At 70.3% G+C, this 56,960-nt stretch carries 54 protein-coding genes and 3 pseudogenes (2 of these 57 only partly in view); 25 read left to right on the top strand and 32 right to left on the bottom strand.

Features of this window, described 5'->3' with window-relative positions; translation table 11 throughout:
- Positions 1-386 carry the end of an ABC transporter permease gene (locus ACIQBL_RS23225; protein ID WP_401944636.1) on the top strand. 1,237 nt of this gene lie to the left of the window's left edge, so 386 of the gene's 1,623 nt are visible here — the last part of the coding sequence; its start codon lies beyond the left edge, outside the window; it ends in the stop codon at positions 384-386.
- A 48-nt stretch (positions 387-434) separates the two neighbouring features.
- Complete coding sequence (locus ACIQBL_RS23220; RefSeq protein WP_401944634.1) at positions 435-653, top strand: hypothetical protein; 219 nt, start codon at positions 435-437, stop codon at positions 651-653.
- Here the strand turns inward: ACIQBL_RS23220 and ACIQBL_RS23215 are convergent.
- The 8 genes from ACIQBL_RS23215 to ACIQBL_RS23180 all read right to left on the bottom strand — a co-directional run bounded on the left by ACIQBL_RS23215 (position 643) and on the right by ACIQBL_RS23180 (position 9,675).
- Complete coding sequence (locus ACIQBL_RS23215) at positions 643-1,860, bottom strand: cytochrome P450 (RefSeq protein ID WP_401944632.1); 1,218 nt, start codon at positions 1,858-1,860, stop codon at positions 643-645. The genes ACIQBL_RS23220 and ACIQBL_RS23215 overlap by 11 nt on opposite strands.
- Before the next feature lie 138 nt (positions 1,861-1,998).
- Positions 1,999-2,667, bottom strand: a complete 669-nt coding sequence (locus tag ACIQBL_RS23210; RefSeq protein ID WP_401944630.1) for a response regulator — start codon at positions 2,665-2,667, stop codon at positions 1,999-2,001.
- Positions 2,664-4,010 (bottom strand): sensor histidine kinase, encoded by a 1,347-nt coding sequence (locus ACIQBL_RS23205; RefSeq protein ID WP_401944628.1) that lies wholly within the window; start codon positions 4,008-4,010, stop codon positions 2,664-2,666. The genes ACIQBL_RS23210 and ACIQBL_RS23205 overlap by 4 nt, the downstream gene beginning before the upstream one ends.
- Before the next feature lie 136 nt (positions 4,011-4,146).
- Positions 4,147-4,824, bottom strand: a complete 678-nt coding sequence (locus tag ACIQBL_RS23200; RefSeq protein WP_401944626.1) for a response regulator — start codon at positions 4,822-4,824, stop codon at positions 4,147-4,149.
- Entirely contained in the window at positions 4,821-6,173 is a 1,353-nt protein-coding gene (locus ACIQBL_RS23195) for a sensor histidine kinase (RefSeq protein WP_401945065.1), read from the bottom strand. The genes ACIQBL_RS23200 and ACIQBL_RS23195 overlap by 4 nt, the downstream gene beginning before the upstream one ends.
- A gap of 187 nt (positions 6,174-6,360) precedes the next feature.
- Complete coding sequence (locus ACIQBL_RS23190) at positions 6,361-7,575, bottom strand: acyltransferase (RefSeq protein WP_401944624.1); 1,215 nt, start codon at positions 7,573-7,575, stop codon at positions 6,361-6,363.
- Positions 7,568-8,596 carry an alpha/beta hydrolase gene (locus ACIQBL_RS23185; protein WP_401944622.1) on the bottom strand — a complete coding sequence of 343 codons (1,029 nt, stop codon included), beginning with the start codon at positions 8,594-8,596 and terminating at the stop codon, positions 7,568-7,570. Before ACIQBL_RS23185 ends, ACIQBL_RS23190 begins: the two co-directional genes overlap by 8 nt.
- 194 nt (positions 8,597-8,790) lie before the next feature.
- Complete coding sequence (locus tag ACIQBL_RS23180; protein WP_401944620.1) at positions 8,791-9,675, bottom strand: alpha/beta hydrolase; 885 nt, start codon at positions 9,673-9,675, stop codon at positions 8,791-8,793.
- A 308-nt stretch (positions 9,676-9,983) separates the two neighbouring features.
- Between ACIQBL_RS23180 and ACIQBL_RS23175 the strand changes: the two genes are divergently transcribed.
- Positions 9,984-10,628, top strand: a complete 645-nt coding sequence (locus tag ACIQBL_RS23175) for a TetR/AcrR family transcriptional regulator (protein WP_401944618.1) — start codon at positions 9,984-9,986, stop codon at positions 10,626-10,628.
- Between the two features lie 15 nt (positions 10,629-10,643).
- Here ACIQBL_RS23175 and kynU read toward each other — a convergent pair whose 3' ends face one another.
- The 11 genes from kynU to ACIQBL_RS23120 form a co-directional block, all read right to left on the bottom strand.
- Positions 10,644-11,834 (bottom strand): kynureninase, encoded by a 1,191-nt coding sequence (gene kynU, locus ACIQBL_RS23170; protein ID WP_401944616.1) that lies wholly within the window; start codon positions 11,832-11,834, stop codon positions 10,644-10,646.
- Positions 11,827-12,666, bottom strand: a complete 840-nt coding sequence (locus ACIQBL_RS23165) for a tryptophan 2,3-dioxygenase family protein (RefSeq protein ID WP_401944614.1) — start codon at positions 12,664-12,666, stop codon at positions 11,827-11,829. The genes kynU and ACIQBL_RS23165 overlap by 8 nt, the downstream gene beginning before the upstream one ends.
- Positions 12,667-12,820: 154 nt before the next feature.
- Entirely contained in the window at positions 12,821-13,234 is a 414-nt protein-coding gene (locus ACIQBL_RS23160; protein ID WP_401944612.1) for a DUF3151 domain-containing protein, read from the bottom strand.
- A gap of 64 nt (positions 13,235-13,298) precedes the next feature.
- Positions 13,299-14,780 (bottom strand): MFS transporter, encoded by a 1,482-nt coding sequence (locus ACIQBL_RS23155; RefSeq protein ID WP_401944610.1) that lies wholly within the window; start codon positions 14,778-14,780, stop codon positions 13,299-13,301.
- 70 nt (positions 14,781-14,850) lie between these two features.
- The gene (gene fbaA, locus ACIQBL_RS23150; protein WP_401944608.1) at positions 14,851-15,882 is read right to left on the bottom strand and encodes a class II fructose-bisphosphate aldolase; all 1,032 of its coding nucleotides are present in this window, start codon (positions 15,880-15,882) and stop codon (positions 14,851-14,853) included.
- A gap of 132 nt (positions 15,883-16,014) precedes the next feature.
- On the bottom strand, positions 16,015-16,563 hold the full coding sequence (pyrE, locus tag ACIQBL_RS23145) for an orotate phosphoribosyltransferase (RefSeq protein WP_401944606.1): 549 nt from the start codon (positions 16,561-16,563) through the stop codon (positions 16,015-16,017).
- Between the two features lie 31 nt (positions 16,564-16,594).
- Positions 16,595-17,383, bottom strand: coding sequence for an aldose 1-epimerase (locus ACIQBL_RS23140; protein WP_401944604.1), 789 nt, complete (start codon positions 17,381-17,383; stop codon positions 16,595-16,597).
- 44 nt (positions 17,384-17,427) lie between these two features.
- Positions 17,428-18,255, bottom strand: coding sequence for an SRPBCC family protein (locus ACIQBL_RS23135; RefSeq protein WP_401944602.1), 828 nt, complete (start codon positions 18,253-18,255; stop codon positions 17,428-17,430).
- 110 nt (positions 18,256-18,365) lie between these two features.
- Positions 18,366-19,961 carry a polyamine aminopropyltransferase gene (locus ACIQBL_RS23130; protein WP_401944600.1) on the bottom strand — a complete coding sequence of 532 codons (1,596 nt, stop codon included), beginning with the start codon at positions 19,959-19,961 and terminating at the stop codon, positions 18,366-18,368.
- A gap of 140 nt (positions 19,962-20,101) precedes the next feature.
- Entirely contained in the window at positions 20,102-20,650 is a 549-nt protein-coding gene (locus tag ACIQBL_RS23125) for a DUF2617 family protein (protein ID WP_401944598.1), read from the bottom strand.
- 321 nt (positions 20,651-20,971) lie between these two features.
- Positions 20,972-21,304, bottom strand: a complete 333-nt coding sequence (locus tag ACIQBL_RS23120; RefSeq protein WP_401944596.1) for a hypothetical protein — start codon at positions 21,302-21,304, stop codon at positions 20,972-20,974.
- Between the two features lie 129 nt (positions 21,305-21,433).
- On the opposite strand from ACIQBL_RS23120, the gene ACIQBL_RS23115 reads away from it, so the two are divergent.
- The 8 genes and pseudogenes from ACIQBL_RS23115 to ACIQBL_RS23080 form a co-directional block, all read left to right on the top strand.
- Positions 21,434-22,642 (top strand): pyridoxal phosphate-dependent aminotransferase, encoded by a 1,209-nt coding sequence (locus tag ACIQBL_RS23115; RefSeq protein ID WP_401944594.1) that lies wholly within the window; start codon positions 21,434-21,436, stop codon positions 22,640-22,642.
- Positions 22,643-22,721: 79 nt separating this feature from the next.
- Positions 22,722-22,979, top strand: a complete 258-nt coding sequence (locus ACIQBL_RS23110; protein ID WP_037676836.1) for a type II toxin-antitoxin system Phd/YefM family antitoxin — start codon at positions 22,722-22,724, stop codon at positions 22,977-22,979.
- Positions 22,980-22,989: 10 nt separating this feature from the next.
- Positions 22,990-23,250 carry a Txe/YoeB family addiction module toxin gene (locus tag ACIQBL_RS23105; RefSeq protein ID WP_328680960.1) on the top strand — a complete coding sequence of 87 codons (261 nt, stop codon included), beginning with the start codon at positions 22,990-22,992 and terminating at the stop codon, positions 23,248-23,250.
- A gap of 76 nt (positions 23,251-23,326) precedes the next feature.
- Positions 23,327-23,764 (top strand): annotated as a pseudogene (locus ACIQBL_RS23100) (aminotransferase class I/II-fold pyridoxal phosphate-dependent enzyme); the annotation flags it as partial.
- Between the two features lie 573 nt (positions 23,765-24,337).
- Positions 24,338-24,700: a hypothetical protein gene (locus ACIQBL_RS23095; RefSeq protein ID WP_401944591.1), complete on the top strand. Its 363-nt coding sequence runs from the start codon at positions 24,338-24,340 to the stop codon at positions 24,698-24,700.
- On the top strand, positions 24,684-29,021 hold the full coding sequence (locus ACIQBL_RS23090) for a DUF6531 domain-containing protein (RefSeq protein WP_401944589.1): 4,338 nt from the start codon (positions 24,684-24,686) through the stop codon (positions 29,019-29,021). The genes ACIQBL_RS23095 and ACIQBL_RS23090 overlap by 17 nt, the downstream gene beginning before the upstream one ends.
- Complete coding sequence (locus ACIQBL_RS23085; protein ID WP_401944587.1) at positions 29,021-29,488, top strand: hypothetical protein; 468 nt, start codon at positions 29,021-29,023, stop codon at positions 29,486-29,488. The genes ACIQBL_RS23090 and ACIQBL_RS23085 overlap by 1 nt, the downstream gene beginning before the upstream one ends.
- 496 nt (positions 29,489-29,984) lie before the next feature.
- Positions 29,985-30,107, top strand: a pseudogene (locus ACIQBL_RS23080) (aminotransferase); the annotation flags it as partial.
- A gap of 103 nt (positions 30,108-30,210) precedes the next feature.
- On the opposite strand, the gene ACIQBL_RS23075 reads toward ACIQBL_RS23080, so the two are convergent.
- Together ACIQBL_RS23075 and clpB are read right to left on the bottom strand one after the other, a co-directional pair.
- Positions 30,211-30,744, bottom strand: coding sequence for a YbjN domain-containing protein (locus tag ACIQBL_RS23075; protein ID WP_401944585.1), 534 nt, complete (start codon positions 30,742-30,744; stop codon positions 30,211-30,213).
- A 125-nt stretch (positions 30,745-30,869) separates the two neighbouring features.
- Positions 30,870-33,467: an ATP-dependent chaperone ClpB gene (clpB, locus tag ACIQBL_RS23070; protein ID WP_401944583.1), complete on the bottom strand. Its 2,598-nt coding sequence runs from the start codon at positions 33,465-33,467 to the stop codon at positions 30,870-30,872.
- Between the two features lie 113 nt (positions 33,468-33,580).
- On the opposite strand from clpB, the gene ACIQBL_RS23065 reads away from it, so the two are divergent.
- On the top strand, positions 33,581-33,994 hold the full coding sequence (locus ACIQBL_RS23065; protein WP_401944581.1) for a pyridoxamine 5'-phosphate oxidase family protein: 414 nt from the start codon (positions 33,581-33,583) through the stop codon (positions 33,992-33,994).
- A gap of 150 nt (positions 33,995-34,144) precedes the next feature.
- On the opposite strand, the gene ACIQBL_RS23060 is transcribed toward ACIQBL_RS23065, so the two are convergent.
- Positions 34,145-34,480, bottom strand: a complete 336-nt coding sequence (locus ACIQBL_RS23060) for a hypothetical protein (protein WP_401944579.1) — start codon at positions 34,478-34,480, stop codon at positions 34,145-34,147.
- Positions 34,477-34,698 carry a hypothetical protein gene (locus ACIQBL_RS23055; RefSeq protein WP_401944577.1) on the bottom strand — a complete coding sequence of 74 codons (222 nt, stop codon included), beginning with the start codon at positions 34,696-34,698 and terminating at the stop codon, positions 34,477-34,479. Before ACIQBL_RS23055 ends, ACIQBL_RS23060 begins: the two co-directional genes overlap by 4 nt.
- A 181-nt stretch (positions 34,699-34,879) precedes the next feature.
- Between ACIQBL_RS23055 and ACIQBL_RS23050 the strand changes: the two genes are divergently transcribed.
- Entirely contained in the window at positions 34,880-35,830 is a 951-nt protein-coding gene (locus tag ACIQBL_RS23050; RefSeq protein WP_401945064.1) for a helix-turn-helix transcriptional regulator, read from the top strand.
- A 362-nt stretch (positions 35,831-36,192) separates the two neighbouring features.
- On the opposite strand, the gene ACIQBL_RS23045 is transcribed toward ACIQBL_RS23050, so the two are convergent.
- On the bottom strand, positions 36,193-37,254 hold the full coding sequence (locus ACIQBL_RS23045; RefSeq protein ID WP_401944575.1) for a LuxR C-terminal-related transcriptional regulator: 1,062 nt from the start codon (positions 37,252-37,254) through the stop codon (positions 36,193-36,195).
- Between the two features lie 263 nt (positions 37,255-37,517).
- Between ACIQBL_RS23045 and ACIQBL_RS23040 the strand changes: the two genes are divergently transcribed.
- From ACIQBL_RS23040 to ACIQBL_RS23030, 3 genes are read left to right on the top strand one after another with little or no spacing between them, the layout of a single operon-like run.
- A complete protein-coding gene (locus tag ACIQBL_RS23040; protein WP_401944573.1) occupies positions 37,518-39,065 on the top strand; it encodes a circularly permuted type 2 ATP-grasp protein in 1,548 nt (515 codons plus the stop codon).
- Positions 39,062-39,994 (top strand): alpha-E domain-containing protein, encoded by a 933-nt coding sequence (locus tag ACIQBL_RS23035; RefSeq protein ID WP_401944571.1) that lies wholly within the window; start codon positions 39,062-39,064, stop codon positions 39,992-39,994. The genes ACIQBL_RS23040 and ACIQBL_RS23035 overlap by 4 nt, the downstream gene beginning before the upstream one ends.
- A gap of 1 nt (position 39,995) precedes the next feature.
- Positions 39,996-40,838, top strand: a complete 843-nt coding sequence (locus ACIQBL_RS23030; protein ID WP_401944569.1) for a transglutaminase domain-containing protein — start codon at positions 39,996-39,998, stop codon at positions 40,836-40,838.
- Positions 40,839-40,863: 25 nt separating this feature from the next.
- Here the strand turns inward: ACIQBL_RS23030 and ACIQBL_RS23025 are convergent, their stop codons facing one another.
- Together ACIQBL_RS23025 and ACIQBL_RS23020 are read right to left on the bottom strand one after the other, a co-directional pair.
- Positions 40,864-41,478, bottom strand: coding sequence for a Uma2 family endonuclease (locus tag ACIQBL_RS23025; RefSeq protein ID WP_401944567.1), 615 nt, complete (start codon positions 41,476-41,478; stop codon positions 40,864-40,866).
- Between the two features lie 135 nt (positions 41,479-41,613).
- Positions 41,614-42,072, bottom strand: coding sequence for an ATP-binding protein (locus ACIQBL_RS23020; protein WP_401944565.1), 459 nt, complete (start codon positions 42,070-42,072; stop codon positions 41,614-41,616).
- Between the two features lie 230 nt (positions 42,073-42,302).
- Here ACIQBL_RS23020 and ACIQBL_RS23015 point away from each other — a divergent pair, with 230 nt between their 5' ends.
- The 7 genes and pseudogenes from ACIQBL_RS23015 (at position 42,303) to ACIQBL_RS22985 (ending at position 46,536) form a co-directional block, all read left to right on the top strand.
- On the top strand, positions 42,303-43,184 hold the full coding sequence (locus ACIQBL_RS23015) for a helix-turn-helix domain-containing protein (RefSeq protein WP_401944563.1): 882 nt from the start codon (positions 42,303-42,305) through the stop codon (positions 43,182-43,184).
- 10 nt (positions 43,185-43,194) lie between these two features.
- A complete protein-coding gene (locus ACIQBL_RS23010) occupies positions 43,195-43,374 on the top strand; it encodes a DUF397 domain-containing protein (RefSeq protein ID WP_401944561.1) in 180 nt (59 codons plus the stop codon).
- A gap of 142 nt (positions 43,375-43,516) precedes the next feature.
- A pseudogene (locus tag ACIQBL_RS23005) lies at positions 43,517-43,782 on the top strand (hypothetical protein).
- Positions 43,751-44,284, top strand: coding sequence for a DUF6879 family protein (locus ACIQBL_RS23000; RefSeq protein WP_401944559.1), 534 nt, complete (start codon positions 43,751-43,753; stop codon positions 44,282-44,284). Before ACIQBL_RS23005 ends, ACIQBL_RS23000 begins: the two are co-directional and overlap by 32 nt.
- Before the next feature lie 16 nt (positions 44,285-44,300).
- Entirely contained in the window at positions 44,301-45,149 is an 849-nt protein-coding gene (locus ACIQBL_RS22995) for a DUF5753 domain-containing protein (RefSeq protein WP_401944557.1), read from the top strand.
- A 598-nt stretch (positions 45,150-45,747) separates the two neighbouring features.
- Positions 45,748-45,972 carry a DUF397 domain-containing protein gene (locus ACIQBL_RS22990; protein ID WP_401944555.1) on the top strand — a complete coding sequence of 75 codons (225 nt, stop codon included), beginning with the start codon at positions 45,748-45,750 and terminating at the stop codon, positions 45,970-45,972.
- A 96-nt stretch (positions 45,973-46,068) separates the two neighbouring features.
- On the top strand, positions 46,069-46,536 hold the full coding sequence (locus tag ACIQBL_RS22985; RefSeq protein WP_401944553.1) for a hypothetical protein: 468 nt from the start codon (positions 46,069-46,071) through the stop codon (positions 46,534-46,536).
- A 58-nt stretch (positions 46,537-46,594) separates the two neighbouring features.
- Here the strand turns inward: ACIQBL_RS22985 and ACIQBL_RS22980 are convergent, their stop codons facing one another.
- Entirely contained in the window at positions 46,595-47,701 is a 1,107-nt protein-coding gene (locus tag ACIQBL_RS22980; RefSeq protein ID WP_401944551.1) for a sugar ABC transporter substrate-binding protein, read from the bottom strand.
- A 388-nt stretch (positions 47,702-48,089) separates the two neighbouring features.
- Between ACIQBL_RS22980 and ACIQBL_RS22975 the strand changes: the two genes are divergently transcribed.
- Positions 48,090-50,504: a PA14 domain-containing protein gene (locus ACIQBL_RS22975; RefSeq protein WP_401944549.1), complete on the top strand. Its 2,415-nt coding sequence runs from the start codon at positions 48,090-48,092 to the stop codon at positions 50,502-50,504.
- A gap of 84 nt (positions 50,505-50,588) precedes the next feature.
- On the opposite strand, the gene ACIQBL_RS22970 is transcribed toward ACIQBL_RS22975, so the two are convergent.
- From ACIQBL_RS22970 to ACIQBL_RS22950, 5 genes are all read right to left on the bottom strand, one after another.
- A complete protein-coding gene (locus ACIQBL_RS22970; RefSeq protein WP_401944547.1) occupies positions 50,589-51,041 on the bottom strand; it encodes a heat shock protein transcriptional repressor HspR in 453 nt (150 codons plus the stop codon).
- Positions 51,042-51,048: 7 nt separating this feature from the next.
- On the bottom strand, positions 51,049-52,236 hold the full coding sequence (gene dnaJ / locus ACIQBL_RS22965; protein WP_401944545.1) for a molecular chaperone DnaJ: 1,188 nt from the start codon (positions 52,234-52,236) through the stop codon (positions 51,049-51,051).
- Between the two features lie 36 nt (positions 52,237-52,272).
- Positions 52,273-52,935: a nucleotide exchange factor GrpE gene (gene grpE / locus ACIQBL_RS22960; protein ID WP_401944543.1), complete on the bottom strand. Its 663-nt coding sequence runs from the start codon at positions 52,933-52,935 to the stop codon at positions 52,273-52,275.
- Entirely contained in the window at positions 52,932-54,776 is a 1,845-nt protein-coding gene (dnaK, locus tag ACIQBL_RS22955) for a molecular chaperone DnaK (protein ID WP_401944541.1), read from the bottom strand. The genes grpE and dnaK overlap by 4 nt, the downstream gene beginning before the upstream one ends.
- Positions 54,777-54,872: 96 nt before the next feature.
- Entirely contained in the window at positions 54,873-55,895 is a 1,023-nt protein-coding gene (locus ACIQBL_RS22950; RefSeq protein WP_401944539.1) for an MraY family glycosyltransferase, read from the bottom strand.
- Between the two features lie 213 nt (positions 55,896-56,108).
- On the opposite strand from ACIQBL_RS22950, the gene ACIQBL_RS22945 reads away from it, so the two are divergent.
- On the top strand, positions 56,109-56,960 hold the 5' portion of the coding sequence (locus ACIQBL_RS22945) for a (Fe-S)-binding protein (RefSeq protein WP_401944537.1). The gene runs 1,440 nt beyond the window's last position; the window shows 852 of its 2,292 coding nt (coding positions 1-852); its start codon is at positions 56,109-56,111; its stop codon lies off the right edge, out of view.

Genomic DNA, 56,960 nt, shown 5'->3' with positions numbered 1-56,960 from the left:
TCGCCGGCGCGGTCCTGATCATGCTGCTCAGCGGCCTCGGCCTGACCCTCGGCTACGGCGCCGAACCCGGCCCGATCCTCGCCGCCAGCCTGGTCCAGGTCCCGGCGGTCTGGACCCTGGGCGCCCTGGCGGTCCTGCTGCACGGCATCTCGCCGCGCCTGTCCCCGGCGTCCTGGGGCGTGGCCGGACTCGCCCTCCTCCTCGGCTGGATCGGCCCCGCCCTGAACCTCCCCCGGGCGGTCCTGGACATCTCCCCCTTCGGCCACCTGCCGAAGCTGCCGGGCGGCGACATGGCATGGGGGCCGGTGGTCGTCCTCACCGGGATCGCCGCCGTGCTGGTCACGGTCGGACTCGCGGGTCTGAGCCGCCGCGACCTCACGACCTGACCATCGGCACGGGGAACCCACGGCGGCCGGCGCGCGTCCGTCCCGGGCATGGGACAACGTGCGCAGGCCGCCGGAGGATGTCTGACCGTCGCACTCGGCGCGGGCCTGGGACTGGCGGTGTGGTCCCACGGCGTCCGGGACCGCTTCCGCCGCTTCGAGGCGAGCCCCGACTGGAGCGTCCTCTACGCCGAGTTGCCGCTCGCGGTCCTCGGCGGGGTCGCCGCCGCGCTCGGCGTCTGGGCCCTGGTGCGGCGCGTCAGACCGTGACGCTCAGCCCCTCAAGACCCCGGATCACGAAGTTCGGCTTCCGCTCCGGCTCCGCCGCGAGGCCGAGCGTGGGGGCCTTCTCCAGCAACGCCGCCATGGAGGCCGCCAGTTCGATACGGGCCAGGGGTGCGCCGATGCAGTAGTGGATGCCCGCGCTGAAGCTGATGTGCGGGTTGTCGGCGCGGGTGAGGTCCAGGCGCTCCGGGTCGGCGAAGACGTCCGGGTCGTGGTTCGCGGAGCCGAACAGCATCGCGATCTCCGCACCGCGCGGGATCACCGTGCCGTCGATCTCGATCTCGTCCAGCACCCACCGCTCGAAGAGCTGGAGCGGGGTGTCGTAGCGCATCAACTCCTCGACGGCGGACGGGATCAGGGAGTGGTCCGCGCGGAGAACGGCCAGTTGGTCCGGGTTGCGGAACAGCGCCCACCAACCGTTCACCGTGGCGTTCACCGTCGCCTCGTGGCCCGCGTTCAGCAGCAGTACGGCGGTGGAGATCATCTCCTGCTCGGTGAGCCGGTCCTCCTCGTCGTGGGCCGCGATGAGGCCGGAGATGAGGTCGTCGCCGGGTTCCTTGCGGCGGGCGGCGATCAACTCGCGTAGATACTCCGCGAATTCGACCGACGCGCGAACCGCCCTCGCCGCCGTGTCCTCGGACGGGCTCAGCTCGTACATCCCGCAGATGTCCGCCGACCAGGGCCGCAGCGGGGCGCGGTCGGACTCCGGGATGCCGAGCATCTCGGCGATCACCGCGACGGGCAGCGGTTCGGCCACATCGGTGAGGAGGTCACCGCCGCCGGCGGCCACGAGTCCGTCCACCAGCTCACCGGCCAACCGGCTGACGTACGGCTTCAGCTGCTCGACCGTACGCGGGGTGAACGCCTTCGAGACCAGGCGCCGGATGCGGGTGTGGTCCGGGGGCTCCAGGTCGAGCATGCCGTGGTCGTTGAGGGTGTGGAAGGGCTCGTGCTCGGGCGGGGGTGCCGTCCGGCCGAAGTCCTCGTGGGTGAAGCGGTGCTGATAGGTGCGGCCGAGCCGGCGGTCGCGCAGCAGCGCCGAGACGTCCGCGTGGCGGGGGACGAGCCACTGGTCGGTGGGCTCGTAGTAGGTGACCCGGCCCCGGTCGCGCAGTGCGGCGTAGGCGGGGTACGGGTCGGACACGAACGCCGGGTCCCAGGGGTCGAAGGCGAGGTCGTCAGCAGCTGCCATGGACGGACGCTAACCCGGCTCACCCCCCTCTGACCAGGGGTGTCCTACGGGGTGGGGATGCTCCACCCCTGCCAGGTGTTCGACCCGCGGTCGCGGACGCCGGTGCCCGCGTGCCCGCTCTCCCCACCCCCTGCCCCCCTACCCCGGTCTCACCAACCTCGCCTCGTAGGCGAACACCGCCGCCTGCGTACGGTCCCTGAGGCCCAGCTTCACCAGGATGCGGCTGACATGGGTCTTGATCGTCGACTCCGCGACCACCAGCCGCTCCGCGATCTCCCCGTTCGACAGGCCCTGTGCGATGAGGACCAGCACCTCCGTCTCCCGCTCGGTCAGCTCGCCGAACGCCGCCTGCTGCGCGCTGGGCATCAGACGGGGTGTCTCGGACAGCTTCGAGAACTCCGTGATCAGCCGCTTGGTGACGGAGGGCGCGAGCAGCGCCTCGCCGGCCGCCACCACCCTTACCCCGTCGGCGAGTTGGCGTGCCGAGGCGTCCTTGAGCAGGAAACCGGAGGCTCCCGCGCGCAGCGCCTGGTAGACGTACTCGTCGAGGTCGAACGTGGTGAGCACCAGCACCTTCGCCGCGCCGTCCGCCGCGACGATCTCCCGGGTCGCCTCGATGCCGTTCATCTCGGGCATGCGGATGTCCATCAGTACGACGTCCGGGGCCAGTTCACGCACCCGCTCGACCGCGTCCCGCCCGTTCACCGCCTCACCGACGACCTCGATGTCCGGCATCGCGCCCAGCAGGACCGAGAAGCCCTCGCGCACCATCATCTGGTCGTCCGCGATCAGTACCCGGATGGTCATGCATCACCTTCGCCCGCACTCGGCACCGGCAGGAACACCGTCACCTCATAGCCGCCGTCCTCCGCCGGGACCGCCGTCATCTCGCCGTTCAGCATGGACACCCGCTCCCGCATCCCCGTGATGCCGTGCCCCGCACCGGGCGAGGGCTTCACCAGGCTCGGCTCGGGCATCGGGCCGTTGACTATCCGCAGGCCCAGCCCGCCCAGCACATAGCCGATCTCGACGCGGGCGCTCGCGCCGGGCGCGTGCCGCAGGGTGTTGCTCAACGCCTCCTGCACTATCCGGTACGCCGACAGCTCGACGCCCTGCGGGAGTTCACGCACCGCCCCCGTCACCGCCTTGTCGACACTCAGGCCGGCGTCGCGCACATTGGCGAGCAGCGCGTCCATGTCGGCGAGGGTGGGCTGCGGGGCGTCCGGCGCCTCGTAGCCCTCCGCGCGCACCACGCCCAGGACGCGGCGCAGCTCGGTCAGGGCCGCCACCGCGTTCTCCCTGATCGTGACGAACGCGCGCTCCAGCTCCGGCGGCGGGTTCTCCACGCGGTAGGGCGCGGCCTCCGCCTGGATGGCGACCACCGACATGTGGTGGGCCACCACGTCGTGCAGCTCGCGGGCGATCGTCGTGCGCTCCTCCAGCAGGGTGCGCCGGGACCGCTCGTGCGCGGTGACGGTCTGTTGCGCGGTCACCTCCTTGCGGGCCTCGCGGCGGGTCTGCCAGACCGCGACGCCCAGCAGGGCCAGGGCGGAGACGAACAACAGCTCCATGGTGTTGGAACCGAGGACGTGGCCGCCGAAGATCGTGCTCTCCGAGATCGTGCCGTACAGCCCGGTCAGCGCCCACATCCACACGGCGGTGCGCGGCCTGGTGCGTATGGCCACCACGGTGAGCACCACCAGGTGGCAGACGAAGCTGCCGGGCAGCCACGGCCACTCGCTGTCCCACTCACTGCCCACGAGGGCGGCGACCGGGGTCGCGACCATCGACAGCCAGAACGCGCCGACCGGCCGCACCGTGGTCAGCAGTACCGGAGCCAGCGCGAGCACGCCGAGGAACGCGTCGACGAGGCCGCCGTTCCCGTTGGTGGTCCAGCCCGTGAGCAGCGCTATCAGCCCGGCCGCGACGATGAGGGCGTGCGGGGTCCAGGCCGCGTACTCCCGCGGCCGTCCCGACAGCCTGCGGGTCAGCGGGCCGTCGACGCTCATGGGCGGCAGCGGGTGGTAGGCGAAGGCGTCGTGGAACAGGTCCTGCCGCAGCCCGCGCAGGGCGTCCGCGGCGAGCCGGAACTCCGGGCTGCGCGGCTTGGCCCCGCCCGCCGGCGGCATCTGCTGGGTCGTCTCGGTCACATTCAAAACGGTAGGCGGAGGGGCGGGTAGCCGTCGTCACCTGTGAGAAGGGTCTTCGCCCGTCCGTCTCAGGTACTACGGGTATCCCCGCCGACCCGGCCCCGAAGGCCCGGCCCAGGCGACCCTGCCCCCGCCTTCAGCGGCCCCCGCCCGGCCGGACCAGCCCCGACTCGTAGGCGAACACCGCCGCCTGCGTACGGTCCCGCAGCCCCAACTTCACGAGGATGCGGCCCACATGGGTCTTCACGGTCTGTTCGGCGACCACCAGGTGCTCGGCGATCTCCGCGTTCGACAGGCCCTGCGCGATCAGTGCGAGGACCTCCGTCTCCCGCTCGGTGAGATCGCCGACGCGGGACTTGAGCGGGGTGCGCGGTGTCCCGTTCAGCCGGGAGAACTCGGCGATCAGACGGCGCGTGACGCCCGGCGCGAGCAGTGCGTCACCGGCCGCCACCACCCTTACCGCCTCGGCCAGTTGGTCGGCGGACGCGTCCTTGAGGAGGAAGCCGGACGCGCCGGCGCGCAGTGCCTCGTACACGTACTCGTCGAGGTCGAAGGTGGTGAGGACCAGCACCTTGATCTGCGGGGTCGCGACCGTGATGCGGCGGGTCGCCTCGATGCCGCCGAGTTCGGGCATGCGGATGTCCATGAGGACGACGTCCGGGGCGAGTTCGGCGACCTTGGCCACCGCGTCCAGGCCGTCGACCGCGTTGCCGACCACCTCTATGCCGGGCTGGGCGTTGAGCAGGACGGTGAAGCCCTGCCGGACCATCTGCTGGTCGTCGGCGATGAGTACGCGGATGGCGCCGCTCGTCATGGGTTCTCGTCTCCTGTCGGGAAGATGATCTCGGGTGCGGCGGAAGCGCCGGCCTCATCGGGACCGGCGGGTCCGGCGGGTGCGGCGGGGAGCGCGACGCCGTCCCGGGGCAGGAACGCCACGACCGCGAAGCCGCCCTGGAACGTCCTCCCCGCGGTCAGGTGTCCGCCCAGCATCGCCGCGCGCTCCCGCATCCCGAGCAGACCGTGTCCGGCGCCCGGGGAGGGCGGGACGGCCTGCTGCGGGCGGGAGTTGGTGACGATCAGCTGAAGCCCGTCGGGCGCGTGGGTGACCTCGACGGCGACCGTGGAGCCGGGGGCGTGCCGCAGCGCGTTGCTGAGCGCCTCCTGGATGATCCGGTACGCCGACAGCTCCACCCCGGGTGCCAACGGGCGCACCTCGCCCCTGACATCGCTGCGCACGTCGAGACCGGCGGCCCTGGTGTTCTCCAACAGGGCGTCCAAGCGGTCGAGGGTGGGCTGCGGGGCGTCGGGGGCGGCACCCGTGCCGGGGCCGGCCAGGGCGTACGGGTCCTCCGGATACTCCGGGTGCTCCGAGCGGAGCACACCGAGCACCCGGCGCAGTTCGGTGAGGGCTTCGAGGGCGTTCTGTCTGATGCCGGCGAGGTTCTCCTTGAGCTCCTCCGACGGGTTCTCCACCAGGTGGGCCGCCACCTGGGCCTGGATGGAGATCACCGACATGTGGTGGGCGACCACGTCGTGCAGCTCGCGGGCGATACGGCTGCGCTCCTCCAGGAGGGTGCGGCGGGCGCGCTCCTCCTCGGTCAGCGAGGCCTGTTCGACCAGCTGCGTACGGGCCTCGCGGCGCCCGCGGAGAGCGGTGCCGAAGAAGACGACCAGGGCGAGCAGGACCATCGCCTGCATTCCCGTGGCGCGGTAGACCTGGCCGCCGACCAGCCCCTCCATGGCATAGGTGACCAGGGCGGTCCCGGACAGCGCGCCGACCGCCACGCGCGCCGGCACCCGCAGGGCGAGGAGGAACAGCACGAAGGCCTGGGCGGCCACCGCGGGCGTGGTCCACGGCCAGTCCGGTCCCGGGGACGGGAAGTCCACCCCCATGTGCGGCCTGGCCGCCGAGGCCGCCAGCGCGGTGGCGCCCAGCGAGAGCCACCAGGCCGGCACCGGACGCCACAGGGCGAGGACCATCGCCGCGCCCTGCGCCAATCCGGTCAACGCGGCCAGCGGGAGGCCGAGTTGGTAGTTCACCTTCAGGTCGTGGAGGTTCCCGAACGCCAGCCCCACGGCGATCGCGCACACCAGGACGTGCGGCAGCCGGCGCAGGAACCGGGGCCTGGACAACGGCGGGAGCGGTGCGGCCGACGGTGACATGAGGTCTCTCAGCACACCGCGCAGCACAGGGGCGAAGCGTTGCTCCGGCACGCGGATGACGCGGGCGGCACGGAGCCGGTCGGTTCCGGGGACCCCCTGGGCGTCCGGCTCGGGGGCGTGGAACGCGCGGCCCGTGGCGGGCTCGTCGCTCCGGTTCCGAGGCTCGTCGCTGGTCACGTCGTCAACCCTAGGCACGGTGCGGCCTCTTCGCCGACGGGTGAGGTGGTCGGATGTGGGCCCGGACGCCCCGGGAACGGCTGAACGAGCGCTTCCGCGCCCCCTGTTCGTAGGTCCGGAACGCCGTCCAGCAGATCGCCAGGGCCAGCGCGAACACCGGGAGCCATGCCACGCGGGCCGCCACCCACGTCAGGTTGTCGGGGAGTGTGTGCAGGCCCGGGAGGTGACCGGCGGGCAGGGTCGCGGCCGTGGTGGCCATCAGGGCCGTCAGGTGCCAGAGGAAGATCGTCATCGCGGAGAGGTTGACCAGGGCCACCGCCGACCAGACGAGCGGGCGGCTCATCGTGCGGCGCAGGCGGTCGCGGAGGAGCAGGGCCAGGCCGCACTGGGCCAGGCCGAAGGTGACGGCGGCCAGGGTCGGCGGGTCCAGGTTGGAGATCGTGCTGCCGGGGACGCCGACCATCGACGCCGGATAGCCCGCCCAGAGGACCAGTCCCGCCGTCGCCGCCGTACCGCCGACCAGCAGGACCCAGCCCGCCCGGGCGCGGTCCAGCTCGCCCCGGGTCCAGGCCGCGCCGAGCGTGTACGGCACCAGCCAGCCGGCCGCCACGTTCACCCAGCCGAGCCAGGACGGGCCGCCGAGTCCGAAACGGATCAGGTCCACGTGCAGGACGACGGCCAGCGGCCACAGCGGGTTGAGCCGGGTCAGGAGGGGAGTGGCCGCCGTCAGACCCGCGAACACGACCAGGAACCACATCGGTGACAGCGCCAACTTGACCAGCGCGCGGACCGTTTCGAAGTCCGTGCCGGACAGCAGCAGCGCGATCGCGGCCACCGTCCACAGGGTGAGGACCGCCGCCGCCGGCCGGAACAGCCGCGACAGACGGGCGGTCAGCCACTGACCGTACGTCGTGCCCCGGGCCCGTGCGGAGGCGTAACCCCGGGTCGCCACATGGCCGCCCACCAGGAAGAACACCGCCAGGGTCTGGAACACCCAGGAGATGAGCGCCAGCCACGGCATGTGCTGCAACGGGCTCGCCGTGTGCAGCGTGCCGCCGTCCGCGACCAGCGCCGTCACCAGCCAGTGGCCCAGGACGACACCGAGGATCGCGAAGGCGCGCAGGGCGTCCACGGCACGGTCCCGGTCGGGCGGGGTGGTGGCGTCGACGCGGGCGGCGCCCCGCCGTATCCCGTCGATCGCGGTGCTCAGGGTGTGGTCACGCACGGGTCGTCACCTCCGAGGTCTCGCCCAGGACGATCCGGGCGAGGTTGGCCAGGGAGGCCGAGCCCGGGGAGAAGTAGTCGCTGTGGCCGCCGTCACCGGCCGCGAAGACGCGGGCGCCGAACGCCGGGGACACCGGGTCGGTGCCGAAGCCGACGGTCGTACCGAACAGGTCCGCGCTGATGTGCGGGACGTCCGCGACCCAGTCGTCGCCGCCACGCGCCGCCCACACGCGGGCGGAGGTGTGCAGGCCGGCGGCGGAGTCGGCTCCCGTGCCGGGGCTGCCGACGAGGGCGATGTCCGCCACGTCCAGGCCGGCGGCGGCGCGACCGCAGACGACGGTGCCGTACGAATGGCACACCAGCGCGACCCGCGCCTCGCGGCCGGTGATGCCGTGCAGCTGTCGTATGAACTCCCGTAGATGCGGGGCCGCTTGGTCGGCTCTGCCCTCGGTCAGGACCGTGGTGCTCACCGTGTGCGGGGTCCGGTAGCCGAGCCAGGCCACGACCGCCGTGCGCGAGTCCGGGGCGTCCAGGGTGAGTTGGCGGCGCAGGTTCAGCGCGGTCGCGCGGAAGCGGTCGTAGGTGTCGAGCGAGGTGTCGGAGCCCGGCACCAGGACGGCCACGCGCTCGGCGTGCGCCAAGTCACCGAAAACCTCGGCCGCTTGGCCCTCGCCCCGGCCGTCGAAGGCGAGGAAGTGGCGGGCGGGGTCGGCCATCGCACGGTCCGCCGCCGCGCGCCGGTCGTCACCGTCGGCGGCGGCCATACGGGACGCCTCGGCGGCGTCGGCACGGTTCGCCGCGTACGCCTCGTCCAGCGTGGCCGAGGTGAGCGGGGCGAGGGCGGCGGGTTCCGGTGCCGGGATCCCGGGCCGCGTCGCGGCCGAGAGGGGGATCACTATGGCGCCGGTGACCAGCGCGGCGAGGAGGGCGCGGCGCCATCTGCCGGTGCGGCGACGCGCGGCGGCTCCTCCCCTGTCCCGTCCGGCGGTTGTCGCCCCGGCCACCCCCGTGTCGAGCCCCATCCCGTCCCCCTCCCAGTCCGCCCGGCCACCGGGCTCATCTGAAAGGGAAATTACGGATCCGCGCTCGTCGTCCGCGTCACGCCAGGGAGCTCATCTGCGTCGTAGCTCTCAGGTATTACGGGTATGACCGGGTCAGCCGGACAGAGAGACAGACGGACAGAGAGACAGACGAACAGACTGTCACCGTGCGGCGCTCACCATGCCAACTGGGCGATCTCCTCCGCCACCACCGCGCACGCGTCCGCCGCCGGGTCGATCAGCGGGAAGTGGCCGACGTCCTCCAGGAGCGTGAGGCCGACCACCTCGCCCGACTTCGCCGCCGCGTCCGCGTACGACTCGGCGACCGCCTGGGGGACGACGACGTCGGCGCGGCCCTGGACGAGGGTGGTCGCGATGCCGGTGGGGAGGAGGAGGCTCGGGTCCGCGTACGGCAGCCGTTCGGCGAACTCGGCCCCGCCGCCGAGGAGTTGACCGGCCGCTCCGCCGCACACGGCGAGTTTCTCGGCGACCGTGAAGTCGGCGATCGGGGCGAGGGCGACCACTCCGCGCAGGGCGGCGGGGGCGGCGGTGCGCCAGGGCGCGTCCTTGGGGAGGACGTGCCGTGCGGCGGCCCACAGGGCGAGGTGACCGCCCGCCGAGTGACCGGTGATCACCGTGCGGCGCGGGTCGGCCTGCGGCAACGCCACCCGTACGAGCGCGGGGAGCGCGTCCAGCGCCGCCGCGACGTCGTCGAAGGTGTCCGGCCAGCGGCCCGCGACCGGGCCCCCGGTACCGCCCTCCGCAGGACCGGCCGCCCCCCGCCGGTACTCGACGTTGGCCACCGCGAAGCCCCGGTGGGCGAGGAAGTCCGCGAACGGGGTGATGTGCCGGCGGTCGTACGGGGCGCGCCACGCGCCCCCATGGAGTACTACGACCAGAGGAGCAGGCTCGCCCGGTACGCGCTCGCCGCGCGGGGCGTAGAAGTCGATCACCTGGTCGGGGTGGTCGCCGTACGCGGCGGTGCTGTCGGGGTCGACGGCGGGGTGCGAGAAGGCGGACTCCTCTTCTGCGGCGGCACGTGCGGCGACGTCGTCCGGCATGCTCCAACCTCTCAGCGACGATGGGGGCACCTCCCAGGCTTTCGGCACTGGGGGAGGATTTGGACGGTTCGGATGTGGCGGACCTGGAGAAGATTGCGGCCGTTGGCGGGACGCTACCAGGCCGGTGACATGGGCGGACACGCGGATGTCACGCTGGGTGAGAGTTAAACGGTTCTGCTGTTTCGTTACGCTGACACCGTGCCCGTCACAGCACACCTTGTCAGCATCTCGTCGGCACCTCGTCGGCATCTCATCAGCACCTCGCCAGCATCTCGTCGGCACCTCGTCGGCACATCAAGGAGACCGCGATGCCCACCGAACCCGGCACCCTGCGCCCCGGCGGCCGCACCGCACGCGTCCGTACGGCGGTGCTGCGCGCCGCGGGTGACGTGCTGGCCGAGCAGGGTGTCGACCGGCTCGACCTCTCGGACGTCGCCCGGCGGGCCGAGGTCGGCAAGACCACGGTGTACCGGCGCTGGGGTTCGGTGACCGCGCTGGTCGCGGACCTCCTCGTAGACATGGCCGAACAGTCGCTCCCGCGCGAGGAGACGGGCTCGCTCCTCGGCGACCTGCGCGCCAACGCCCTTCTGGTGCAGCGCACTTTGGCCGACGCCCGGCAAGGCGCCCTGTTCCGCGCCGTCATCGCCGCCGCGACCTGCGACGACCGTACGGCCGAGGCCTTGCGCCACTTCTACGAGGTGCGGGTCGACGAGTGGGCGCCCTGCGTCGAACAGGCCGTGGCGCGCGGGGAGTTGCCCGCCGGCACCGATGCCGCCCAGGTCGTACGGGCCGTATCGGCGCCCCTCTACTACGAGTTGCTGACCACCGGGACCGCCCCGGACACCCCCGCCGCGGAGCGGGCCGCGCGCGCCGCGCGGGCCGCCGCCGTGGCAGGGGTGTACGTCACCAGCCTGTCCGACGATCTAACCGCTCCCATGACCTACGACAGTTAGATCGAGGTACAGCTTCTAGCGGACCACATCTCCCAGGACCCGCGCCGCCCGCTCCACATCCGCGAACCCGACGTACAACGGCGTGAATCCGAAGCGCAGGACGTCCGGATGCCGGAAGTCGCCGACCACGCCCCGCTCGATCAGCCGCTTCATCACGTCACCGGCGTCCGCGCAGCGCAGCGCGACCTGGCTCCCCCGCTCCGCGCACGCAACCGGAGTCACCGACTCCACACGCCCGGACGGGACGTACGACGCCACGCACTCCAGGAAGAAGTCCGTCAGGGCGAGGGACTTGGCGCGCACCGCCTCGATCGAGACGCCGTCGCCGTCCCACACCTCCAGGGCGGCTTCGAGGGCGAGCATGGAGAGGATGTCCGGGGTGCCGACGCGACCGCGCAGCGCGCCCGCCGCCGGTTCGTAGGAGGGCCGCATGCCGAAGGGTTCGGCGTGCGAGTTCCAGCCGGGGAGCGGGGAGTCGAAGCGGTCCTGCAGCTCCCGCCGCACATAGAGGTACGCCGGTGAACCCGGGCCGCCGTTCAGGTACTTGTAGGTGCAGCCGACCGCGAGGTCCACGCCGTGCTCGTCGAGCCCGACCGGCAGCGCGCCCGCGCTGTGGCACAGGTCCCAGACGGCCACGGCGCCCGCCGCGTGCACGGCGGCCGTGAGCGCGGGCAGGTCGTGCAGCCGGCCGGTGCGGTAGTCGACGTGGTTGAGGAGCACCGCCGCCGTACGGTCGCCGAGCACGCCCGGCACCTCGGCCGGGGTCACCGGCCGCAGCGCGCAACCGGTCATCCGGGCCGCCGACTCGGCGATGTACCCGTCCGTGGGGAAGGTCGTGGCGTCGACGACGATCTCGTCCCGCCCCTCCCCCGCCAGCCGCACGGCACCCACAAGTGCCTTGAACACATTGACACTTGTCGAGTCGCCCACGACGATCTGCCCGGCCGCCGCCCCGACCAGCGGGGCGATGCGGTCGCCGATCCGCTCGGGCGCGGTCCACCAGCCGCTCTCGTCCCAGGAGCGGATGCGCAGCTCGCCCCACTGACGCCGGACGACGTCCTCGACCCGGCCGGGGACGGACGCCGGCAGCGCGCCGAGCGAGTTCCCGTCCAGGTACACCACGTCGTCGAGGACGAACTGCGCGCGCACGCCCGCCAGTTCGTCAGCGGCGTCCAGCTTCTCTGCCCTGAGCGCGAGTTCAGACATGGGAGCGCGCCGTCCACAGCTCGGGGAACACGTTCTTCTGCGCGCGCTTCTCCAGCCAGGCCACCCCGGCGGAGCCGCCCGTGCCGGTCTTCGCGCCCATCGCGCGCCGGGTGGAGACGAGATGGTCGTTGCGCCATCGCCACACCAGCTCGGCGACATCGGTCAACGCCTCACCCAGCCGGGCGAGTTCAAGACCGGGGTCACCGGAATAGAGGTCGGTCCATACCTTCTCGACCTCCTCCGACGGCTCGTACCGCAGCGACACGTCACGCTTCAGTACGGCCTCCGGCACGGCGTGCCCGCGCCGGTCGAGGAGCCTCAACACCTCGTCGTAGAGGCTCGGTTCGTGCAGGGCCTTCTCCAGCTCGGCGTGCACGCGCGGGGCGCCGCGGTGCGGGACGAGCATGGACGCGGACTTCTCGCCGAGCAGGAACTCCATGCGGCGGTACATCGCCGACTGGAAGCCGGAGCCCTCGCCGAGGGCGCCGCGGTAGGAGTTGAACTGGGCCGGGGTGAGCTGGCCGAGGGGCCGCCAGGAGGCGTTCAGCGCCTCCAGTTCGCGTACGGAACGCTTCAGCGCGTCGACCGCGACCGGCACCCGGTCCTCGCGCAGGGCCCGCGCGGCGGTCTCCCACTCGTGGACGATGACGGTGAACCACAGCTCCATCACCTGGGTGGTGACCAGGAAGACCATCTCGCCGGGGTCGTCGGAGCGGGTGTGCTGGAGGTGGGTGAGGACGTCCGCCTGGACGTAGTCCTCGTAGGGGGTCGTTCCCTGGAAGTCGAGATGCGGGGCCTCGGGCTCCTGAGGTTCCTGAGCCGGTTGGGACATCGCTGTCTCCTGATGCGTACTCCGGGTAGCGGTCCGCCCCTGCCGAATTCCGACACGGGGGCCCCGGTCCCCACCGGGCATCCTCCACAATCGTCCCCCGAGTCCGCAAGGTCCGCCTGGTCACACCAGGCGGACCTGCAACAACGCGAAGGAACTAGCCCAGCGTCTGGGCCGCCGTCGGCGAGGAGTCCTTCAGGAACTGCGAGCAGCGCGTGTACTCCTCCTGCTCCCCGATCGCCTGCGCGGCACGCGCGAGGGCGTGCAGGGCACGCAGGAAGCCGCGGTTCGGCTCGTGCTCCCACGGGACCGGACCGTGACCCTTCCACCCGTTGCGACGCAGCGAGTCAAGGCCGCGGTGGTAGCCCGTACGGGCATAGGCGTACGACTCCACGACGCTGCCCCGCTCGAACGCGTCGTCGGCCAGCCGGGCCCAGGCGAGCGAGGAGGTCGGGTACTTGGCGGCGACCTCGGCGGGCGCCGTACCGCCCGCGAGGAGGTCACGCGGGCCGGGTTCTTCGGGGAGGTGGGTCGGGGGCGGTCCCCCGAGGAGGTTCTCGTGAATCGTCATGGGTTCCAGTCTCCCCCAGGGGCGGCCAATGCCCGGCATCGAGCGGGCCAGGACCGCTCCCCGGCTACTCACCGGCCTCCAGCCGCCCCTTCCCCGCCCGCGGCTCCAGCGGCGGTGCCGTCACCCAGCCGTGTGTGCGGCACTCCGGGCGGCGGCAGTCCGGTGCCGGGCGTCGTACGGTCGCGTAGGCCAGGATCGCGCCCGCCGCCAGGACGCCCGCGCACAGAGGCATCGCCCGGTGGAAGGCGTCGTCGAAGGCGGGCGCCGAGCGGTACGCCTCCGGGCCCATCCCGGCGAGCAGTGGCAGCGCGGCGACGGCGAGGAGGCCGGCCGCGCGGGCCGCCGCGTTGTTGATACCGCTGGCCAGGCCCGCCCGCGCGGTGTCCACGGAGGCGAGGACGGTGGCCGTGAGCGGCGCGACCAGGGTGACCATGCCGGTGCCCATGACCAGGAGGGCGGGCAGGACGTCGGCGAGGTAGGAGGCCCCGGGGCCGACCCGCAGCATCAGCAGCATCGCCGTCGCGCACAACAACGGCCCTACGGTGAGCGGGATGCGGGGGCCGACGCGCTGGGCGAGTTCGCCGGAGCGGGCCGAGAACAGGAGCATGAGGGCGGTCGTCGGGAGCAGGGCCGTGCCGGCCTGGAGCGCCGAGTAGCCCGCCACGACCTGGAGTTGGAGCGCGGTGAGGAAGAAGAAGCCGCCGAAGGCCGCGTAGACGCAGAACGTGACGAGGTTGACCGCCGTGAACTGGCGTGACGCGAAGATGTCCGGCGGCATCATCGGGTCGGGGCGCCGCCTCTCCACGTGGACGAAGGCGACGCCCGCGGCCACGCCGGCGACGGCGGTCAGGACCACGACGACGAGTGAGCCGTTGCCCGCCTCGATCAGCGCGTACGTCACCAGGGCGAGTGCCACGGCGCCCAGCGCCGCGCCCAGGACGTCGAAACGGCCGTGCTTACGGCCGTCGCCCGACTCGGGGACATGGCGTACGGCCACGGGGACGCAGACCAGCGCCAGCGGCACGTTGATCAGGAACACCCAGCGCCAGCCGGGGCCGTCCACCAGCCAGCCGCCCAGGAACGGGCCGATCGCCGCGCCGATACCGCCGAAGCCGGACCACAGGCCGACCGCGCGGGCACGGTCGTCGGGGTGGAAGGAGGCCTGGATGAGGGCGAGGGAGCCCGGGGCGAGGAGTGCGCCGCCGATGCCCTGGAGCGCGCGGGCGGCGACCAGGACACCCGCGTTGGGCGCGAGACCGCAGAGCAGGGAGGCCGCCGCGAACCAGACCACGCCCAGGACGAAGATCCGGCGGCGGCCGTAGCGGTCGCCGAGGGAGCCGCCGAGGAGGATCAGGCCGGCCAGCGTGAGCATGTACGCGTTGACGGTCCACTGGAGGGCGGCCAGGTCGGCGTTCAGGTCGCGGCCGATGCGGGGCAGGGCCACGTTGACGACGGTGGAGTCGACCATGGCCATGCTGGAGCCGAGGACCGTGGTCAGCAGGATCCACTTGCCCTGGGGCGAGGCGAGCCGGACGTCGGAGGACATGCCCCCAGGTATACAGCGAGCCCGGTGCCGTAGCACCGGGCTCGCGGAACAGACGGACAGGCAGAAGGACTTACTTGATCTTCGTGCCCGTGGAGCGCAGGTTCGCGCAGGCCTCGGTGACGCGCGCCGCCATCGACGCCTCGCCGAGCTTGCCCCAGGTGCGCGGGTCGTAGGTCTTCTTGGAGCCGACCTCGCCGTCGACCTTCAGGACACCGTCGTAGTTGCGGAACATGTGGTCCGCGACCGGGCGCGTGAACGCGTACTGGGTGTCGGTGTCGAGGTTCATCTTCACCACGCCGTTCTCCAGCGCGGTGGCGATCTCCTCCTCCGTGGAGCCGGAGCCGCCGTGGAAGACGAAGTTGAACGGCTTGCTGCCGGCCGGCTGACCGTACTTGGCGGCCACGCCCTCGTTCAGCTCCTTGAGCAGCTCGGGGCGCAGGACGACGTTGCCCGGCTTGTACACGCCGTGCACGTTGCCGAAGGACGCGGCCAGCAGGTAGCGGCCCTTCTCGCCCAGACCGAGCGCCTCGACCGTACGGATCGCGTCCTCGACGGTGGTGTAGAGGGAGTCGTTGATCTCGTGCGAGACACCGTCCTCCTCGCCGCCGGTCGGGGTGATCTCCACCTCAAGGATGATCTTCGCGGCGGCGGCGCGGGCCAGCAGCTCCTGCGCGATGGCGAGGTTGTCGGCGAGGGTCTCCGCCGAGCCGTCCCACATGTGCGACTGGAACAGCGGGTTGCCGCCGGCCTTCACGCGCTCCTCGGAGACCGCGAGCAGCGGACGGACGTAGCCGTCGAGCTTGTCCTTGGGGCAGTGGTCCGTGTGCAGCGCGACGGTGACCGGGTACTTCTCGGCGACGATGTGCGCGAACTCGGCGAGCGCCACGGAACCCGTGACCATCTCCTTGGCGTACTGGCCGCCCAGGAACTCGGCACCACCCGTGGAGATCTGGACGATGCCGTCGCTCTCGGCCTCCGCGAAGCCGCGCAGCGCGGCGTGCAGGGTCTGGGTCGAGGTCACATTGATGGCCGGGTAGGCGAACTTGCCTGCCTTCGCCCGGTCGAGCATCTCGTTGTAGACCTCGGGGGTTGCGATGGGCATCTGTCCGCTCCTTGGTATGTGCGGGTTGGCGATCTTCGCGATCTGCGTACTACGGCCCTGACCTAGACCTTGGGTGCGACGTCATCGTCGTACCCATCTTTCCAGACGTGGCCGGATGCTAGGAGCGCCCGGTCAGTCCAGGCCCAGCTCGTCCTTGGAGTACGCGAAGAGATACGGCACTCCCGCGCCCGCCTCGATCTTCTCGGCGGCGCCGGTCGCCCGGTCGACGATGGTGGCGACGCCGACGACCTCGGCGCCGGCCGCGCGCACGGCCTCGACGGCGGTGAGCGGGGAGCCGCCGGTGGTGGAGGTGTCCTCGACGACCAGGACCCGGCGGCCCGCGATCTCGGGGCCCTCCACCTGGCGCTGCATGCCGTGCGCCTTCGCGGCCTTGCGGACGACGAAGGCGTCCAGCTTCCGCCCGCGCGCCGCGGCGGCGTGCAGCATCGCCGTGGCGACCGGGTCGGCGCCCATGGTCAGCCCGCCGACCGCGTCGAAGTCGAGGCCGGCGGTCAGGTCCAGCAGCACCTGCCCGACGAGCGGCGCGGCCTCCCCGTCGAGGGTCACGCGCCGGAGGTCGACGTAGTAGTCGGCCTCCAGACCCGACGACAGGGTCACCTTGCCGTGCACCACGGCCTTGTCCTTGATCTGCTGCAGCAGCGCGCCGCGTACGTCCGTCATGCCTGTCAGCTTAGAGGCGATGCCCACCGGCCTAGAAGCGCGTCCAACTCCAGGTCATCGTGGCTTCGAGCGGTTCGATCGGGGTGACCAGGCGGGGCAGGGTGTTGAGGCCGTTGGGCGGGCCGGTCTGCGGTTCGACGCACACGGCGGCCTCCTGTTCGTCGTAGACGACGACCCACGCCTCCGGACTCGTGACCTTCAGCTCCAGCTGCCCCGGCCAGGTCAGCGTGACGTCGACGCCGTCCGGCATGCCGAAGCAGTCGTCCCAGGGGCCGGGCTTCACGTCGATCCGGTTGCCGGTGGGGAGGTGGTCGTCGCCGCGCTCCTCCTGCCAGGCCGCGCCGAAGTCGACCCGCACGTCCTCGCCGCCGAGGTTGCGGTTGAACCACGGGTGCCAGCCGATCTGCGCCGGGAACGAGTCGCCGTACGCCTCGACGGCCATCGTGAGCGTCAGGGCGTCGGCGGTCAGCGCGACGGCCTGGGTGACGCGGCCGGGAAAGGGCCACGGCTCGACGAGGTCGTACGTGATGACCGCCTCGTCGGGCGTCCTGCGGGCGGTGCGCCAGGCGCCGTCGCGGACGGTGCCGTGGATGGCGTGCGGCGGGGAGTTGAGGGGCATCTGGTGGACGGTCCCGCCATCCATAAAGCGGCCGTCGCGGATCCGCCCGCACCAGGGGACCATCGGGAAGCACCCGAACCGCTCGCCCTGGCGCAGGAGTTCGGTGCCGCCGACGCGGAGCCCTCCGATACGGCCGCCGTTGCCCGGCTGCACCGTCACTTCCGCGTCACCCGCGGTCAGCGTGATCTCTTCGTTACTCACGGCACGACCCTACTGGGCCGGTCGGGACGGCGGACGGCGACCCGTCAACGGCGTTTGCGCAGCACCCTGTTGACCACGATCGCCGAGGCCAGGACCAGTGCGGCGGCGGGGGCCGCCCAGCGGAGGGTGGCGTTCGTGGAGACGGTCTGCGGGGCGGGGACGGGGGCGTAACGGCCGCGCGGCGGCGCGTGGTCGACCTCCTCCGCGCTGCGGCCGATCATCGTGCGGCGGGCGTGCGCGGCTTCGGCGGGGGGTTCGGGGTTCTCGGCGAAGCTCTCGGAGAGGTGCGGTTCGTCGACCACGAAGTCCACGTCGGCCACGTCGGGCTCTTCGATCCCTTCGATCCCTTCGATCTCCTCGATCTCCTCAATGTCGTCCATCACGTCTACGGCGTCGATGTCGTCGGCCGGTTCGGTCTGCTCCCGCTCCTCCCGCTCCTCCCGCTCCTCCCGCTCCTCCGTGCCCAGGTTCGCCGCGAACCGGTCCAGCAGCCTCGTCGCCGCCGCGCTCACCGCGTCCGGGGCCAGTTCGGCCACGCGGCCGTCCGCCGTCGCCGTACCGTCGAAGGTGAGGGTGGAGCCGGCGTCGGTCTCGCGGACGCGCAGGGTGAGGGCGAGTTTGACGGAGCCGGTGCCGCGGGCCTCGGTCCCGGTGCCCTCGACGGCGTAGGAACCGTCGTCCCGCGCGGAGACGCGCACCGAGCCGCGGTAGGTGATGGAGTGGCTGCCGACGCGGATCTTCAGGCGCCCGGCGACGGGTTCGGTGCCGGCGTCCTGCTGGAGGCCGGGGACGGCGCGGGCGACCCGGGCGGGGTCGGCGAGTGCGTCCCGCAGTCGGCCGGGGGGAACCGGAACGTGCACCTCGTGCTCCATGCTTGCGGAGCCTACCTAGGTTGGGCGGGGGTACACCTGTCGTTGCCCGGAAGTGCCGGTGTGTTGGTGCGGGCGTTCGCGGGGGCTGGTGGACAGCACCCCTGGTGAGATCAGTACCGCGGATGCACCAACGTAGAAGCCGCCAGCCCCGCCACCCACGTCCGCTCCGCCGCCCGTTCCTCACTCTCCAGCCCCGGCTCCACCGGCACCACCCCCCGCGCCGCCAGCACGAACCCCCAGTCACCCGGAGCCCCGGACGTGCCGGCCGTGCGGTCGGGGCCCGCCGCGAAGCCGGAGGCACGGCCGCCGACGCGGTAGGGGACCGGGTCGAGCCCGGCCGCGCGGATCGTGGAGACCACCGTCCAGAAGACGCGGCGCCGCGAGGAGACCGGGCCCGCGTGCACGACCAGCCGGCCCCGGTCGGTGAGGGCGCGGCGGGCGAGGCCGTAGAACTCCTGGGAGTACAGCTTCGTGCTGGCGGTGATGCCGGGGTCGGGGAGGTCCGCGACGACCACGTCGTACGTCCCCGGGCGGACCCGGCGCAGCAGGTCGAAGGCGTCGCCCGTGGTCACGTGGACGCGCGGGTCGTCGTAGACATGACCGTTGAGGGCGGACAGGGCGGGGTCCCGGCGGGCCAGCCGGACGACGCCCGCGTCGAGTTCGACGATGTCGACGCGGCGCACGCCCGCGTGGCGGAGGACTTCCCGGGCCGCGAGGCCGTCCCCGCCGCCGAGGACGAGCACGCGCGCGTGGGGGCCGTTCATCGCGGGGTGGACGAGGGCCTCGTGGTAGCGGTGTTCGTCCCGTCCGCTGACCCGGAGGCGGCCGTCGAGGAAGAGGTCTAGGGGGCGGCCGTGGCCGCCGCCGGTGAGGACGACCTCCTGGACGTCGGTCTGGAGCGCGACGCGGACGTCCTCGCCGTAGACCGCCTGCCGTGCGGCCCGTTCGAAGTCGTCGACCAGGACGGCGGCGGAGGCGAGCAGGCCGAGGACCGTGAGGTTGGCGATGATCAGGAGCCAGCGGCCCCGGCGGCTCAGGTCACGGCGGAACAGGCCGAGGACCAGACAGCCGCCGGCGACCACGTTGACCGTGCCGGTGAGCAGGGTGCCGGTCAGCTGGCCCAGGAAGGGCAGGAGGAGGAACGGGAAGGCCAGGCCGCCGACCAGCGCGCCCACGTAGTCCGCCGCGAACAGGTCGGCGACCGCGCCGCCCGCGTCCTGGCGGCGGATGCGCTGGATCAGTTCCATCAGCAGCGGGACCTCCGCGCCGATCAGCAGGCCGATCGCGAGGGAGAAGGCGACCAGGAGGCAGCGCGGGCCCTGTGCCCACAGGCCGCCCCAGTCGCCGGTCCAGGCGAAGACCGCGTACAACGCCATCGCGCTGCACCCGCCGATCAGCGCGAGGGCCGCCTCGACGGCGCCGAAACCCGCCGCCGCGTGCCAGCGCAGGCGTTTCGCGGCGAGCGAGCCGATGCCCATCGCGAACACCATGACGGACAGGACGACGGACGCCTGGGTGACCGAGTCGCCGATCAGGTACGAGGCGAGGGCGACGAGTTCGAGTTCGTACACGAGTCCGCAGGCGGCGCAGACGAAGACGCCCGCGAGCACCAGGAACCGGCCCGTGCCCGGCCGTACGGGCAGCCGCGCGGGGCCCGCCCACGGTGGCTGGGTACCCGGCCGGGCCGGCGCGTGCGGTTCGATCACGCTGCGACGTTACGTCACATGACGGGCACGCTTCGTCACCCACACGTGTGGAATGTGTTTACAGGCCCCGGGGTTGGTGTCGGCCCGCGGGAGAGGGCGGCACGGGGTCGGTGTCGGCCGGGCGAAGGGCGAAACGGCGTTCACACCGGAGACGGCACGGCGAGCCCCACCGGCACAGGCACCGGCACCCGTACCCCCACCCGCGTCCGCGTCGCCACCAACTGCCCGTCCTGCGGATAGGCGTGCCAGGTGCGCCAGTGCACCTGGCCCTCGTGCCGCTGGGCGAGCATCGCGGTGAAGGCGTGCGGGCTGCCGGGGAAGACCCCCGCCAGTCCGTTGGGATGGTCGGCGACCAGGGCCAGCAGTTCCTGGGCGCGGCCCGCGAACTGCCCCGGGGACAGCACCTCGACCCGGGCCGCGAACTCGTACTCCCAGTCACCGACCCGCTTGGCGACGCCGAGCGGCAGCGGTGTGCTGGAACCCGGGATGCACGCGACCGTCTCCGAACAGCTGCCCCGCTCCTCGTCCAGGAGTACCTGGTGGGACGCGCCGAGCAGTCTCAACTGGAGCTTCGCACCGGCGAGTTCGAGGTCGAGCGTGGCCAGGGCGGGAAGCGGCTCGCGCCCCAGGGTCCAGGCGAGGTCGGCCGCGCGCGTATCGGTGTAGGAGGTCTTCAGGGTCGTGAGCATGGATCGGCTCCGCTAGCACGCAAAGAAAGGGGAGGTGTGGGGGTCTGGCACACCCCGGCCGACACCGGGACATCGGCCCGGTCGGCCCAGTCAGGAGAAGGTGTCCGCAGGCGCCCGAGGGGCTGCGTCGGTGAGGTAGAGGGAATCATGAGCGGTGGCGCCACCACAGCGTTTTTACCCAACTTCGTGGGGTTTCCATCCCTCAGGGGGCTCCACAGCTCAACTGTTCAACCAAGGCGTACGCCCAGGCGTGTCAGGCGCGCGCCGGAGCGCCCGCCGGGAGCGGTCTCCCGACGGGCGCCACGGGACCCGCCGCGCCGGTCAGTTGCCCCCTCCGCAGCCGCCACCGCCCCCGCAGGACGAGCCCCCGCCGCACGACGAACCGCCGCCGCAGGAGGAGTGCCCGCCACCGCAGGAGTGGTGCCCACCGTGACCACCATGGCCGCCGTGGTGGCCGCCGCCCGAGGACGAACCCCCGTCTCCGGCCCACCAGCTGCCGCTGCCTGCGCTGCTGCCGCCGATACCGGCCCGGCGCCCCGATCCCTTGCCGAGCCTGTCCTTGCGCCCCGCCCGGACGACCGCTCCGATGAAGACGACCGCGACGACCGCCAAGGCGACGAAGAAGAACGTGCTTCCACCGAGGATGCTGAACATGGCGTCACCCTCCTTCCGATTCCCCCGAAGCGGCCCCCCGTGGGCGCCTCGTGTGCTGCGTGAACCAGGGATGCCCGGCCGTCTCACGTGCCAAAGCAGAGTTGAGGAAGTCCAGAGCTTGGGCGCAGGATGACGGGCATGACCTCCAGCGCACGCCCCCTCCTCAACCGCCGGCTCGCCGAGTTCGGGACGACGATCTTCGCCGAGATGTCCGCCCTGGCCCTGAAGACCGGGTCGATCAACCTCGGCCAGGGTTTCCCCGACACGGACGGCCCCGAAGAGATCCGCGAGGCGGCGGTCCGCGCGCTGCGCGACGGACGCGGCAACCAGTACCCGCCGGGCCCCGGCGTCCCCGAACTGCGCACCGCGGTCGCCGCCCACCAGGAGCGCCGCTACGGCCTGTCCTACGACCCCGACGCCGAGGTCCTGGTCACGGCGGGCGCGACGGAGGCCATCGCCGCGGCCCTGCTGGCCCTGGTGGAACCCGGCGACGAGGTCGTCGCCCTGGAGCCGTACTACGACTCCTACGCGGCCTGCATCGCGATGGCGGGCGGCACACGCGTACCGGTCACGCTCCGCCCCTCCGAGGGCCGCTTCCGCCTCGACCTCGACGAACTGCGCGCTGCCGTCACCGACCGCACCCGCCTCCTCCTCATCAACACCCCGCACAACCCGACCGGCACCGTCCTCACCCGCGAGGAACTCGGCGCCATCGCCGAACTCGCCGTGGAACGCGACCTGTTGGTGATCGCGGACGAGGTCTACGAGCACCTGGTGTTCGACGGGGCCGAGCACATTCCGCTGGTGACGTTCCCGGGGATGCGGGAGCGGACGGTGTCGATCGGTTCGGCGGGCAAGACGTTCTCGTTCACCGGGTGGAAGGTCGGGTGGGTGACGGGCACGCCCGGGCTGGTGACAGCCGTACGGTCGGCGAAGCAGTTCCTGACCTATGTGGCGTCGGGCCCGTTCCAGTACGCGGTGGCGGAGGCCCTGTCCCTCCCCGACTCCTACTTCGACGCCTTCCGCACGGACATGCTGGCCAAGCGGGACGTGCTGGCGGCGGGCCTGACCGAGGCGGGCTTCGAGGTCTTCCGTCCGGCCGGCACGTACTTCATCACCACCGACATCCGCCCCCTCGGCCCCGACCTCTCCCAGAACGGCGACGGCTTCGCCTTCTGCCGCGCGCTGCCGGAACTCGCCGGTGTCGTCGCCATCCCGAACGCGGTCTTCTACGACCACCGGGAGGAGGGCGCGCCCTTCGTGCGGTTCGCGTTCTGCAAGCGGGTGGGAGTGCTGGAGGAAGCCGTGGGCCGGCTCCGCAAGGCATTCGCGGGCTGACCGTCGTCCGCCGTTCCGTCGCTTGCCTGCACCGCAGGGACCGACGTACAATTTCCTGTACGTCGAAGGAGGTTCGATCGTGAAGACCATGACATATTCCGAGTCGCGCGCGCGGTACGCCGAGGTGCTCAACTCCGTCACCGACGACCGCGAAGAGGTCGTCATCACCCGGGCCGGACATGAGCCGGTCGTCATCGTCTCCCTTGAGGACTACGAGTCCCTGAAGGAGACGGCGTACCTGCTGCGCAGTCCGGCCAACGCCCGGCGCCTGCTCGCGTCCATCGACGAGCTGGAAAACGGCGGCGGCACCGTGCGCGAGCTGGCAACCGACGAGTAAGGGCCGCGAGTTGAAGATCACCTTCTCCTCCCGTGCCTGGGAGGACTACCTATGGTGGCAGCTTCAGGACCGGAAGATCCTTAAGCGCATCAACGCGCTCATCGCGGACATCACCCGGAACGGCAACGAGGGCATCGGCAAACCGGAACCGCTCAAGCACGGATTCCAGGGCTACTGGTCGCGCCGCATCAACGACGAGCACCGGCTGATCTACAAGGCCACCGAGGACGGCGTCCTGATCGCACAGTGCCGCTACCACTACGAAAGCTGACGGGACTCGGGGGTCGGGCACAGCACCCTTGTCACACCTGACCCGCACCGCACACAAATAGGTGCGCGAACACGGAGTGGGGTGGGTGACGGGAACCCCGGACCTGGTCAGCGCCGTACGCTCGGCGAAGCAGTTCCTCACCTACGTGGCGTCGGGCCCCTTCCAGTACGCGGTCGCGGAGGCACTGGCGCTGCCCGACGCGTACTTCGACGGCTTCCGCGCCGACCTCCGCCGCAAGCGCGACCTGCTCGCCGACGGCCTGCGCGCGGCCGGGTTCGAGGTCTACCAGCCCCAGGGCACGTACTTCATCACCACCGACATCTCTCCCCTCGGCGAGAAGGACGGCTACGCCTTCTGCCGCGCGCTCCCCGAACGCTGCGGCGTCGTCGCCATCCCCAACTCCGTGTTCTACGACGATCCCGACGCCGGCCGCAGTCAGGTCCGCTTCGCGTTCTGCAAGAAGGACGACGTCCTCAAGGAAGCAGCCGGTCGGCTGCGCCGCCTGGCCGAGTGAATCCACGGCCTCTTCGTCCCGAACAAGGGGGCCAACGGTGACTCCGCCGGGGCCCGGCCTGCTCACCCGCGGGATGAGGACATTGAGCCGGCCGACAGAGCCGTCGAGGGCGAGCGGACTACAGGAACCCGCCAGTAGGGCAGAGGACGCGCCGCCACCGAGTCGGTTTACGACACGTGTGAATGCGGCGGCACGCACGTCTACGACTTCTCGCCGTACCCCGGTTCCATTGCCGAACAGACGCTGCACGCAACACATGTCGGCCCGTTCGCGTGCCCGAGCGGATGTCTACGCAGACTGCGGCTTGCCAACACGGAAGCGGAGATCGCGGAGGGCCGTTGACCCCGCTCGCGATGGTGGAGGGCACGGTGTCACCGGCCTGCCAAGCTATGTCGCCAGGCACGACCACCACGAGACGGACGCTGTCGCCCAGCCGGCCGAAGACGACGAACTTGACCTCGTTGACGGGCATTCCCACCATCAGCGCATTGCCTGCACATGCCTTCAATATGACTTTCCCTTGACCCGCCTCTCTTAGGGTCGGAGGCCGCGACTGCGAACGGGGAACGCGCGATGGGTGACGGCAAGGACCCGGCCAAGGTTCTCGACATCAAGACGGCCGACATCAAGCGGGCGGCACCGGACTTCCAGACGGCGGCAGCTGATCTGGGCAAGGCACTGACCGCGCTGGTGAAGTCGCTCGACGGTCTGGGTGAGCCCTGGGGGAACGACAAGCAGGGCAAGGAGTTCGGGGACTCCTACAAGCCGTTGCAGAAGAAGATCGAGAGCGCGGCGGGCACGCTGGTGCTCGGGCTGACGAGCATTCACGAGGCCATGGCGGACCTGGCGGACGGTCATGTCGACAACGACGAGCTGATCGCCGGAATGTTCACCGAAGTGAAGGTCCCGAAGTCGGACGGTGCCGGTGAGCGTTGAGGACGAGGCCCGGAAGATCCTGCTCGATCTGGGCCTGTGGTGGCCGGAGGCCGACTCGGGGAAGGTGCGGTCGGCTGCGACGGCCTGGCGCACCTTCGCGGGCGCGGTCGACGATGTGCGGGGCCCGGTGCAGCAGAGCGCGTCGTCGATCATCCACAACAACACCGGTGAGTCGATCGAGGCGTTCGACAAGTTCTGGGGCCGCTACGCGCAGAGCGCCCAGGGCAAGGACAGCGGCTGGCTGAAGGATCTCGCCGACTCCGGGCGTGAAATGGCCACCGCGCTGGAGAAGTTCGCCGACGCGATCGACGACGCCATCAACAAACTGTGGACGCAGATCGGCATCGACGCCGCCGTGATCGCGGGCGGGGTGGCCCTCGCGTTCTTCACCGCCGGGTTGGCCTCCGGCGCGGCCGTCGCGGCGGCCGATCTGGTCATCGAGTTCGGTGCCGGGCTGGGGTTCGCGGTCTCCACGACGATCGCCGAGATCGCCGGGGGCACGCTGGTGGCCGCCGCGTTCGGCGGGATCGAGTCGGTGACCGTCGACCTGGCCGTCGCCCAGCCGCTGAAGATCGCGACCGGTCTCCAGCAGGGCTTCAGCCTCGACGAGGTCAACCAGGCCGCCGAGGACGGCATGCTCTTCGGCGGCGCGCTGGGCGCCGGCGGCGGGGTCCTGAAAGCGACCATGGAAGGCGGGCTCAGCGACACCACCCCGCTGCTCCTGCGCCCGCCCTCGCTCCGACCCGACCTGGTGGAGTTGGGCCCGGCCGCCCGCACCGCGGACCGCACGCCCTGTGTCGGCGAGCCGATCGACGTGGCGACCGGCGCGATGCTGATGACGCAGACAGATCTGGCGCTGCCGGGAAGCCTGCCACTGGAGTTCACCCGCACCCACCTCTCCTCGTATCGCGGCGGTGTCTGCTTCGGCCCGACCTGGATCTCCACCCTCGACGAGTGCCTCCAGATCGACGGCGAGGGCGTGGTGTTCGCGGCGGCGGACGGCATGCGCCTGGTCTACCCGGTCCCGGAACCGGGCGTGCCGACCATGCCGGTGAAGGGCGTGCGCTGGCCGCTGGAATGGGACGGCAAGCCGGACAGCGCGATGACGGTCACCGACCCGGCGACCGGAGTCGTCCGCACCTTCGCCGCCCCCGTGCCCTCCCCGACCTTCGGCGTCTTCCACCTCGCGCTGGACTCCTGGAGCGACCGCAACGGCCACCGCGTCGACGTCGAACGCGACGACGAGGGCGTCCCGTTCGGGCTCCGCCACTCCGGCGGCTACTACGTCGCCGTCGACACGACCGGCCCCCGCATCACCGCCCTGCGCCTGCTCGACGAACCCCCTTCCCGTTACGGCCCGGACGGCCCGGTGGGCGAGGGCACCGTCGTGATGCGCTACGGCTACGACGGCGCCGGCAACCTCACGGAGGTCGTCAACTCCAGCGGAGAACCACTGCGGTTCGCCTACGACGAGCAGGGCCGGGTCACCAAGTGGACCGACCGCAACGGCACTTGGTTCGCCTACGCCTACGACGAGCGCGGCCGGGTCGTCCGCACCGAGGGTGTCGACGGCATCCTCTCCGGCACCCTGGCCTACGACGACACCACGCGCACGACGACCTACACCGACTCCCAGGGCCACGTCTCGGTGCACCGCCACAACGCCGAGGGCCTGGTCGAGGAGGAGACCGACCCGCTCGGCAACGTCACCCGCACCCAGTGGGACGAGTACGGCGCGCGGCCCGTCACGGTCACGGACCCGCTGGGGCGTACGACCCGGTACACCTACGACGTCTCGGGCAACCTGACGGAACTCACGCTGCCCGACGGATCGGCCGCGCAAGCCACGTGCAACGCGTTGGGGCAGCCGACCGAGGTCGTCGAGCCAGGCGGGGCGGTCTGGCGGCACACCTACGACGAACGGGGCAACCTCCTCACCACCGTCGACCCCACAGGGGCCGAGACCCGGTACACGCACGACGGGGCGGGTCACCCGACCACGATCACCGACCCCCTCGGCCACACCCGCACCATCGCGTACGACCTGGCCGGCCTGCCCGCCGCGACGACCGACGAGCTGGGTCACACCACGACGATCCGCCGGGACTCCTTCGGCCGGATCACCGCCGTGACCGATCCGCTCGGGCACACCACCCGTCTGGGTTGGACCAGCGAGGGCAAGCAGGCATGGCGCCAACACCCGGACGGCACGCGTGAGTCATGGACCTGGGACGCGGAAGGCAACCTCCTCAGCCACACCGACTCCGCCGGCAACACGACCCACCACACTCCGGTCCCCTTCGACGTCCCCGCCCTGCGCACTGACCCGGACGGCGCCCGTTATGAGTTCGCCTACGACACCGAGCTCCGTCTGACCGGTGTCACCAACCCTCAGGGGCGTACCTGGTCCTACACCTACGACGAGGCCGGCCGGCTGACCGCGGAGACGGACTTCAACGGCCGCGTGCTCACGTACGTCCATGACGCGGCAGGGCAGTTGACCTCCCGGACCAACGGCGCCGGGGAGACGCTGCACTTCACGCGGGACGCTGTGGGGCAGGTGCTGGAGCAGCGGTCCGGGGCGGGCGCCGTCACGACGTTCGCGTACGGACCCGACGGCGGTCTCGCGCAGGCGGCCAACGCCGAGGCCGAGCTCGTACTGGAGCGGGACTGCCTGGGCCGTGTGCTGTCGGAGACGGTGAACGGCCGCACGACCACGTACGCCTACGACGCTCTCGGCCGCCGTGTCCGCCGGGTGACGCCGTCCGGGCTTGCCTCGGAGTGGACGTACGACCCGACGGGGCGCCCGCTGACCCTGCGCTCGTCCGTGGGCGAACTGCACTTCGCCCACGATCCCGCGGGCCGTGAGACGGAGCGCCGCCTCGGTAGGGAGGTGAGGCTGACCCAGAGTTGGAACCCGAGGAACCTTCTCACCGGTCAGTGCCTTACCTCCGGCCCGGGGACGGACAGTGTGGACCGCCTCCTCCAGCACCGCACCTACGCCCACCGCGCCGACGGCTACCTCACCGAGATTCGCGAGCTGACCTCGGGCACCCGCCGCTTCGACCTCGACGGCATGGGCCGCGTCACCGGAGTGAGCGCCTACGGCTGGACCGAGACCTACGCCTACGACGCGGCGGGCAATCTGGTGGACGCCACCGCGCCCGCCCACCACGATCCCGGCGAGCGGGAGTTCGACGGCACCCTCGTCCGCTCGGCGGGCAGGACCGCGTACGCGCACGACGCGCAAGGGCGCCTGATCCGCAGAACCCGCAAACTCCTGAGCGGTCAGAACCGTACGTGGGCCTACGTCTGGAACGCCGAGGACCGTCTGACGGCGGTGGTCACCCCGGACGGCGACCGGTGGTGCTATGTCTACGACCCGCTGGGTCGGCGCATCTCCAAGCACCGGGTGGCCGAGGACGGCTCGAAGCACGACCGCACGGAGTTCAGCTGGGACGACACCCTCCTGGCCGAGCAGACCACATCGGACGGCCGGGCGCTGACCTGGGACTACAAACCGGGCACCCCCCGCCCGGTGGCCCAGACCGACCACGAGCCGTCGGCCACAGGGCCGAACACGTCGTTCCTGGCGCGCTTGGCCGAGGAGACGAACCCCGAGCGCACAGCCCATTTCCATGCCGTGGTCACGGACCCCGTCGGTACCCCCATGGAACTGGTGTCCGTGTCCGGAGACCTGCTCTGGCAGCGCCGCACCACCCTGTGGGGCACTGGCTTCCCGGTCCCGGACGACAGCGCCGGACGACCCGTCGATTGTCCGTTGCGCTTCCCGGGACAGTACGCCGACGGCGAGAGCGGACTGCACTACAACCTGCACCGCTACTACGACCCCGAAACGGCCCGGTACATCAGCGCGGACCCGCTGGGACTGGAGCCGGCGGCCAATCACTACGGCTATGTGCGTACTCCGCTCACCTGGATCGACCCCCTCGGGCTCTCCCCCTGCAACTACAGCACCCACGACTTGTCCCAGGCGGCCACCACCATCAAGAAGGGCCAGCTGTCGCCCGCCGGCAGGGCACTGCAAAAACACGGCGACCCAAGCCCGGGCAACCTGGCGAAACGAGGTCAAGCACATGTCGATATGTACAATTTCGGCAAGCTGACCAACAGTGAACGGACCGAGATCGCCAATGAGATGATCGAGGACATACTCACCGACCCGAACGTGGTCGAGAAGGTCAACACCTCGGCGTCTGCTCAATACGGCGGCATCACCCGGGACTTCAGGGTGCCTGGAGGCTGGGGCGCCCGATGGAGTTGGCGTGGCGGCCAGCTCACTTTCGAAGGATTCCTGTGATGGCGGGGCAGCACGAGACCGAACCGGCCTACCGGGCAGACGACTTCGCAACAGACGGAGCTCTGCGGGACGTCTGCGTCCTCGACACCACGATCGACGACTGGCGACGCATGTTCGACGGCCTGCGTGCGGTCCCGGGGCGCCATGTCCTCACCTGGACGCTCTCCGACACCACGGAGAGAGGCACCCCGGACGCCGCTGCCGTATGGTCCCGGCTTGAGCAGGACCCGGAGGAATCGGCGAGCCTGGCCATCGACATCGACGGTGTGTGGTTCACCTGCTACTTCTTCGACATCGAAGAGATCGAGTTCACCTTCGATCCGTCCGACGTGGTCGACGAAGCGGCCTTCACGCCCGTCCGCTCATTCGTGACCTGGCTGGGAACGGCGACGGGCCGGGAAGTCATCGTGACGATGGAAGGCACCGACCACACTGCCATGCCTGCCCTGATCCGATGGCGGCCGTGAAGCTCGTCAAGGCCGGCCGGGATCCCGAGCCGCACGGCTTCCATCCGGAAGTCGAAACGACCTCAAAGATCAGCAGGACGTCCTCGAAGCCGTAGCGCTCGCCTTCGCGGCGGGCGTCCTCACGCAGGATTGCCAGACCGGGGGCGGAGTTCTCGTCGGCGGGGAAGTCGATGCAGACATCGGACGCGGTCTTCGCATGGCGCCCGAGGGACACGACCGCGCCGACACTCATGGCACTTACGGGCGGCTGCTCCCTCTGTGTGGTCAGGATACGGCGGACAGTGCCGTGCCATCGAGCCTGGCGATACGGCTGCGAGCTCGATCAGGAAGGGGCCTGCGGCCGCCCCGGCTCCGTCACGCAGCGGAAGAACGGGGGCGCGGACGGAGATGTCCTGGGACGCTCGCCGCGGCACACGAGCGCAGCCGGTCCGCCGACCACGCCGGCCTCCCTTGAGGGGCGGGCCGCACCGCACACCAATAGGTGCGCGAACACGGTGTGGGGTGGGTGACGGGCGCGCCCGCGCTGGTGACGGCCGTACGGTCGGCGAAGCAGTTCCTGACGTATGTGGCGTCGGGCCCCTTCCAGTACGCCGTCGCGGAGGCCCTGTCCCTCCCCGAACGCGCCGGCGTCGTCGCCATCATGCGACGGCGCCCGTCCACAGGCTGTGGACGGGCGCCGGTCACGTGTGCACAGGTCGTGCGGGACCAAGGAGGAGCGAGGACTACTCCCCGTCGTCCTCGGGCTTCTCGTCGGCCTCGTCGACTTCCTCGGTGAGGCCGAGCTGCTCGACGAGCCAGCGGTCGAACTCGATCGCGGCGCGCACCCAGCTGACCGTCGAGGACACGAAGTGGTTCAGGTCGACGCCGGTGCCGATCAGCATCTGCGCCTCACCGATGAGACGGACGGTGCCGTCGTCGTGGGTGTGCGTGTAGACCTTGGGCCACAGGGTGCGGCGGTTCCAGTCGTCGATCGACTCCAGCAGCTGCGGCTTGACGTCGATGTCGTGCGGACGGTCGTAGAACGTGCGCACCGAGAAGACGAGCTGGTCGTCCTCACCGCGGAACATGAAATACGTACGGAACTGCTCCCACGGCGCCGCGAGGTCACCCTCGTCGTCGACGACGTACTTCAGCTCCATCTGGTCGAGGAGCTGCTTCACAAGGTCCTGATCCGGGACGACGGGGCCCGCCGGTCCTTGGGGGTTCGGCTCGGGCTGGCCCCCGAAGTTCGGAATCGAGGACGGGTCGATGCTCACCGTGTATTTCCCTTCGTACGGATTCCGCCATCCTCCCCCATCCGGGGAGGGGCGTGGCAACCCCTGCCGGGACTGTCCGCCCTGGGCTGACCGGATCCGGTCCGCCCAGGGTCCCACGGTGCCGCCTACAGCGTCTTGCCGGTCGCCGGCCCCACGATCAGCCCGTCCCCGAACGCGTCCACCCGTACCGTGTCCCCGTCCTTGACCTCCCCCGCCAGGATCTCCTTGGCGAGCCGGTCGCCGATGGCGGTCTGGACGAGGCGGCGGAGCGGTCGCGCGCCGTAGGCCGGGTCGTTGCCGTTGTCCGCGAGCCAGGTCAGGGCCTCGTCGCTGATCTCCAGGGTGAGGCGGCGTTCGGCCAGGCGCTTGGCGAGGCGGCCGATCTGGAGCCCCGCGATGCGGCCCAGCTCCTCCCTGTTCAGGGCGGAGAAGACGACCAGGTCGTCCAGGCGGTTCAGGAACTCCGGCTTGAAGGAGGCCCGGACCACCTGCAGAACCTGTGCCTTCTTCTCGTCCTCGCCGGTGAGCGGGTCGATCAGGAAGTTGCTGCCCAGGTTCGAGGTGAGGATCAGGATGGTGTTGCGGAAGTCGACCGTGCGGCCCTGACCGTCCGTCAACCGCCCGTCGTCCAGCACCTGGAGCAGGACGTCGAAGACCTCCGGGTGCGCCTTCTCCACCTCGTCCAGCAGGATCACCGAGTACGGGCGCCTGCGCACCGCCTCCGTGAGCTGGCCGCCCTCCTCGTAGCCGACGTAGCCGGGAGGCGCGCCGACCAGCCGGGCCACGCTGTGCTTCTCGCCGTACTCCGACATGTCGATGCGGACCATCGCCCGCTCGTCGTCGAAGAGGAAGTCGGCCAGGGCCTTCGCCAACTCCGTCTTGCCCACGCCCGTCGGGCCCAGGAAGAGGAAGGAGCCGGTGGGGCGGTCCGGGTCCGCGATGCCCGCGCGGGTGCGCCGTACGGCGTCGGAGACCGCCTGTACGGCCTCTCCCTGACCGATGAGGCGACGGCCCAACTCCTCCTCCATGCGCAGGAGTTTCTGGGTCTCGCCCTCCAGGAGGCGGCCTGCGGGGATGCCGGTCCAGGCACCGACGACGTCCGCGATGTCGTCCGGGCCGACCTCCTCCTTGACCATCGTGCCCTTGGACGCCTCCTCCTCTGCCTCAGAGGCCTCCTCCAAGTCCCGTTCCAGGGAGGGGATCTCGCCGTAGAGGAGTTTCGAAGCCGTGTCGAAGTCGCCGTCGCGCTGGGCCCGTTCGGCCTGGCCGCGCAGTTCGTCGAGCTTCTCCTTCAGCTCGCCGACCTGGTTGAGGGACTGCTTCTCCTTCTCCCAGCGGGCGTTGAGGCCGCGCAGCTCCTCCTCGCGGTCGGCGAGGTCGCGGCGCAGCTTCTCCAGGCGCTCGATCGAGGCGGCGTCCGTCTCCTTGTCGAGCGCCAGCTCCTCCATCTTCAACCGGTCGACGGAGCGCTGGAGTTCGTCGATCTCGACCGGGGAGGAGTCGATTTCCATCCGCAACCTGGACGCCGCCTCGTCGACCAGGTCGATCGCCTTGTCGGGGAGGAAGCGGGACGTGATGTAGCGGTCGGAGAGGGTCGCGGCGGCGACCAGTGCGCTGTCCGCGATGACGACCTTGTGGTGGGCCTCGTAGCGGCCCTTGAGGCCGCGCAGGATCGCGATCGTGTCCTCGACGGACGGCTCCGCCACCAGCACCTGCTGGAAGCGGCGCTCCAGCGCCGGGTCCTTCTCGATGCGCTCGCGGTACTCGTCGAGGGTGGTCGCGCCGACCATGCGGAGTTCGCCGCGGGCCAGCATCGGCTTCAGCATGTTGCCGGCGTCCATGGCGGAGTCGCCCCCGGCGCCCGCGCCCACCACGGTGTGCAGTTCGTCGATGAAGGTGATGATCTGGCCGTCGGAGTCCTTGATCTCGGCCAGGACGGTCTTGAGCCGCTCCTCGAACTCGCCGCGGTACTTCGCGCCCGCGACCATCGCGCCGAGGTCGAGCGAGACCAGCCGCTTGTTCTTGAGGGACTCCGGCACGTCCCCCTTAACGATCCGCTGCGCCAGCCCCTCGACGACGGCGGTCTTGCCGACGCCGGGCTCGCCGATGAGGACGGGGTTGTTCTTCGTGCGGCGGGACAGCACCTGGACGACCCGCCGGATCTCCTGGTCCCGCCCGATGACGGGATCGAGCTTGCCCTCGCGCGCGGCGGCCGTGAAGTCCGTACCGAACTTCTCCAGCGCCTTGTACTGCCCCTCGGGGTCGGGTGTGGTCACCCGGCGCCCTCCCCTGCTCTTCTGGAACGCGTCCAGCAGCTTCTTCGCGCCGGCCCCCTGCTGGGAGAGTACGTCGCCGGCCGCGCCGCCCTTCGCGGCGATACCGATCAGCAGGTGCTCGGTCGAGAGGTAGTCGTCGCCGAGTTCCTTCGCGCGCTCGCCGGCGTCCGCGATCACGGCCAGCAGCTCACGGTTGGGCTGCGGCGGCGCGACGGTGGACCCGGTCACACTGGGCAGCGAGGCGAGCACCCGCTCGGCTCCGGACCGTACGGCGGCCTGGTCGGCGTCGACCGCGGCGAGCAGGTCGGTGATGTTCTCGTTGTCCTCCCCCGCGAGCAGCGAGAGAAGCAGATGCGCGGGGGTGAGATCCGCGTGCCCCCCGGTCACGGCACGGTTGCTGGCCGCGTTGATCGCGTCCCGGCTCCTGTTGGTCAGCTCGGCGTCCACGTTCGCGTTCTCCTCCTCGGTGTCCTACGGCTGACTCAGCCAACGTACACAAAGTTGAGTCTATTCCACTCAAGGCAGTGGAGGGGGCGATCCGGCGGCTAAGTTCCGGGGGCATGACCACACACCCGGTCGACCCGGGCGATCCCGACGCGCCGTATCTCACCTTCTGGCGGGAACGGCACCTGTGCACCCTCACGACCCTCCGCCCCGACGGCAGCCCGCATGTCGTCCCCGTCGGAGTGACATACGACCCGGAGGCGCGACTGGCTCGGGTCATCGCGAACAAGTCGAGCACGAAGGTGGCGAACGTGCTGGCCGCCGGCCCCCTGGGCGCGCGGGTCGCCGTGTGCCAGGTGGACGGGCGGCGCTGGGCCACGCTGGAGGGCCGGGCCGTCGTACGCGTCGAACGCGACCGGGTCGCGGAGGCGGAGCGCCGGTACGCCGAGCGCTACGAGCGGACGCCGTCGCCGAACCCGTCCCGGGTGGTGATCGAGATCGAGCTGACGCGGGCGATGGGCAAGGGCTGACCGGCGGTAACTCGATCAGTTCCGGCCACGGAGGCGCGACCCATACCCGAACATTCCGCACAAACTGCAGCGGCGTCACCGTGTTCAGGTCACGGTGACGCCGCTGCGGGGGGAAGCACCTGAGCGATCTTTTACGACGGGGGAATCGCGTCAGGCACTGCGGGGGGTGGCTGAGATGGTCCGGACGTCGGGGGCATCCGGTTCCACCAGCCGGTGGTCTCGCTGGTCAAGATTCACAAAGATCATTCCGTACCGGATGGCACATCGCACCGGCTGCGGCGCCCCCCGGGGCCGTCGCAGACACCGGTACGCCCGCACGTCCTCGTCCTCGTCCCGCGTCACGACGACCGGCTCACCGAACACGGTCACCATGAGCGAGTCACCGCTGTGGGGGATCGCGGTGGCCAGATCGATGAAGTGCCAGCCGGAGCGGTAGGCCGTGGCCATCTCGCGCCGGAAGGAGCGGTCGTCGGGCGGAGTGGTCATGACGGTACGGCCCAGCTGCTGTCGGCCGGAGCCACCCAGGAACTGTCGTCCGGAACGTCGGACGCCACGATCACCCAACTGCTGTCACCGGGAACGGCCGCGGCAGTCGTGCTCCAGCTGCTGTCCCCCGCGATATCGCTCTTCGTTCCCGCAAGGCCGCTCAGCGCGCCAAAGGCCACAACGATGGAGAAGGCGGCGGCAAGCGCCGAGCGAAGCATTCTCTTATGCATAGTCGGCTTCGTCCTCATTTGAAGGTCACCTCTCCCCCGTCGACTACGACGATGGCGCATTCCGGCACGTCGTGGCCACACAATCGATGCATCATGTTCCTGCACGTTCAGGACCCTGGGGGGTGGAGATTTGCCAATAAACGAGATTAAGCGGACACATCCTCACGCACTGACCGACTTGTGCGAGGAAGGACACCGTCTCTACGGGAACGCTCTCCGCACGGGACGCATAGCCCGCACGGATGTGGAGCCGGCGCCCTGTTTGATGGAGTTCGCCCTACTTCATCCCGACCCCGACGACGCGAACTGGCTGCGCCCCGTACCCCCCCAGATCGCGCTGGCCCAGCGGCTCAACCCGATCGAGCACGAGATCACCCAGCGGCGGCGGCACTCCATAGAGCTGGCCGATGCTTTCGAGCCGTTCATGGCCCTCAGTGCCCAGTCGACGGCGACCACGCACTCGATCACGGTGCTGGAGGGCATAGACCGGATCAACGCGGCGCTGGATCTGGCCACCGCCCAGTGCCAGATCGAGATGCTCACCGTCCAGCCCGCCCGCCGCCGGCTGGAGCACACCCTCACCAAGGCGCTGGAGCGGGACCGGCCCCTGATCGAGCGGGGCTGCCGGATCCGGACGCTGTACCAGCACCCGGCCCGGTACAACCCCGAGACGCTGGCGTACGTGGCCCAGTTCACCGAGGGCAAGGTGGAGTACCGCACCATAGACGAACTCGTCGAGCGCTTGATCATCTGCGACGAGACCGTGGCCTTCATCCCGACCCGCGACGACGGGCAGGTGGCCCTCGAACTCCGGCACCCGGGACTCGTCCGCTACCTGATCAAGGTCTTCGAGTTCATGTGGACCCGCGCGGTCCCGCTGGCCACCGGCGCCCCCTACGAGACGGCTCCCGACGGCATCACGGACATCCAGCACTCCATCGCCAAGCTCCTCGTCGAGGGGCACGTCGACGAGGCCATCGCCCGCCGCCTGGGCATGAACGTCCGCACGTGCCGCGCGCACATAGCCAAACTGGCCACGGCCCTGGGCAGCGGGAGCCGCGCACAACTCGGCTTCCTCATAGCCCAGTCGGGACTTCTGGAGCAGGACCACGGGCACTGAACACCGAAGGAGGCGAGGCGGCGTCGTCACCGACGCGCCGCCGTCAACCTCGCCGTGGCGAGCAGGGCATGCCGGCGCGGCGGCGCGGACACCGGGAAACCCGCCGCCACCCTCGACGGCGGAGCCCGAGCCCACCGCGACCACCCCGTCGCGGCATCGGCAGTCCTCAAGCAGGAGGGAGCAGCGGAGTGGTCCTCGCACCCCGCAAGGAGCACCGCCCGGAAGAGCTGTGCCCCGCGGGAGCGGAGCTCTACGAACGCGCCCTGCTGAAGGCCGGGTGAGCCGCGCGCCCGCCGCCGCGGCGCCCTGCCTGGTCGACCACGGCCTGCTGTACCGCCGGAGCCGGGCCCGACTCCGCTGTCTCACAGGGCGGTCGGGGATTCCTGATCAGCGGGAGTGAGCTGCGCCGGGACGTCCGGCACGCGTGACGAGGGGCCGTCCAGGCCCACCTGGGCGATCCGCACGCCGAGTTGGGTACGGCTGGCCGCGCCGAGCGTCTCCGACAGGCGCGCGATATGGGCCCGGCACGTCCGCACGCTTATACCGAGCCGTTCCGCGATCACCGCGTCCTGGTGGCCGTCCGCGAGCAGGGCGGCGATGGACTGTTCGCGGTGCGAGATGCCCTCGATGCCGGTGTCGGGGAGCGGGGCCGCGACGGGGATCGCCAGGCGCCACAGGCGGTCGAAGACCGTGACGAAGTAGTCGATCAGCGCCGGGTGGCGCAGTTCCAGGGCCATCGTGTGGTCGGCGTTCGCGGGGATGAAGGCGACCTTGCGGTCGAAGAGGATCAGGCGGTCGACGACCTCGTCGAGCGTTCTCGCCTCCACCGCGTCGCCCATCAACTCCAGGTAGTTCAGGAGGCCTTGGCCGTGCCGGGCGACATGGGTGTACAGGTCGCGCATCCGTACCCCGCGCGCACGCAGGGCGAGGGCGCGGTGCAGGCCCTCGGTGAGTTCCGGTTCGCGACGGATGCCGCCGGGCTGGACGGTGAGGACCTCGCCCGTGCAGGCCTCGGTCGCGTCGTCCATCGCCGCCTGGATACGGGACAGGCCGTCGAGGACGCGGATCGCGGCGCCGCCCTCCTGGGTCGCCGACGCCATCGCGGACGCCTGGATACGGCGGCCGAGACCGGCGTACCACTCGAAGGCCGCGACCGCCGAGCCCACCCGCCGGTGGCTCTCGCTGACCTCGTCGTACACCCCGCGCAGCAGCCGGGTCATGACCTCCTGCGGGGAGGTCGGCACCAGCCAGGCCATGTCGTCGGGGTCGGGGTGCAGGAGGGCCAGCTCCAGCAGGCACGGCACCGGTTCGGCGTCCGTGCGCGGCACCCGGCCCCGCCGTACGGCCCGGGAGTACACGCGGTCCCCGTCGTCGCACAGCCGGTCAGCACCGTGCGGATGCTCGTCCGTCCTGTGCCCGGCCATCGACCGTCCCACCCCCGGTTTGCGCCTCTTCCGCAGCGCAACTATGCGCGGACCGGTCCTGCTCCGCAACACGGCTCCCGCTCGAACGGGCCCCGAAAACAGCCGATATCAGCCACTATCTACCGGCCTCCGAGCGCCACCTTGCAACAAGCTGGGGGGTACCCGGCCACGGCCACCGGCTCCGCCGCCGTATCACTTTCCGCGTGAGCTGCCGGAAATCACTCAGAGACCGCCGTGTTACGTATCGCCTCTAACGTCCCCTCATGGCGGACATATTTGACGCATACGCATTGGCCGATGCGTGGGACGAGATGTTTGTGCGGCCGGGTGAGGTCAGAACCGCCTACGAGCCGGTACTGGCGGCACTCCAGCCGATCGAGCCGAGTGAACTGCGCTTCCGCGCGGACCAGATGGCCCGCGCGTTCACCGACCGAGGGGTGACCTACGCCTTCGCGGGCGAGGAACGGCCCTGGCCACTGGACCTGGTGCCCCGGATCATCGACGCGCTGGAGTGGGATCTCATCCAGCGCGGGGTGGCGCAGCGGGTGCGGGCCCTGGAGGCCTATCTCTCCGACGCCTACGGGCACTGCCGGGCCTTCGAGGACGGTGTCGTGCCCTGGCGGCTGCTCCTCAACTCGGCTCATTTCCATCGGGCCGCGCAAGGGGTCGAGCCACCGGGCGGGGTACGCATCCACGTCGCCGGCATCGACCTCGTACGGGACGAAGCCGGGGACTTCCGGGTCCTGGAGGACAACGTGCGGGTCCCCAGCGGGGTCTCGTACGTCATCGAGAACCGCCGGGCCATGACGCGGATCTTCCCCTCCCTCTTCGCCGAGCAGCACGTGGTCCCGGTCGACGGGTACGCGCAACGGCTGCTGGCCGCACTGCGGGCCGCCGCGCCCGCCGGGACGACGGACCCGAGGGTCGTGGTCCTCACCCCGGGCCCGAGCAACGCCGCCTACTTCGAACACGCCCTGCTCGCCCGGCTGATGGGCGTCCAGCTGGTGGAAGGGCACGACCTCGTCTGCCGCAACAACCGGGTGTGGATGCGCACCACACGCGGCGAGGTGCCCGTCCATGTCGTATACCGGCGGCTCGACGACGACTTCCTCGACCCGCTGCACTTCCGCCCCGACTCGGTGATCGGCTGCCCGGGCATCATGAACGCCGCCCAGGCCGGGAACGTCACACTCGCGAACGCGGTCGGCAACGGGATCGCCGACGACAAGCTCCTCTACACCTACGTCCCCGACCTCATCCGCTACTACCTCTCCGAGGAACCGATTCTTCCCAACGTGGAGTCCTACCGGCCCGACGAGCCCGGCCAGTTGGAGGCGGTCCTCGACCAGATCGACCGGCTGGTCATCAAGCCCGTGGACGGCGCCGGCGGCCAGGGCATCGTCATCGGACCCAAGGCCGACGCGAAGACCCTCGAACGCACTCGCAAAGCAGTCGCCGCCGACCCGCGCGGCTGGATCGCCCAGCGCCCCGTCGCCCTGTCCACCTCCCCCACCCTCGCGGGTGAACGCATGGCACCCCGCCACATCGACCTGCGCCCGTTCGCCGTGAACGACGGCACCGACGTCTGGGTACTGCCCGGCGGCCTCACCCGCGTCGCCCTCCAGGAGGGCAACCTGATCGTCAACTCCAGCCAGGGTGGCGGCTCCAAGGACACCTGGGTGCTCGCGGAGGGCCCCGCCGAACACCCCGAACCGCTGACCCCGGACGGCGCACTGCCCGAGGTGGCACCCCGCCAGCTCGGCCCCGACGGCAACCCCGCGGTCGTACAGGAAGGGGCGCAGCAGCAGTGAACGACGTGATCCTCTCCCGGATAGCCGAGGCCCTGACGTGGACGGGCCGTTACGTCGAGCGCGCCGACACCACCGGGCGCATTCTCGACGCCTACCTCCACCGCATGCTGGAGGACCCCTGGCGCGACGAGGACGTGGCCTGCCGGTCGCTGTACGCGATCCTCGGGGTCGACGCGGGCGGTCAACGCGTCGACATGCAGCAGGTGTTGGACCAGCTCGCCTTCGACGCCCGGTCGACCTGTTCCATCGAGGGCGCGCTCGGCGCCGCCCGGCTCAACGCGCGCAGCGCCCGGGAAGCCGTCTCCTCGGAGATGTGGGAGTGCCTCAACTCCACCTGGCACGCCCTCGCCGACCAACGCCTCGCGGCCCGCCGTACGGGCCCCTACGCCTATCTCGAACTCGTGCGCAGACGCGCCGCGTTGTTCTTCGGCCTCGCCGACTCCACGATGAGCCGCGACGACAGCTGGCGTTTCGTCGTCCTCGGCCGGAGCCTGGAGCGGGTGGACATGACCGTACGGCTGCTGTCCGTACGGGTGTTGGACGCGGCGCACGCGCCCGACTGGCCGACGCTGCTGAGCGCTTCGGGCGCCGACGAGGCGTACGCGCGCGTCTACGGCGGCTTCGGGGACACCCCGCGCGTGGCCGAATTCCTGCTCCTGGACCGGGACTTCCCGCGCTCGGCACTGCACGCGCTGACCACGGCGGAGGAGTGCCTCACCGCGCTCGGCCGCCCCCGCCAGGACCCCGCGCGCCGCCCGATAGGCCGCCTGCGCACCCGCCTCGAATACCTGGACTCGCACGCCTTGGAAGAACAACTGCCCGCCCTCCTGAAGGACTTGCAGCACGCCTGCATGGCCTCGGCGGAGGCCGTCGCGGAGTTGTTCTTCCCGTACCAGGGGCCCGTCGAGTGGGCCCAGGAAGGAGCCTGAGTTGACCCGTAGGCTTCGCATCCGCCACACCACCCGCGTGTCGTACGCCCAGGCGGCCGTCTCCTCCCACAACGAGGTGAGGATGACCCCGCTGACCCTCCCCGGCCAGACCACGCTGGACGCGCGCGTCACCGTGAACCCCACGACACCCACCTGGTCGTACTGGGACTACTGGGGCACCCAGGTCACCGGCTTCGACCTGATGGACCCGCACGCGGACCTCACGATCACCGCGTCGAGCCTGGTCGAGACGTCCCCGCCGGAGCTGCTCGGCCCCACCCCCACCTGGCAGGAGGTGACCGAACGCACCACGAACTCCCGCCTGTTGGAGTTCATCGGCCCCACGGTCCGTACGACGGTCCCGCCGAAGCTGCTGAAGAAGGCGCGCAAGGCGGCCGTAGGCCTCGACCCGCACGAGACGGCGGTGGCGGTCTCCGCGCTGGTCGCCGACCGGGTGGCGTACCTGCCCGGCGTCACCGGCGTGAACACGTCCGCCGCCGAGGCCTGGGAACAGGGCGCGGGTGTCTGCCAGGACATAGCCCACGTGACGATCGCCCTGCTGCGTGGCCTCGGCCTGCCCACGCGTTACGTCTCCGGCTACCTCCACCCCGAGCGCGAGGCGGAGCTGCACCGCCCGGTGGCCGGCCAGAGCCACGCCTGGATCGAGTACTGGGCGGGCGACTGGTGCGGCTACGACCCCACCAACCGCACCCGGCCCGACGAGTCCCATGTCGTGGTCGGCCGGGGCCGGGACTACGACGACGTGACCCCGCACAAGGGGATCTACCGGGGGGTGGCGGGCGGGCCGCCGGAGGTGACGGTGGAGTTCACGCGGGTGGCGTGAACTCCTTGTGTGAACTCCTCGCCGTTCAGCCCCGCTTCGGTCCCGTGATCGCTTCCCCGATCACTAAGCCCTTGGCGGGGCCCTCGGGGATGGTGACGTCGGTGCCGTAGGGGACACGGTGGATGTCCTCCCAGTCGGCCTTGTCTGGGCGGGGGCCGGTGAAGAGGGTCACGGCGCCCTGGCCGTCGTAGTCGTCGATGAGGACGTACATGGGGATGCCGGCGCGGGCGTACTCGCGGCGCTTGCGGATGCGGTCGCGGTCCTGGTTGGTCTTGCCAGGGGAGACTACTTCGACAACCAGCGATACCACGGAAGCCTTGATGCCCAGGCCTTCCTCGTCCTCGATCAGCTCCGCGTCCCGAGGAGCCACGAACCCGTCCGGAATCCACGCCCTGCGCGCGTGGATCACGTTCGTGTCGTTCCAGGCGCCGTAGTCGGTGTCCTTCAGGAAGATCGCCAGGGCGTCCCGGAGACGGTTGACGACTTGGGCATGTGCAAACCGACCGGTGGGCGACACCTCGATGGCTCCCTCGATGATTTCAGCGCGGTAGCCCTCGGGGAGTTCCATGGCCTTCCAGACCTGCCACAGGCCCTCGTCCGGGTCGGACATGTTCAGGAAATCAGCCTGAGCGTCGGACATGGTCTCGGGCCTCTCATGTGCGAGCGCGGTCAAGGTGGCACCTCCTCCTCAAGTGTGGGCTGGGTGTGCTCAAGGCACAAGCAACGCGATCACGGTAGTGCGGCGGCGGGCCTGACCAGGAGAGACTCCTTGGGCTCACCCGTTCGAGTGAGGAAAAAACGATCCATCGCCCCCACCCAGCTCGAACCACACCCCCTTCGCGAACCGCCCCGCCCTGTCGCCCGCGACGCCCCACGTGTCCGCCATCTCCTCGACGAGGGCGAGCCCCCGGCCCCAGCAGGCGATCACCCCGGCGGCTGCGTGCGCGAGAACGGGCGGGTCCGGACTCTCGTCGAAGACGCTGACCCGGAGCCGGGCCGGGCCGAGCCGGAGGCGGATCATCGCGGAACCCTTCGTGTGCAGATGGACGTTGGTGACGAGTTCCGAGGTGCACAGGGCCGCCGGCATGACGAGGGGTTCGCGGTCGTGGGTGAAGAGGACGGCGCGTACGAAGTCCCGGCAGACGCGGGGTGCGGTGGCGTCGGCGGGGGCGAAGAGGCTGTAGTCGTGGGTGAGTTGGGCGGGGCGGTGAGGGGCACGGCGGGCTGGGTCCACGGGGAGCGGCTCCTTGGGGTGAGGGGTGGTCGGGCCTGGCGATGGCGTCGCCCGCGGGGCCCGGGTGCTCTGTCGGCTTACGGGCAGGGGGAGTTGAGCGGTCTCTTTACGTGACTGATTCCGCACTCAAGGTAGCGCGTGAGGTATTTCATTAACAACCCAATCGCCGAATCGGTGGACCAACTCCCACCACCAGGGCAGACTTTGGATTCCCCGACGAGGAGAGACGCGTGGGACTACGCACCACCATCAGCGAGCGCCAGCGGCGACTCGGCTTCGAGCTCAAACACCTGCGCGAACAGGCAGGGTTGGCGAGCGGCGAAGCGGCCGAGCGGATCGGCATGGGCCGCGTTCAACTGAGCCAGATCGAGACGGGCAAGACGACCGTCCTGACTCCAAGACTCCATGAGCTCTGCGACCTCTACGGTTGTACAGATAAGGCACATGTCGAGGCCCTGGTCGCCATGTCCGAGGCAACCGGCAAGGGCTGGTGGAGCGCCTATAAGAAGCGCCGCAGCCTGGATGCGCTCAACACGGCTGAGCTGGAGGCGAGTTGCACGGCCCTTCGAATGCACCAGTCGATGTTGATCCCGGGGCTCTTCCAGACGGCCGACTACGCCCAAGCCATCTTCGCCACTCCCGGCCTGGGCTTCGAACGAAGCGAAGGCGCCCTGGAGTTCCGTATGGAGCGACAGCGCGTACTCACCCGCGAGAACCCGCCCTCTGTCCATGCTGTGATCCACGAGTCCGCTCTGCACCTACGGTTCGGCGGAGTCAACGTGGTCCGAGAGCAGTTGCTGCACCTCATCGAACTGGCGCGGCTGCCCAACGTCACCATCCAGATCTATCCGTTCACCGCCCAGGCGCACCCCGCCCTCAGCGGCAACTTCGTCCACGCCATCCCAGGCGTTCCGAAGTTGGGCACCGTACTGCTCGAACTACCCCTCGGCCTCACATACTTGGGTGACAGGCAGAGCTTGGTCCGGTACGAAGGGCTGTTCCGGTATCTGTCGGAAAACGCCCTCGCCCCCGTCGACGTATCGTTGGCCCCAGAAACACACTCGGTGAAGGACTCGCTGGCACTCATCCAGCATGTGCTCTACACCCTCTAGGGAGGCCCCGATGACTGAACTCGCCTGGCAGAAGTCGACCTTCAGCGGCGGCCCCGAGGGCGAGTGCCTCTACGTCGCCACCGCCCCCGACAAAACGATCCGCCTCCGCGAGAGCGACACCCCCCGCACGATCATCGCCACCGCCCCCGAAAGCCTCACCGCCCTCCTCCACCACCTCAAGGGGCGATGACGACCTTCCGGCCTCCGCAACGGAGGGCCGCTGAGTTCAAGTCATTGTTGCCTCGAACTCGCCCAGCCCTCTTGACGACCCATGCATCCTTCGGGAGCGTCCCACGCAAGAACGCGCAACCGACTTGGTCCGGGAGGGCATCGTGGACCTACAGTTCATCGGGATCGACCCGAACACCGGGGGCGAGGGGTCGCCGACGGTGTGGGTGGAGGAGGAGACAGCTGACCTGGTCCTTCAGGGCGTCAAGGCCGAGGACCTGCTGGAGGCAATGATCAGCGGTACGAAGTGGGTCGCCGGGCACGCGGTGGAATTCCCGGCCATGAAACGGTGATTCGCCTGCCGGCCCGCATGGTGCCGATTCTGAGGGAGGCGCGCGATGTCGCAGAGCGGCGTGCCGAGCTTCGCTGAACTGCTGGCCGGTGCGCGCCGCAGCGCGGTGCATCTGGAGATGCGTGACGCGTACGGCGTCGGTGACGAGGCCGAGGAGTTCGAGCAGTTCAAGCGCACCGGCCACGTCAATCTCGACCCGACAGTGCGGTGGTGGCCCGAGTGGTTGGGCATCGTGCGGGAAGCCGTCGGCCGTGGGGTGGTGATGCGTCGGGCCCGGATCGTTTCCGAGCCCGTGACGGACTACATCCGGTGGGAGCACTCCGCCACCTCGCTGAATATCGAGGCGGGTGAACTGGTGCGCTGGCTGCCCCGTCGTCGGGCCGTGGACATCGCCCTGCCGGGAGCCGACTTCTGGCTGATCGACGACCGCCTGGTGCAGTTCAACATCTTCACCGGGGACGGTGACTGGGCGGTTCCGCCCAAGGAGTTCAGCGAGGACCCCGCCGTGGTCAAGCTGTGCTCCGACGCGTTCGAGGCCGTGTGGGAGCGTGCCGTCGACCACGAGAAGTACACCGTCTGACCCCCGCTCCCGCCCCGTGCCCACCTCCCCTTCCTCCAGCGCTCAGGCCGCCCGTGCAGCGCTCGCGGTGCGCCTGGCACACCTGCGCAAGGACGCCGGCCTCACCGGGAAGGAGCTCTCTGCCCGGTGCGGCTGGCACCCCGCGAAAACCACCCGGATCCAGAAGGCCGAGGTGCAGCCCACCGACCTGGACATCCGTGCATGGTGCGCTGCCTGTGACGCCGCCGACCAGGCCGACGACCTGATCGCCACGGCCCGCGCCGTCGACTCGATGTACGTGGAGTGGCGCAGGAGCCATCGGACCGGTATGCGCAGGACCCAGGAAAATGTCTACGACCGCTACGCGCAGAGCGGCGTCACCCGCGCGTACATCTCCAACGTCATGCCCGGCTTCTTCCAGACCCCCTCCTACGCCACGGCCCTCATGGAGGCCATCACCGATTTCCAGGGCACCCCCAACGACATCTCCGAGGCCGTCGCCGCCCGTGTCGCCCGGAGCCGGTTCCTGTACGAGGGCGGACACCGGTTCGTCGTACTCATGGAAGAGTGCGTCCTGCGCTATCGCGTCGGCGACGCCGAGACCATGGCCGGACAGCTGAGGCATCTGCTGACCGTCATGCCGCTCCCCTCCGTCTCCCTCGGCGTCATCCCCTTCACAGCCGGGAGGACGATGTGGCCGCTGGAGGCGTTTTACCTCCATGACGGCACACGCAGTGTCGTGGAAACCCTCACGGCCGAGGTCAACGTGGTGCAGCCGCGCGAACTCGCCGATTACCGCAAGGCGTTCGGGGAGCTGGCGAAGATGGCCGTCCACGGCAACGCCGCCCGCGCCCTGATCAACACGGCGATCGACTCGCTCGGGTGATGCTCCGCAATTCCCCGCAATTTCGTTGAGGTCAGCCACTCACCCTTCGTAACGTGCTGAGCACAGAGCGCGATCACGCCGGGGAGGACCGATGTCAGGCACGCAGGAACCCCAGGATTACCGCCTCACGGAGCTGCCTCCGGAACCGAGAGCGATACCCGGGTGCACCGCGTGTCTCGGTATCTGCGTACGCCGGGAGAACGCCCGGTCGAGAGGCGACCACAGCGCCGTCTCCGATGCGAACGTGGAGCTGGGGCAGCACCAGGGCGGGGCCCACCGTCCATGAGCGACGAGCCGCGTTCCGGGCTCTTCGCAGACCGGTCCCTGATGACGTTGCGGGTGTCGCGGGATGCCGGGCGGACGTGGGAGTCCGAGCGGGCCGTATTCGCTGCTGAGAACGGCCTCCCGCCTCTCCTGAGCAACCAGTGGCCCCCGTGCGCGTGTCTGCGCTGTGCCGGGCAGTAGGCCCCGGAACGCCCTCAGAACTCCTCGCGCATCCCCGCGTGATCCACCGAGAACAGACTCCCGCCCACGCCGGGCGGCGGCGGTCACCCATGGCCGTGACCAGTTGAGCAGGAAGACAGGAAGAGGTGCGGCGATGCTGAACGGAACCGACCTGTACGCACTCGACATCCACGGGGCCTCGTTCGAGAAAGCCTGCGGCGGCCCCTGCACCGAAGGGTGCGTGACGCCGGCCCGGATCAGCGACGACGCCTGGGCCCTCGGCGACAGCAAGCGGCCGGACGCGCAGCCGCTCCGCTTCACCACCGAGGAACTGGACACGGCCGGCATCGACCCGACCCGGTTCGGCCTGAACGTCTGATCCTCCTTCCCCACCGGCCGAGCCCGCTCTCCCGTCACTTCTTCGGGGCGGGCCCGGCTGATCCTCCGACCGACGACACCGAACCGGGAACGACAGGTGCACCATCACGGCTATGTGTGGACCGGTCCCAAGGAGCGCTTCGATCAGGAGGCTCTACGGCGGCCCCCGCATCCGGAGCCTCCAACGGCCGGGAGCAGACCGGAACTGATCCAGCGGTACCGCGAAGTCACCTCGGAGTTCCCCGTGGTGGATCTGCCGCCGCTGGAGACGGCCTACTGGCTGATCAAACCGCGAACGCTGGTGTGGGGAACGTGGGACGAGCCCAAGGAGGCAGCGGCGTGGCTCGGGGCGCGACTGGCCGCGTACGCGCCCCGGTTCGCCTCGGAGGCACAGCGCGACCCCGCTTACCTTGCCGTTCTCGTCAACGCCACTGCCGAACGGCTGGGTTCGGGAGCGGATGTATCGCTCGGCTGCTACCTCGAACGGCCCTCGTACCTCTCGCTGGCCGTGGTGACCTGCTCCCCGAACCGCTCGATGCCTGAACTGGCCTGCCCTGTGACGTAGTCGAGCGAACGGGCGAGTTGGGCCGCCTGCCCGACGTGACCATCCAGTGTGCCGACCGCTACTTCAGCCCGATGGCCGAGCACGCCGACTTGTAGTCGGTGGTGCAGATGTCGGAGATCTTGTAGATCCCGTCCGCGACCACCGTCGTCTTGATGTTGTCCTGCGTCAGCGCGACCACGGACACCAGCTGCGAGGGGATCTTCTTGTTGGTGGGGCTGTCGACCGTGTCACGGGTGAGGGCGTCGAACTCGATGTCCCTGCCCTGGACCTTGGCGACCGCGATCTTCGCGGCGGCCTCGGCCAGGTCGGGGTACGGCTTGTAGACGCTCATGTACTGCTCGCCGGTGACGATCCGCTGCACGGCGGTGAGTTCGGCGTCCTGGCCGGTGACGGGCGGCAGCTTCGTCAGGCCCGCCGCCTTCAGGGCCTTGATGATGCCGCCGGCCATGGCGTCGTTGGCGGAGTACACCGCGGCGATGTTGTTCTTGCCGAGCTTGGCGATCGCCTGGGTCATCTCCTTCTGGGCCAGGACCGGGTCCCAGGCGTCGGTGTTGTAGCTCGCGGCCACCGTCACCTTGCCCTGCAGCTCGGACAGCGCCCCGCCCTTGAACACCGCGGCGTTGGGGTCGGTCGGCGAGCCGTTGATCATCACGACCTTGTCGGAGGTGTCCACGTTGCTGCCCAGCGCCTCGACCAGGGAGCGGCCCTGCACCTCGCCGACCAGCTCGCCGTCGAAGGAGACGTACGCGTCGATCGGGCCCTCGGCCAGGCGGTCGTAGGCGATGACCGGGATGCCGGCGGTCTTGGCCTTCTTCACCATGGTCCGGATGGCGTGCGAGTCGACGGCGTCGAGCACGATGATGTCGACCTTCTCGTCGATCATCTGCTGCATCTGCTTGTCCTGCACGGACGCGACGCCACCGGCGTTCTCGTACTCGGCCTTGCCCTTGTTCGCGGTGAGCGACTGGATCTTCGCCTTCATGATCGGGAAGTCGAACTCGGCGTACCGCGTGTTCGTCTTCTCCGGCATGAGCACGCCCACCGTGATGTCGTTGCCCTTCGCCGGAGTCGCGTCCGAGCTGCTCCCCGACGAGTTGAGCACGCCGCAGGCGGCCAGGGGGAGGGCCAGCGAGGAGGCGGCCACGGATATGGCGATACGACGCATTGGTGAGCTCACTTCTGGTGCCGTCCGGACGTGGGTGCAGCATTACAACCCAGGTGACTGAAAAGCCAACGCGGCCGTGCCCGTCGGCGTCAAGCGGAACCGCTTAACGAGATGGCAACGCCACGTTCCGTTTGGTATGTGGAGAGGTCGCGAAATCACCTCCAAACACTCTTTACGGACCCTCCACCCAACGGGAGTTCACGAACGGGCAAAGACCAGCACAACCAAGACCATTCCTTGCGAGTCGTGATCATGACAGTCTCGTCGAGCTGTCCCGCATCCGACCGCACGTCCCGTACAACCAAGCCGCCCCTTCGCGAGTCCTGATCGCCAGCAGCGCCTTTTTACCTGCCGTTGACGCTCAGACAATCAGGACTTGAAGGACCGAATGAACCCAGCAAGACGCATGACCGCCGCCGCGGCCACCGCCGTCGTACTCGCCACCGCGGGCGGCCTCCTCACCGCCGCCACCGCCCCGGCCTCCGCCGCGACGACCTGCAACTCCCCGGTCTTCAAGCGGCAGTTCTTCGCGAACACCGCCTTCTCCGGTACGGCGAAGAAGACCGACTGCGACGCGGCGATCGACGAGAACTGGGGCTCAGGCACCCCCACTTCGGGCCTCCCGAAGGACAAGTTCGGCGTCCGCTGGACAGTGACACGTGACTTCGGCTCCGGCGGCCCGTTCTCCTTCGCCGCCGCCGCGCAGGACGGCATCCGCGTCTACCTCGACGGCACCCGCAAGATCGACCTCTGGAAGAACGTCACGTCGACCGTCAAGAAGACGGCCAACGTCACCGTCCCCAGCGGAAAGCACACCCTCCGCGTCGACTACGTCAACTGGACCGGCAAGGCCAACGTCAAGTTCACCTACACACCCCGCACTTCGGCGACGGTCGACAAGATCAAGCCGCTCACCCCGACGGGCACGGCGGTCTCCTACGACTCCGCGACCGGCAGGGCGAAGCTCACCTGGTCGAAGAACAAGGAGATGGACCTCGCGGGCTACCGGGTCTACCGGCGCCTGAAGGGCACCTCGTTCGGCACCGCGCCGCTCAGGACGACCGCCTCCACCTCGTACACCGACACCCCGCCCGCGACCGGCGGCACGTACTACTACGAGGTCCGCGCCTACGACAAGGCGGGCAGGGAGTCGGCGGGCAGCGCCGACAAGGGCGTCACCACCGTGGACAGGACCCCGCCCGCCGCGCCGTTCGTGGAAATGGACGGCTGCCCGGACCTCTCGCCCTACGCGGCCCCCCAGCTCGTCACCACGGCGGAGAACAAGGCCGACATCGCCTGGTACGAGATGCAGCGTCTCGACACCGCCACCGCCACGTGGATCACCGTCTACACCGGGACCAAGGGCGCGATCTGCGACACCACTTACCCCTCCGACGGCAGTGCCGTCACCTACCGGGGACGGGCCCGGGACGTCGCCGGGAACTGGTCCGCGTACTCCGCCGCGGCCAAGTTCACCACCACCGACCTGATCCCCCCGGCGCCCGTCACCGGCGCCCGGGTCGAGTACCGGTCGGGTGTTCCGCACCTCGTGTGGGCCCCCGTCGACGGGGCCGCCTCCTACCAGGTCCTCCAGCTCGACCCGGTGACCGGCGGCTGGCTCGACGCGCTGCCCGGCAAGGGCACCACGAAGGAGACCGACGTCGTGCCGCGCCAGCTGGCCGCGGTCGCCGGCACCTACCGGTACGCGGTGCGTTCGGTGGACGCCAAGGGCAATGCCGCCGCCCCGGCGGAGCTCACGCTGACGATGGCCGACCGGCCCGAGGCGATCCCGGCGTTCGCGACCACCGCGGGCCGCTTCGACGAGGGCGTGATGATCGAGTGGAGCAGCGCCGACCCCTGGACCTTCGACGGCGGCCCGCTCCTCACCTACCGGATCACCCGCACCGACCGGGCGACCGGCGAGAGCACCGAGGTGACCGGCTGCAAGCCCGACAACTCGCAGGACCTGCCGCTGACGGACCCGGAGACGTACTGGACCTGGACCACCGGCGACGCCCCCGACTACGCCGGCTCCCGGCAGATCAACGGCGTCTGCTGGGACGTCTCCGGAGCCTCCGAGACGACGTACGACTACACGGTCGTGACGATCGACCCGTACGGCCACGCGTCGCAGCCCGGCCCCGCCGCCACCGGGACCACGCCGGACACCGAACGCCCGGCACCGGTGGGGAACCTGACCGCCGAGCAGGTCCCGCTCGGCGTCCGCCTGAGCTGGACGCCGCCGGCCGACGACGACGTCACCGGCTACGCGGTGTGGCAGAGCGCCGGCGACCCGGACACCGGCGAAACGGTCTGGGAACGGAACTGCTGGGGCGGGGAGTCGCTGACCCCGACCCAGATCCTCTGCCCGACCGTCCCCGACGGCGCCACCCACGTCTACCGGGTCGCCGCTCTGGACGACTCCCCGCTCTACGACGAGAACGACGGCCCGGAGGCCTACCACCCCGCCGGCCTCTCCGTCACCCTGCCGGACACCCGCCCGCCGGGCTGGACCGGCACCAAGGTCGTCGAGGACCGGTACCCGGAGCTCTACGTCCGCTGCGGTGTCACCATCTACGACCTGCCGTGCGGTGACTACACCGACTACCGCTGGGAGAAGTGGGACGCGGCAGCGGGAGCCTGGACGACGTTCGCCACGGGCAAGGTCGACAACCCGGCGTTCCACCTGGACACCACGGTCCACGAGGACCGGCTCGGGCTGTACTACTACCGGGCCGTCTACACCGACCCGGCAGGCCACGAGGAGGTCAGGGAGCAGAAGGCGTACGGCATCTGGGAGTAACGGCTCCGCACACACGGGAAGGGGCCCGGAGACTCTGTCTCCGGGCCCCTTCCCGCATGAGGTCAGTCCTTTTCCCGCATGAGGTCAGTCCTTGGCCTTCTTCGGCCGCCACACCACCAGCGCACTCGTCTGCTGGACCTCCTGATACGGCACCAGGTCCCGCCGGTACGAAGCGTGTACCGCCGCTTCCCGCTGCTGCATCGTCACCGCCGCCCCCTCCACCGCCGCCTGGAGTTCCGCGACACGCTGCTGGAGCGCGACGACCTGGTTCTCCAGCTCGATGATGCGCTTGATGCCGGCGAGGTTGATGCCCTCGGTCTGCGACAACTGCTGGACGGTGCGCAGCAGGTCGATGTCGCGGGCCGAGTAGCGCCGGCCCCGCCCGGCCGTGCGGTCCGGGGAGACCAGGCCGAGGCGGTCGTACTGGCGCAGCGTCTGCGGGTGCAGGCCGGAGAGCTGGGCCGCCACCGAGATGACGTAGACCGGGGTCTCCTCGGTCAGCTCGTACGGGTTGCGTCGACGGCCGGTCGAATCCATGGCTCTGTCATGCTCCCTTCGCGGCCTGGAACAGCTCCGCCCGCGGGTCCTCGCCCGCGGTCGCCTCTCGATACGCCTCCAGCGCGTCACGAGCATTCCCCGTGACGTCCTTCGGGACACTCACCTCGACGGTCACGAGGAGGTCACCCCGGGTGCCGTCCTTGCGGAAGGCGCCCTTGCCGCGGGCCCGCATGGTCCGGCCGTTGGGCGTGCCCGGCGGCAGCTTCAGCGTCACCGGCGGTCCGCCCAGGGTGGGCACCCTGACCTCGCCGCCCAGTGCCGCCTCCGCGAACGTCACCGGGACCGTCACCGTGAGGTTGTCGTCCTTGCGGCCGAACACGGGGTGCGCGTCGACGTGCACCATGACGTACAGGTCGCCCGAGGGGCCGCCCCGTTCACCAGGCGCCCCCTTGCCGCGCAGCCGGATGCGCTGGCCGTCCGTGACCCCCGCGGGGATACGGACCTGCATGGTCCGCGAGGACTTGGCGCGCCCGCTGCCCTTGCACTCGACGCAGGGGTGCTCGGCGATCAGGCCGCGGCCCTTGCAGTCCGGGCACGGGTCCGTGAGCGAGAAACCGCCGCCGGAGCCGCGCGCCACCTGGCCGGTGCCGACGCAGGTCGGGCACACGCGCGGTGTGCCGTTCTTGTCGCCGGTGCCCGAACAGGCCTTGCAGGGCTGCTGCGAGGACATCCGCAGCGGGACCGTGGCCCCTTCGATGGCCTCCGTGAAGCTGAGCGTGACCTCGGACTCGATGTCCTGGCCGCGCCGGGGCTGCGTACGGGTCGTGCCCGTGCCGCCGCGGTTGAACAGGCCACCGAAGACGTCACCGATGCCGCCGCCGAAGCCGCCGGAACCCCCGGCGCCGCCGCCCTGGGCGCCGCCTCCGAAGAGGTCGCCCAGGTCGAAGTTGAAGTTGCCGCCGCCCGCGCCGCCCGGCCCCGGGCGGTAGCCGCCGTTGCCGAAGAGGGAGCGGGCCTCGTCGTACTCCTTGCGCTTCTTGGGGTCACCGAGGATGTCGTTGGCCTCGGAGATCTCCTTGAAGCGCTCCTCCGCCTTGGCGTTGCCCTTGTTGGCGTCCGGGTGGAACTCGCGGGCGAGCTTCCGGTACGCCTTCTTGATCTCGGCCTCGGTGGCGTCCTTGGGGACGCCGAGGACCTTGTAGTAGTCCTTCTCGATGAAGTCCTTGGTGCTCATCCTCGACGTCCCTCCTTTCCCGCGCCCGGTGTTGCGTCAGCCCTCCTCAGGGCCGTTGTCCTTCTCATCGCCGGCCTCGGACTCGTCCTCCGCCTTGCCGGTCTGCGTGGCACCGGGCTGCGGCTCGGCGACCGCCACCCGCGCGGGGCGGATGGTGCGCTCACCGATGCGATACCCGGGCTGCAGGATCGCCACGCAGGTCGTCTCGGTGACGTCCGGCGCGTACGAGTGCATGAGGGCCTCGTGGATCGTCGGGTCGAAGGGCTCGCCCTCCTTGCCGAACTGCTGCAGTCCCATCTTCGCCGCGGCGGTCTCCAGCGACTCCGCCACCGACTTGAAACCGCCGACGAGTTCACCGTGTTCCCGCGCGCGGCCGATGTCGTCGAGCGTGGGCATCAGCTCGGTCAGGAGGTTCGCCACGGCGATCTCCTTGACCGCGATCCGGTCGCGCTCGACCCGGCGGCGGTAGTTCTGGAACTCGGCCTGGAGCCGCTGGAGGTCCGCGGTGCGCTCTTCGAGCCCTTTGCGCACCTGGTCCAGCTGGGCCGTCAGACCGGCGATCTGTGCGCTTGCGTCCCCTGCCGGGGCCGCCCCCTCCCCACTGCCGGAGGGGGAGGCGGCCTGCGGCTCGGCGTCGTCGGGGGTGGCGCCGGAGGGGACGTCGGGCTTCTCGTCGAAGCCCGGGGTCTCCTCCGTCACGCGGCACCGTCCTTGCGCTCGTCGTCCACGATCTCGGCGTCCACCACGTCGTCGTCCGCCTTGGGGGCCTCGGCACCCGGGGCGTCGCCGCCCGCGGCCTGCGTGGCCTGGGCGTCGGCGTACATGGCCTGGCCGACCTTCTGCGAGACCGCGGCGACCTTCTCGGTGGCGGTGCGGATCTCGGCGGTGTCCTCGCCCTTGAGCGCGGCCTTCAGCTCCTCGACGGCGGCCTCGACCTCGGTCTTGACCTCGCCGGGGACCTTGTCCTCGTTGTCCTTGAGGAACTTCTCCGTCTGGTAGACGAGCTGCTCACCCTGGTTGCGGGACTCGGCGGCCTCGCGGCGGCGGTGGTCCTCGTCCGCGTACTGCTCGGCCTCCTGGCGCATGCGGTCGACCTCGTCCTTCGGCAGCGAGGAGCCGCCGGTGACGGTCATCTTCTGCTCCTTGCCGGTGCCGAGGTCCTTGGCCGTGACATGCATGATGCCGTTGGCGTCGATGTCGAAGGAGACCTCGATCTGCGGGACACCGCGCGGGGCCGGCGGCAGACCGGTCAGCTCGAACATCCCGAGCTTCTTGTTGTACGCCGCGATCTCGCGCTCGCCCTGGTAGACCTGGATCTGCACGGAGGGCTGGTTGTCCTCGGCGGTGGTGAAGATCTCGGACCGCTTGGTCGGGATCGTCGTGTTCCGCTCGATCAGCTTGGTCATGATGCCGCCCTTGGTCTCGATACCGAGGGACAGCGGGGTGACGTCGAGGAGCAGGACGTCCTTGACCTCACCCTTGAGGACACCGGCCTGGAGGGACGCGCCGATGGCGACGACCTCGTCCGGGTTGACACCCTTGTTGGCGTCCTGGCCGCCGGTGAGCTCCTTGACGATCTCGGCGACGGCGGGCATACGGGTGGAGCCACCGACGAGCACGACGTGGTCGATCTCGTTGATGGAGATGCCGGCGTCCTTGATGACGTTGTGGAACGGCGTCTTGCAGCGCTCCAGCAGGTCGGCCGTCAGCTGCTGGAACTGGGCCCGGGTGAGCTTCTCGTCCAGGTGCAGCGGGCCTTCGGCGGACGCCGTGATGTAGGGCAGGTTGATCGAGGTCTCGGTGGAGCTGGACAGCTCGATCTTGGCCTTCTCGGCAGCCTCACGGAGACGCTGGAGGGCCATCTTGTCCTTGCCCAGGTCGACGCCGTGACCGGCCGCGAACTGCTTCACCAGGTAGTCGACGACCCGCTGGTCCCAGTCGTCACCACCGAGGTGGTTGTCGCCGTTGGTGGCCTTCACCTCGACGACGCCGTCACCGATCTCCAGGAGGGACACGTCGAAGGTGCCGCCGCCGAGGTCGAAGACGAGGATCGTCTGGTCGTCCTTGTCGAGTCCGTACGCCAGCGCCGCCGCCGTCGGCTCGTTCACGATGCGCAGGACGTTCAGGCCCGCGATCTCGCCGGCCTCCTTCGTCGCCTGGCGCTCGGAGTCGTTGAAGTAGGCCGGGACGGTGATGACCGCGTCCGTGACCTTCTCGCCCAGGTAGGCCTCGGCGTCGCGCTTCAGCTTCTGCAGGATGAAGGCGCTCATCTGCTGCGGGTTGAAGTGCTTCCCGTCGAGCTCGATCTTCCAGTCCGTGCCCATGTGGCGCTTCACGGAGCGGATGGTCCGGTCCACGTTCGTGACCGCCTGGCGCTTGGCGACCTCGCCGACGAGCACCTCGCCGTTCTTGGCGAAGGCGACGACGGACGGCGTGGTCCTGGCGCCCTCTGCGTTGGTGATGACGGTGGGCTCGCCGCCTTCAAGAACGCTGACGACGGAGTTAGTCGTGCCCAGGTCGATGCCGACCGCACGTGCCATGGTTGATTCCTCCAGCAATGACTTGAGTGGAACAGGCTCAAGTGTGCACGACACTCACCGCTGGGTCAACAGAGCTGAGTCGAGCGGACTCAACTCTTATCCGTTCCTTACACGCAACCGCGCCCCGACCTGCGACGATCCGGCCCGCCGCACCCCGTAGACAGAGACTTTCAGCAGCCCTCCTACGACGACCAGGGCCCCGCCCGCCACCCACATCACGGCGGATTCGCCCGCCCATCCGTTGTGCACGAGCACTCCCACGGCCACCGCCGAGAACCCCCCGACCCCGAGCAGTACCACCGCTCCCTGAGGGGTGAGCCCCAACCGCCGCAGCCGGTGGGCGAGATGGTCCGGCCCGCCCCGCAGCAGCGCCCGCCCGGCCAGCCGCCGCGACAGCAGCACCAGTACGGCGTCGGCGCTCGCGAGGGCGGTGAGCGCGAACAGGACACCGGCACTGGACGCGAGACCGCGCCCGGCCTGCGTGACCACGGCCGCCGAGGCGAGCACGAACCCCGTGAACAGCGACCCGCACGCGCCGAGCGCGATCCGCGCGGGATGCCAGTTGTGCATCAGGAACCCGGTCAGCGCGGCGGCCAGCACGCTCAACAGCACCGCGAGCCCGTCCATGACCTCCATCGCGGCACAGGCCCCGACCCCGAAGGCGGTGACCACCCCCACGGTCCCCGCCAGCCCGTCGGCGTGGTCGAGCCCCTTGAAGGCGCCGGCGACGAACACGATCCAGGCCGCGGCCAGCAGCCCGCCGGGCACCCCGGTCTCCGCGTACGGCACGACACAGGCCGCCGCCACCGCCGTACCGACGGCCAGGAACCGTGTCTTCAGCCGCCACACGTCGGCGACCAGCCCGAGCGCGGCCACCGCCGACCCGGCGACCAGCAGTCCGCCGACCCCGTCGCCGAGCGGGGCGACGCCGGTCCACTCGCACGCCCAGGTCACCGCCACGACGGCGAGGACGACGGCCAGTCCCCCGAGCAGCGGTACCGGGCGCGTGCGCCGTCTGCGGTCGACGACCCCCGCCCGGAGTGCGGGCACCCGGAGCAGTGCGGCGAGGAGGGCGGCGAGGAGCAGGGCGGTCGTGGCGGCGAGAATCCCGTAGAGCACGGTTCTAAATTAGACGCAAATGTACCAATTCAGTACGAATAACACGATCAGACCGTCACAGGTTTTTAAGGCGACCCTCAGCGACATAGATCACCGCACGGCTGGCTACAGTGCGACGGAGAATGAGGGTAATCTCGGTCGGACCGATTAAGTTACCGCTTAGTAATGTTCTTGGTTTGGTAATGCCCCCTCGCAGGCCCGAGGAGCCCTGAAATGCAACTCGCCGCGATCATCGTGTCGCTGGTTCTGATCGTGGTCGGTGTGGCGCTGTTCGCCCGCGCCGTCCTGCAGATCTACACCTTCATGCGACTCGGCCAGAACGTGCCCGCGGGCACCCGTACCGACGAGCCCGTCCAGCGCACCGTCACCGTGGCCAGGGAGTTCCTCGGCCACACCCGGATGAACCGCTGGGGCGTCGTCGGCGTAGCGCACTGGTTCGTGGCGGTGGGCTTCTTCTCGCTGCTGCTCACGATCGTCAACGCCGTCGGCCAGCTCTTCCAGGCCGACTGGCTGCTGCCGGTCATCGGCGAATGGGCGCCGTACAACGTCTTCGTCGAGTTCATCGGCACGATGACGGTCCTCGGCATCCTCGTGCTGATCGCGATCCGCCAGCTGAACAAGCCGAACAAGCCGGGCCGCAAGTCCCGCTTCGCCGGCTCCAACTTCCGCCAGGCGTACTTCGTCGAGGCCGTCATCCTCATCGTCGGCGTCTGCATCTTCATGCTGCACGCCCTTGAAGGCGCCCAGCACCACGTCGACGCCTACGAGGCCTCGTTCTTCATCTCGTACCCGGTGGTGTCGGGACTGCGGCACCTGGACGTCTCCACGCTCCAGAACCTCACCTACCTCTTCGCCGGCCTGAAGATCGCGACCTCCTTCATCTGGATGATCACGGTCGCCCTGAAGACCGACATGGGCGTCGCCTGGCACCGCTTCCTGGCGTTCCCGAACATCTGGTTCAAGCGCAACGCGACCGGTGAGACCTCGCTCGGCGCCCTGCTCCCGATGACCAGCGGCGGCAAGCCGATCGACTTCACCGACCCGGGCGACGACGACGTCTTCGGC

The sequence above is a fragment of the Streptomyces sp. NPDC088350 genome (genome assembly GCF_044753545.1).
GTDB lineage: Bacteria > Actinomycetota > Actinomycetes > Streptomycetales > Streptomycetaceae > Streptomyces.
The sequence above is the reverse complement of the archived record's forward strand: the minus strand, read 5'-3'. Positions and strand labels throughout refer to the sequence as shown.

Coding starts and splice junctions, on each gene's coding strand:
- ACIQBL_RS23220 (WP_401944634.1), top strand. CDS start 435: ATGGGACAACGTGCGCAGGCCGCCGGAGGATGTCTGACCGTCGCACTC.
- ACIQBL_RS23215 (WP_401944632.1), bottom strand. CDS start 1,860: ATGGCAGCTGCTGACGACCTCGCCTTCGACCCCTGGGACCCGGCGTTC.
- ACIQBL_RS23210 (WP_401944630.1), bottom strand. CDS start 2,667: ATGACCATCCGGGTACTGATCGCGGACGACCAGATGATGGTGCGCGAG.
- ACIQBL_RS23200 (WP_401944626.1), bottom strand. CDS start 4,824: ATGACGAGCGGCGCCATCCGCGTACTCATCGCCGACGACCAGCAGATG.
- ACIQBL_RS23195 (WP_401945065.1), bottom strand. CDS start 6,173: ATGTCACCGTCGGCCGCACCGCTCCCGCCGTTGTCCAGGCCCCGGTTC.
- ACIQBL_RS23185 (WP_401944622.1), bottom strand. CDS start 8,596: ATGGGGCTCGACACGGGGGTGGCCGGGGCGACAACCGCCGGACGGGAC.
- ACIQBL_RS23180 (WP_401944620.1), bottom strand. CDS start 9,675: ATGCCGGACGACGTCGCCGCACGTGCCGCCGCAGAAGAGGAGTCCGCC.
- ACIQBL_RS23175 (WP_401944618.1), top strand. CDS start 9,984: ATGCCCACCGAACCCGGCACCCTGCGCCCCGGCGGCCGCACCGCACGC.
- kynU (WP_401944616.1), bottom strand. CDS start 11,834: ATGTCTGAACTCGCGCTCAGGGCAGAGAAGCTGGACGCCGCTGACGAA.
- ACIQBL_RS23165 (WP_401944614.1), bottom strand. CDS start 12,666: ATGTCCCAACCGGCTCAGGAACCTCAGGAGCCCGAGGCCCCGCATCTC.
- ACIQBL_RS23160 (WP_401944612.1), bottom strand. CDS start 13,234: ATGACGATTCACGAGAACCTCCTCGGGGGACCGCCCCCGACCCACCTC.
- ACIQBL_RS23155 (WP_401944610.1), bottom strand. CDS start 14,780: ATGTCCTCCGACGTCCGGCTCGCCTCGCCCCAGGGCAAGTGGATCCTG.
- fbaA (WP_401944608.1), bottom strand. CDS start 15,882: ATGCCCATCGCAACCCCCGAGGTCTACAACGAGATGCTCGACCGGGCG.
- pyrE (WP_401944606.1), bottom strand. CDS start 16,563: ATGACGGACGTACGCGGCGCGCTGCTGCAGCAGATCAAGGACAAGGCC.
- ACIQBL_RS23135 (WP_401944602.1), bottom strand. CDS start 18,255: ATGGAGCACGAGGTGCACGTTCCGGTTCCCCCCGGCCGACTGCGGGAC.
- ACIQBL_RS23125 (WP_401944598.1), bottom strand. CDS start 20,650: ATGCTCACGACCCTGAAGACCTCCTACACCGATACGCGCGCGGCCGAC.
- ACIQBL_RS23120 (WP_401944596.1), bottom strand. CDS start 21,304: ATGTTCAGCATCCTCGGTGGAAGCACGTTCTTCTTCGTCGCCTTGGCG.
- ACIQBL_RS23115 (WP_401944594.1), top strand. CDS start 21,434: ATGACGGGCATGACCTCCAGCGCACGCCCCCTCCTCAACCGCCGGCTC.
- ACIQBL_RS23095 (WP_401944591.1), top strand. CDS start 24,338: ATGGGTGACGGCAAGGACCCGGCCAAGGTTCTCGACATCAAGACGGCC.
- ACIQBL_RS23085 (WP_401944587.1), top strand. CDS start 29,021: ATGGCGGGGCAGCACGAGACCGAACCGGCCTACCGGGCAGACGACTTC.
- ACIQBL_RS23065 (WP_401944581.1), top strand. CDS start 33,581: ATGACCACACACCCGGTCGACCCGGGCGATCCCGACGCGCCGTATCTC.
- ACIQBL_RS23060 (WP_401944579.1), bottom strand. CDS start 34,480: ATGACCACTCCGCCCGACGACCGCTCCTTCCGGCGCGAGATGGCCACG.
- ACIQBL_RS23055 (WP_401944577.1), bottom strand. CDS start 34,698: ATGCTTCGCTCGGCGCTTGCCGCCGCCTTCTCCATCGTTGTGGCCTTT.
- ACIQBL_RS23045 (WP_401944575.1), bottom strand. CDS start 37,254: ATGGCCGGGCACAGGACGGACGAGCATCCGCACGGTGCTGACCGGCTG.
- ACIQBL_RS23040 (WP_401944573.1), top strand. CDS start 37,518: ATGGCGGACATATTTGACGCATACGCATTGGCCGATGCGTGGGACGAG.
- ACIQBL_RS23025 (WP_401944567.1), bottom strand. CDS start 41,478: ATGTCCGACGCTCAGGCTGATTTCCTGAACATGTCCGACCCGGACGAG.
- ACIQBL_RS23010 (WP_401944561.1), top strand. CDS start 43,195: ATGACTGAACTCGCCTGGCAGAAGTCGACCTTCAGCGGCGGCCCCGAG.
- ACIQBL_RS23000 (WP_401944559.1), top strand. CDS start 43,751: ATGTCGCAGAGCGGCGTGCCGAGCTTCGCTGAACTGCTGGCCGGTGCG.
- ACIQBL_RS22990 (WP_401944555.1), top strand. CDS start 45,748: ATGCTGAACGGAACCGACCTGTACGCACTCGACATCCACGGGGCCTCG.
- ACIQBL_RS22980 (WP_401944551.1), bottom strand. CDS start 47,701: ATGCGTCGTATCGCCATATCCGTGGCCGCCTCCTCGCTGGCCCTCCCC.
- ACIQBL_RS22975 (WP_401944549.1), top strand. CDS start 48,090: ATGAACCCAGCAAGACGCATGACCGCCGCCGCGGCCACCGCCGTCGTA.
- ACIQBL_RS22970 (WP_401944547.1), bottom strand. CDS start 51,041: ATGGATTCGACCGGCCGTCGACGCAACCCGTACGAGCTGACCGAGGAG.
- dnaJ (WP_401944545.1), bottom strand. CDS start 52,236: ATGAGCACCAAGGACTTCATCGAGAAGGACTACTACAAGGTCCTCGGC.
- dnaK (WP_401944541.1), bottom strand. CDS start 54,776: ATGGCACGTGCGGTCGGCATCGACCTGGGCACGACTAACTCCGTCGTC.